This is a genomic window from Clostridium sp. LY3-2 (genome assembly GCF_024705715.1).
GTDB lineage: Bacteria > Bacillota > Clostridia > Clostridiales > Clostridiaceae > Clostridium.
The window spans coordinates 57,672-115,342 of the sequence record NZ_JAMDLQ010000032.1 but is presented as its reverse complement, the minus strand read 5'-3'; the positions used below and the strand labels follow the sequence as shown (position 1 = coordinate 115,342).

The 57,671-nt window shown below is 29.3% G+C and carries 63 protein-coding genes and 1 riboswitch (1 of these 64 only partly in view); of the genes, 58 read left to right on the top strand and 5 right to left on the bottom strand.

All coding sequences use genetic code 11. From position 1 onward, the window contains the following. The 10 genes from M4I33_RS11075 to M4I33_RS11030 form a co-directional block, all read left to right on the top strand. A protein-coding gene (locus M4I33_RS11075; RefSeq protein ID WP_257916846.1) for a small basic family protein crosses the window boundary here: on the top strand, positions 1-257 show its 3' portion. It extends 88 nt beyond the left edge of the window; the window shows 257 of its 345 coding nt (coding positions 89-345); its start codon lies beyond the left edge, outside the window; its stop codon occupies positions 255-257. An 8-nt stretch (positions 258-265) separates the two neighbouring features. After that, positions 266-994 carry a DUF881 domain-containing protein gene (locus M4I33_RS11070; RefSeq protein WP_257916845.1) on the top strand — a complete coding sequence of 243 codons (729 nt, stop codon included), beginning with the start codon at positions 266-268 and terminating at the stop codon, positions 992-994. 97 nt (positions 995-1,091) lie between these two features. Further along, the gene (locus M4I33_RS11065) at positions 1,092-1,754 is read left to right on the top strand and encodes a YggS family pyridoxal phosphate-dependent enzyme (protein ID WP_194190554.1); all 663 of its coding nucleotides are present in this window, start codon (positions 1,092-1,094) and stop codon (positions 1,752-1,754) included. 12 nt (positions 1,755-1,766) lie between these two features. Continuing rightward, entirely contained in the window at positions 1,767-2,240 is a 474-nt protein-coding gene (locus M4I33_RS11060; protein ID WP_194190553.1) for a cell division protein SepF, read from the top strand. 15 nt (positions 2,241-2,255) lie between these two features. Further along, entirely contained in the window at positions 2,256-2,513 is a 258-nt protein-coding gene (locus M4I33_RS11055) for a YggT family protein (RefSeq protein ID WP_257916844.1), read from the top strand. Further along, positions 2,514-3,278 carry an RNA-binding protein gene (locus M4I33_RS11050; RefSeq protein ID WP_257916843.1) on the top strand — a complete coding sequence of 255 codons (765 nt, stop codon included), beginning with the start codon at positions 2,514-2,516 and terminating at the stop codon, positions 3,276-3,278. It begins immediately after the preceding gene. A 16-nt stretch (positions 3,279-3,294) separates the two neighbouring features. Then, positions 3,295-3,900: a DivIVA domain-containing protein gene (locus M4I33_RS11045; protein WP_194190550.1), complete on the top strand. Its 606-nt coding sequence runs from the start codon at positions 3,295-3,297 to the stop codon at positions 3,898-3,900. Positions 3,901-4,032: 132 nt separating this feature from the next. Then, a complete protein-coding gene (locus M4I33_RS11040; RefSeq protein WP_257916842.1) occupies positions 4,033-4,950 on the top strand; it encodes an RluA family pseudouridine synthase in 918 nt (305 codons plus the stop codon). Between the two features lie 12 nt (positions 4,951-4,962). After that, complete coding sequence (gene pyrR, locus M4I33_RS11035) at positions 4,963-5,505, top strand: bifunctional pyr operon transcriptional regulator/uracil phosphoribosyltransferase PyrR (protein ID WP_257916841.1); 543 nt, start codon at positions 4,963-4,965, stop codon at positions 5,503-5,505. A 21-nt stretch (positions 5,506-5,526) separates the two neighbouring features. Continuing rightward, positions 5,527-6,690 carry a class I SAM-dependent RNA methyltransferase gene (locus M4I33_RS11030; RefSeq protein ID WP_257916840.1) on the top strand — a complete coding sequence of 388 codons (1,164 nt, stop codon included), beginning with the start codon at positions 5,527-5,529 and terminating at the stop codon, positions 6,688-6,690. A 40-nt stretch (positions 6,691-6,730) separates the two neighbouring features. Here the strand turns inward: M4I33_RS11030 and M4I33_RS11025 are convergent, their stop codons facing one another. Next, positions 6,731-8,458, bottom strand: a complete 1,728-nt coding sequence (locus M4I33_RS11025) for an NFACT family protein (RefSeq protein ID WP_257916839.1) — start codon at positions 8,456-8,458, stop codon at positions 6,731-6,733. A 91-nt stretch (positions 8,459-8,549) separates the two neighbouring features. Here M4I33_RS11025 and dapF point away from each other — a divergent pair, with 91 nt between their 5' ends. The 6 genes from dapF (at position 8,550) to M4I33_RS10995 (ending at position 14,213) form a co-directional block, all read left to right on the top strand. Next, a complete protein-coding gene (dapF, locus tag M4I33_RS11020) occupies positions 8,550-9,365 on the top strand; it encodes a diaminopimelate epimerase (protein WP_257916838.1) in 816 nt (271 codons plus the stop codon). After that, complete coding sequence (locus M4I33_RS11015; protein WP_257916837.1) at positions 9,346-10,389, top strand: hypothetical protein; 1,044 nt, start codon at positions 9,346-9,348, stop codon at positions 10,387-10,389. Before dapF ends, M4I33_RS11015 begins: the two co-directional genes overlap by 20 nt. Positions 10,390-10,497: 108 nt before the next feature. Then, positions 10,498-10,905: a PBECR2 nuclease fold domain-containing protein gene (locus M4I33_RS11010; protein ID WP_257916836.1), complete on the top strand. Its 408-nt coding sequence runs from the start codon at positions 10,498-10,500 to the stop codon at positions 10,903-10,905. Positions 10,906-11,099: 194 nt separating this feature from the next. Continuing rightward, positions 11,100-12,092 (top strand): asparaginase, encoded by a 993-nt coding sequence (locus M4I33_RS11005; RefSeq protein ID WP_257916834.1) that lies wholly within the window; start codon positions 11,100-11,102, stop codon positions 12,090-12,092. Positions 12,093-12,199: 107 nt separating this feature from the next. Further along, a riboswitch (purine riboswitch) is annotated at positions 12,200-12,299 on the top strand. Positions 12,300-12,371: 72 nt separating this feature from the next. After that, the gene (locus tag M4I33_RS11000; RefSeq protein WP_257916833.1) at positions 12,372-13,736 is read left to right on the top strand and encodes an NCS2 family permease; all 1,365 of its coding nucleotides are present in this window, start codon (positions 12,372-12,374) and stop codon (positions 13,734-13,736) included. Between the two features lie 105 nt (positions 13,737-13,841). Continuing rightward, on the top strand, positions 13,842-14,213 hold the full coding sequence (locus M4I33_RS10995) for an SdpI family protein (protein WP_257916832.1): 372 nt from the start codon (positions 13,842-13,844) through the stop codon (positions 14,211-14,213). Here M4I33_RS10995 and M4I33_RS10990 read toward each other — a convergent pair. Continuing rightward, positions 14,210-14,944, bottom strand: coding sequence for a GNAT family N-acetyltransferase (locus tag M4I33_RS10990; protein WP_257916831.1), 735 nt, complete (start codon positions 14,942-14,944; stop codon positions 14,210-14,212). The genes M4I33_RS10995 and M4I33_RS10990 overlap by 4 nt on opposite strands. Before the next feature lie 164 nt (positions 14,945-15,108). Here M4I33_RS10990 and M4I33_RS10985 point away from each other — a divergent pair, with 164 nt between their 5' ends. The 19 genes from M4I33_RS10985 (at position 15,109) to M4I33_RS10895 (ending at position 33,285) form a co-directional block, all read left to right on the top strand. After that, positions 15,109-15,534, top strand: a complete 426-nt coding sequence (locus M4I33_RS10985) for a hypothetical protein (RefSeq protein WP_257916830.1) — start codon at positions 15,109-15,111, stop codon at positions 15,532-15,534. A gap of 115 nt (positions 15,535-15,649) precedes the next feature. Next, entirely contained in the window at positions 15,650-17,035 is a 1,386-nt protein-coding gene (gene pepV, locus M4I33_RS10980; RefSeq protein ID WP_257916854.1) for a dipeptidase PepV, read from the top strand. A gap of 143 nt (positions 17,036-17,178) precedes the next feature. Continuing rightward, positions 17,179-18,054 carry a hypothetical protein gene (locus M4I33_RS10975; RefSeq protein ID WP_257916829.1) on the top strand — a complete coding sequence of 292 codons (876 nt, stop codon included), beginning with the start codon at positions 17,179-17,181 and terminating at the stop codon, positions 18,052-18,054. Between the two features lie 90 nt (positions 18,055-18,144). Next, complete coding sequence (locus M4I33_RS10970; RefSeq protein ID WP_257916828.1) at positions 18,145-19,026, top strand: YicC/YloC family endoribonuclease; 882 nt, start codon at positions 18,145-18,147, stop codon at positions 19,024-19,026. A 12-nt stretch (positions 19,027-19,038) separates the two neighbouring features. After that, the gene (gene remA / locus M4I33_RS10965) at positions 19,039-19,308 is read left to right on the top strand and encodes an extracellular matrix/biofilm regulator RemA (RefSeq protein WP_024614595.1); all 270 of its coding nucleotides are present in this window, start codon (positions 19,039-19,041) and stop codon (positions 19,306-19,308) included. After that, entirely contained in the window at positions 19,308-19,937 is a 630-nt protein-coding gene (gene gmk, locus M4I33_RS10960; RefSeq protein ID WP_194190536.1) for a guanylate kinase, read from the top strand. The genes remA and gmk overlap by 1 nt, the downstream gene beginning before the upstream one ends. Next, positions 19,918-20,145 (top strand): DNA-directed RNA polymerase subunit omega, encoded by a 228-nt coding sequence (gene rpoZ, locus M4I33_RS10955; protein ID WP_257916827.1) that lies wholly within the window; start codon positions 19,918-19,920, stop codon positions 20,143-20,145. The genes gmk and rpoZ overlap by 20 nt, the downstream gene beginning before the upstream one ends. 4 nt (positions 20,146-20,149) lie before the next feature. Then, a complete protein-coding gene (coaBC, locus tag M4I33_RS10950; RefSeq protein ID WP_257916826.1) occupies positions 20,150-21,340 on the top strand; it encodes a bifunctional phosphopantothenoylcysteine decarboxylase/phosphopantothenate--cysteine ligase CoaBC in 1,191 nt (396 codons plus the stop codon). Between the two features lie 35 nt (positions 21,341-21,375). Beyond that, positions 21,376-23,571, top strand: coding sequence for a primosomal protein N' (gene priA, locus M4I33_RS10945; protein WP_257916825.1), 2,196 nt, complete (start codon positions 21,376-21,378; stop codon positions 23,569-23,571). A gap of 11 nt (positions 23,572-23,582) precedes the next feature. Continuing rightward, entirely contained in the window at positions 23,583-24,026 is a 444-nt protein-coding gene (gene def, locus M4I33_RS10940) for a peptide deformylase (RefSeq protein ID WP_257916824.1), read from the top strand. A gap of 21 nt (positions 24,027-24,047) precedes the next feature. After that, positions 24,048-24,974, top strand: coding sequence for a methionyl-tRNA formyltransferase (gene fmt / locus M4I33_RS10935; protein ID WP_257916823.1), 927 nt, complete (start codon positions 24,048-24,050; stop codon positions 24,972-24,974). A 39-nt stretch (positions 24,975-25,013) separates the two neighbouring features. Beyond that, positions 25,014-25,700, top strand: coding sequence for a zinc metallopeptidase (locus tag M4I33_RS10930; protein WP_257916822.1), 687 nt, complete (start codon positions 25,014-25,016; stop codon positions 25,698-25,700). A 35-nt stretch (positions 25,701-25,735) separates the two neighbouring features. Then, positions 25,736-27,058, top strand: a complete 1,323-nt coding sequence (rsmB, locus tag M4I33_RS10925) for a 16S rRNA (cytosine(967)-C(5))-methyltransferase RsmB (protein ID WP_257916821.1) — start codon at positions 25,736-25,738, stop codon at positions 27,056-27,058. 8 nt (positions 27,059-27,066) lie between these two features. Continuing rightward, a complete protein-coding gene (rlmN, locus tag M4I33_RS10920; protein ID WP_257916820.1) occupies positions 27,067-28,098 on the top strand; it encodes a 23S rRNA (adenine(2503)-C(2))-methyltransferase RlmN in 1,032 nt (343 codons plus the stop codon). A gap of 17 nt (positions 28,099-28,115) precedes the next feature. Then, positions 28,116-28,835, top strand: coding sequence for a Stp1/IreP family PP2C-type Ser/Thr phosphatase (locus tag M4I33_RS10915; protein ID WP_257916819.1), 720 nt, complete (start codon positions 28,116-28,118; stop codon positions 28,833-28,835). Beyond that, complete coding sequence (gene pknB, locus M4I33_RS10910) at positions 28,832-30,892, top strand: Stk1 family PASTA domain-containing Ser/Thr kinase (protein WP_257916818.1); 2,061 nt, start codon at positions 28,832-28,834, stop codon at positions 30,890-30,892. The genes M4I33_RS10915 and pknB overlap by 4 nt, the downstream gene beginning before the upstream one ends. A 242-nt stretch (positions 30,893-31,134) precedes the next feature. Beyond that, positions 31,135-31,998: a ribosome small subunit-dependent GTPase A gene (rsgA, locus tag M4I33_RS10905; protein WP_257916817.1), complete on the top strand. Its 864-nt coding sequence runs from the start codon at positions 31,135-31,137 to the stop codon at positions 31,996-31,998. Continuing rightward, a complete protein-coding gene (gene rpe / locus M4I33_RS10900; protein ID WP_257916816.1) occupies positions 31,998-32,648 on the top strand; it encodes a ribulose-phosphate 3-epimerase in 651 nt (216 codons plus the stop codon). Before rsgA ends, rpe begins: the two co-directional genes overlap by 1 nt. Position 32,649: 1 nt before the next feature. After that, positions 32,650-33,285 (top strand): thiamine diphosphokinase, encoded by a 636-nt coding sequence (locus M4I33_RS10895; RefSeq protein WP_257916814.1) that lies wholly within the window; start codon positions 32,650-32,652, stop codon positions 33,283-33,285. Positions 33,286-33,504: 219 nt separating this feature from the next. Here M4I33_RS10895 and rpmB read toward each other — a convergent pair whose 3' ends face one another. Further along, complete coding sequence (gene rpmB, locus M4I33_RS10890; protein WP_002597481.1) at positions 33,505-33,696, bottom strand: 50S ribosomal protein L28; 192 nt, start codon at positions 33,694-33,696, stop codon at positions 33,505-33,507. A gap of 195 nt (positions 33,697-33,891) precedes the next feature. Here rpmB and M4I33_RS10885 point away from each other — a divergent pair, with 195 nt between their 5' ends. The 6 genes from M4I33_RS10885 (at position 33,892) to M4I33_RS10860 (ending at position 39,664) form a co-directional block, all read left to right on the top strand. Then, on the top strand, positions 33,892-34,242 hold the full coding sequence (locus M4I33_RS10885; RefSeq protein WP_194190522.1) for an Asp23/Gls24 family envelope stress response protein: 351 nt from the start codon (positions 33,892-33,894) through the stop codon (positions 34,240-34,242). 10 nt (positions 34,243-34,252) lie between these two features. Beyond that, positions 34,253-35,890, top strand: a complete 1,638-nt coding sequence (locus M4I33_RS10880; protein WP_257916813.1) for a DAK2 domain-containing protein — start codon at positions 34,253-34,255, stop codon at positions 35,888-35,890. Between the two features lie 68 nt (positions 35,891-35,958). Continuing rightward, positions 35,959-37,989 (top strand): ATP-dependent DNA helicase RecG, encoded by a 2,031-nt coding sequence (gene recG, locus M4I33_RS10875; RefSeq protein WP_257916812.1) that lies wholly within the window; start codon positions 35,959-35,961, stop codon positions 37,987-37,989. Between the two features lie 81 nt (positions 37,990-38,070). Further along, a complete protein-coding gene (gene rsmD / locus M4I33_RS10870) occupies positions 38,071-38,631 on the top strand; it encodes a 16S rRNA (guanine(966)-N(2))-methyltransferase RsmD (RefSeq protein ID WP_257916811.1) in 561 nt (186 codons plus the stop codon). Between the two features lies 1 nt (position 38,632). After that, positions 38,633-39,112 (top strand): pantetheine-phosphate adenylyltransferase, encoded by a 480-nt coding sequence (gene coaD, locus M4I33_RS10865; RefSeq protein WP_257916810.1) that lies wholly within the window; start codon positions 38,633-38,635, stop codon positions 39,110-39,112. Positions 39,113-39,124: 12 nt separating this feature from the next. Next, on the top strand, positions 39,125-39,664 hold the full coding sequence (locus M4I33_RS10860; RefSeq protein ID WP_194190517.1) for an ATPase: 540 nt from the start codon (positions 39,125-39,127) through the stop codon (positions 39,662-39,664). Here M4I33_RS10860 and ylbJ read toward each other — a convergent pair. Together ylbJ and M4I33_RS10850 are read right to left on the bottom strand one after the other, a co-directional pair. Next, the gene (ylbJ, locus tag M4I33_RS10855) at positions 39,647-40,816 is read right to left on the bottom strand and encodes a sporulation integral membrane protein YlbJ (RefSeq protein ID WP_257916809.1); all 1,170 of its coding nucleotides are present in this window, start codon (positions 40,814-40,816) and stop codon (positions 39,647-39,649) included. The two genes, M4I33_RS10860 and ylbJ, sit on opposite strands and share 18 nt — an antisense overlap. 44 nt (positions 40,817-40,860) lie before the next feature. Continuing rightward, positions 40,861-42,066 carry a nucleotidyltransferase gene (locus M4I33_RS10850; RefSeq protein ID WP_257916808.1) on the bottom strand — a complete coding sequence of 402 codons (1,206 nt, stop codon included), beginning with the start codon at positions 42,064-42,066 and terminating at the stop codon, positions 40,861-40,863. 213 nt (positions 42,067-42,279) lie between these two features. Here M4I33_RS10850 and pta point away from each other — a divergent pair, with 213 nt between their 5' ends. The 17 genes from pta (at position 42,280) to rplS (ending at position 57,463) form a co-directional block, all read left to right on the top strand. Further along, complete coding sequence (pta, locus tag M4I33_RS10845; RefSeq protein ID WP_257916807.1) at positions 42,280-43,281, top strand: phosphate acetyltransferase; 1,002 nt, start codon at positions 42,280-42,282, stop codon at positions 43,279-43,281. 38 nt (positions 43,282-43,319) lie between these two features. Beyond that, entirely contained in the window at positions 43,320-44,513 is a 1,194-nt protein-coding gene (locus tag M4I33_RS10840) for an acetate/propionate family kinase (RefSeq protein ID WP_257916806.1), read from the top strand. Positions 44,514-44,691: 178 nt separating this feature from the next. Beyond that, positions 44,692-45,201: a DUF177 domain-containing protein gene (locus M4I33_RS10835; protein WP_257916805.1), complete on the top strand. Its 510-nt coding sequence runs from the start codon at positions 44,692-44,694 to the stop codon at positions 45,199-45,201. Positions 45,202-45,203: 2 nt separating this feature from the next. Beyond that, positions 45,204-45,386, top strand: a complete 183-nt coding sequence (gene rpmF / locus M4I33_RS10830) for a 50S ribosomal protein L32 (RefSeq protein ID WP_257916804.1) — start codon at positions 45,204-45,206, stop codon at positions 45,384-45,386. Between the two features lie 64 nt (positions 45,387-45,450). Further along, positions 45,451-46,461, top strand: coding sequence for a phosphate acyltransferase PlsX (plsX, locus tag M4I33_RS10825; RefSeq protein ID WP_257916803.1), 1,011 nt, complete (start codon positions 45,451-45,453; stop codon positions 46,459-46,461). 78 nt (positions 46,462-46,539) lie between these two features. Continuing rightward, on the top strand, positions 46,540-46,770 hold the full coding sequence (gene acpP, locus M4I33_RS10820; protein ID WP_194190510.1) for an acyl carrier protein: 231 nt from the start codon (positions 46,540-46,542) through the stop codon (positions 46,768-46,770). Between the two features lie 108 nt (positions 46,771-46,878). Then, the gene (gene rnc / locus M4I33_RS10815) at positions 46,879-47,577 is read left to right on the top strand and encodes a ribonuclease III (RefSeq protein ID WP_194190509.1); all 699 of its coding nucleotides are present in this window, start codon (positions 46,879-46,881) and stop codon (positions 47,575-47,577) included. Continuing rightward, positions 47,570-48,601: an elongator complex protein 3 gene (locus M4I33_RS10810; protein ID WP_257916802.1), complete on the top strand. Its 1,032-nt coding sequence runs from the start codon at positions 47,570-47,572 to the stop codon at positions 48,599-48,601. Before rnc ends, M4I33_RS10810 begins: the two co-directional genes overlap by 8 nt. 187 nt (positions 48,602-48,788) lie before the next feature. Further along, positions 48,789-52,343 carry a chromosome segregation protein SMC gene (gene smc / locus M4I33_RS10805; protein WP_257916801.1) on the top strand — a complete coding sequence of 1,185 codons (3,555 nt, stop codon included), beginning with the start codon at positions 48,789-48,791 and terminating at the stop codon, positions 52,341-52,343. 16 nt (positions 52,344-52,359) lie between these two features. Further along, the gene (gene ftsY / locus M4I33_RS10800; RefSeq protein WP_257916800.1) at positions 52,360-53,274 is read left to right on the top strand and encodes a signal recognition particle-docking protein FtsY; all 915 of its coding nucleotides are present in this window, start codon (positions 52,360-52,362) and stop codon (positions 53,272-53,274) included. A 93-nt stretch (positions 53,275-53,367) separates the two neighbouring features. Continuing rightward, positions 53,368-53,697 (top strand): putative DNA-binding protein, encoded by a 330-nt coding sequence (locus tag M4I33_RS10795; protein WP_194190505.1) that lies wholly within the window; start codon positions 53,368-53,370, stop codon positions 53,695-53,697. A gap of 17 nt (positions 53,698-53,714) precedes the next feature. Next, the gene (ffh, locus tag M4I33_RS10790) at positions 53,715-55,073 is read left to right on the top strand and encodes a signal recognition particle protein (protein WP_257916799.1); all 1,359 of its coding nucleotides are present in this window, start codon (positions 53,715-53,717) and stop codon (positions 55,071-55,073) included. Positions 55,074-55,108: 35 nt separating this feature from the next. Further along, positions 55,109-55,354 carry a 30S ribosomal protein S16 gene (gene rpsP / locus M4I33_RS10785; protein WP_194190503.1) on the top strand — a complete coding sequence of 82 codons (246 nt, stop codon included), beginning with the start codon at positions 55,109-55,111 and terminating at the stop codon, positions 55,352-55,354. A gap of 49 nt (positions 55,355-55,403) precedes the next feature. After that, positions 55,404-55,631: a KH domain-containing protein gene (locus tag M4I33_RS10780; protein WP_194190502.1), complete on the top strand. Its 228-nt coding sequence runs from the start codon at positions 55,404-55,406 to the stop codon at positions 55,629-55,631. Between the two features lie 162 nt (positions 55,632-55,793). Next, on the top strand, positions 55,794-56,291 hold the full coding sequence (gene rimM / locus M4I33_RS10775) for a ribosome maturation factor RimM (protein WP_257916798.1): 498 nt from the start codon (positions 55,794-55,796) through the stop codon (positions 56,289-56,291). Next, positions 56,281-56,997, top strand: coding sequence for a tRNA (guanosine(37)-N1)-methyltransferase TrmD (gene trmD, locus M4I33_RS10770; RefSeq protein ID WP_257916797.1), 717 nt, complete (start codon positions 56,281-56,283; stop codon positions 56,995-56,997). Before rimM ends, trmD begins: the two co-directional genes overlap by 11 nt. A gap of 115 nt (positions 56,998-57,112) precedes the next feature. Continuing rightward, a complete protein-coding gene (rplS, locus tag M4I33_RS10765) occupies positions 57,113-57,463 on the top strand; it encodes a 50S ribosomal protein L19 (protein WP_194190499.1) in 351 nt (116 codons plus the stop codon). Positions 57,464-57,671 lie beyond the last annotated feature (208 nt).

Sequence of the window (57,671 nt, the reverse complement as noted above, 5' to 3'; positions counted from 1 at the left end):
CAGTTGCAATCCTTGCATGTTTAGATTCAGTCTTTGGTGCAATACGTGCAAATCTTTCTAAAAACTTTAAAGCTGACATATTTATATCAGGATTTTTTGGAAACGCTATACTTGCGGCAGGACTTGCATATCTTGGAGATAAACTTGGAATTCCTATATATATAGCAGCAGTTATAGTATTTGGTGGTAGAATTTTTGATAACTTTGCAATTATAAGGCGTTTGCTTTTAGAAAAAATCAAAGCACGTAAGGGCTAGGTGATTATATGAAGAAAGCTTCAGGTAAGTTTTTGGTCTTTATATCAGCTGTAATTTTAGGATATTTAATAGTTTTAAATTCTAACTTAGGTGGAATGAAAGATTTATTTGATTTAAGTGCAAAAGAGTATGGAGATGCTATAGAAGAAAGATCAGATCTTTATAAAAGTGTCTCTAGTTTAAAAGAAAATAATGAAAAAATGAAAGAAACTATAGAAAGTTATAAAAATAATGATAAAGACCAAGACAAGATAGTTGAAAAGATGGTTAGTCAATTAAACGATTATGGTAAACTAACTGGAACTACAGAAGTTTCAGGGCCTGGTGTTGTTATAACTATAAATGACGGTGATGTGGAAAATAAAAACAATACCGATTATGAAAAAATGAAAAAGATTTTTCACGATAATGATATGGCTTTAGTTATAAATGAACTTAGAAAATCAGGTGCAGAGGCTATTTCTATAAATAATAGAAGAGTTATACCAAGTACTGCTGTATTTTGTAATTGGGCTTTTTTAGGATTTGAAGATGGTACGACAGAATATGCGCCTTTCAAAGTTTATGCAATAGGAGACCCAGATACTTTAGAAGCATCTCTTTTAGGTGAAGGAAGTTACATTAAAGAGCTTATGTATAGAGAACTTCAAGTAAGTATTGAAAAGAAAGAAAAGATAGTTATGCCAGCTGCAAAAACTATAGGAACGACAGATTATATGAAAGAATCTACAAATTAGATAAAAACTAAATAAATCCTCTTAAAATAGAGGATTTTAAAATTTTTTATAGAATATAAAATAAAGTGAAACTTAAAGTAAATATTAGGAGGCTGCTATGAGTATTAAAGAGAATATAGATGAAATATTAAATGAAATACCAAAAGACGTAAAACTTTTAGCTGTTTCTAAAACTAGAACATTAGATGAAATGAAAGAAGCTTATGATGCAGGTATGAGAGAATTTGCAGAAAATAAGGTTCAAGAGTTACTTTGGAAAGAGGAAGAGTTTCAAAAGGATGTCAAATGGCATCTTATTGGAAAACTTCAAAGAAACAAAGTTAAGTATATTGTTGGAAAAGTAGATCTAATTCATTCTTTATCAAGTGAGAAACTATTAGATACAATAGAGACCAAATTTGGTGAGGCAAACGAAACTATAGACTGCCTAATCCAAATCAATATAGGAAGAGAAGATTCTAAAAGTGGTGTTTTAGTTGAAGAACTGGATAGCTTAATAGAAGCAGTAGAGAAGTGTAATTTTGTAAAGGTTAAAGGGATTATGGTTATAATTCCAAAGGGTTCAGAAAAAGAAAACAGAGAATATTTTAAAGAAACTAAAAAGATATTCGATAGTTTAAAAGAAAAAGAATTCAAAAACATAACTATGGAAATATTATCTATGGGTATGACAAATGATTATAAAATAGCAATTGAGGAAGGTTCTAATACTATAAGAGTTGGAACTGGAATTTTTGGAGAAAGAGATTATAGCGTATAGGAGGAAAATAGTATGTCTAACATGATGTCAAAAGTAAAAAATATCTTAGGGTTTGGAGATTATGAAGAAGATTTCGAAGAAGAAGGATTAGAAGAAAGAATAGAAGATGAAGTAGTAAATGAAGATGACTATACAGAAGTTCAAGGACCAGATATTTTAGGACCTAAGGGTGGTAAAGTAGTTAATATTCATACTAATGCTTCTGCTAAAGTTTTAATTATAAAACCAACTTCATATGAGGAATCTATGGAGATCTGTGATGCCTTAAAAAATAGAAGAATAGTTGTTATTAATACTTCAAGTTTAGAAAATAGAACAGCTAGAAGATTATTAGACTTTTTAAGTGGGGCATCTTATGCACTACAAGGGGATTTCCAAGAGGTTGAAAAGGGAGTTTATATCCTTTCACCTTCAAATGTAGAAGTTACTAACGAATTAAAAAGTGAGTTATCATCAAAAGCAGCTCTATTTAATTGGACAAAGTAATTAAAGGAGTAATATATGGTTAGTTTAATAAACTTAATATTTAGAGCGTTAGAAGTTATCATTATTGTAGAGTGTTTATTATCTTGGGTACCGAGTCCTACAACTCAAAGCATAAGAGAATCTTTAAATGTTATTACAGGACCAATTCTTGAACCGTTTAGACAGTTACAATATAAATTTTTAGGTGATGTACCTATAGATTTATCACCAATTTTTGCAATTGTAGTTTTAAACGTTGTTCAAAGTTTAATAATAAGATTAATACTTTTTTAGATGAGTAGAGATTATATATTAAAACAATTTAAAGATGAAGATAAAAATCTTGTAATAAATCTTTATGAAAAGATGAAACTTTCCCAAGATAAAGATATACCTATGTTTGGAAGTAATTTTTACCCTCCAAACGTATGGAAAGTATTTGAAGGATTTAATAGTAATTTACTTAAGGTAGAGAGCTTTGGTGGCTTTTTAGATTCTGAAAGAAGAATGATATCATTTAATAATTTATATGATATACCTTATCCTATGAAAATCTTGAAAATAACAAACCCTTCAAAATTCAAAAAATTAACTCATAAAGACTACTTAGGTAGTATTATGAGCCTTGGAATACTTAGAGATAAAATAGGTGATTTAATTACTAAAGAAAATGTGTGTTACGTGTCTTTAAGTGAAGAAATTTCAGATTATATTATTATGAATCTTGAAAAGATTTCAAGTGTTCCGTGTATTATAGAAGAATTTTTAGGAGATACTTCTGATATTTCAATAGACTTTAAAGAAGAAGTTATATTAGTAAACTCATTACGATTAGATTCAGTAGTTTCAAAGATTACTAAGAAATCTAGAAGCTTTGCACAAGAATTAATAAGTGATGGGAAAGCATTAAAAAACTACAATATAATTAGAGATAAAAGTGATGAAATTTCTATATCAGATAGGATAACTATAAGAGGATATGGTAAATTCATAGTTCATTCTGTGCCTAGCACAAGTAAAAGCGGTAAATTGAAAGTAATTATAAAAAAATATACATAATAGAGGTGGAATTATAATGAAGTTAACTCCGATGGATATTAATAACAAAGAGTTTAAAAGAGGATTAAGAGGATATAATCCAGAAGAAGTAGACGAATTCTTAGATGAGATAGTTGATAATTATGAAGAATTATATAAAGAAAATGCTAAACTTAAAGATAAGGTTCAAATCTTAAATGAACAAGTTGAGCATTACGCAAATATAGAATCAACAATTCAAAATACTTTAGTTTTAGCTCAAAATGCAGCAGACCAAGCTAAAAATACAGCTCAAAAAGAAGCTGAAATGCTTGTTAAAAATGCAAATGAAACAGCACAAAGAATAGTAGATAAAGCACATAATGATGTTATTCAAATAAATGATGAGTTTGATAGAATAAAACAAGAGTTTATTAAATTTAGAGCTAAATTTAGAAACTTTATGAATACTCAATTAGAAACATTTGATGATTTAGAAAAAGATTTAAATAAAAATTATTCAATTTCAACTCCTGTAGAAGAAATGCCAAGACTTCCAAAAGAACCTGTTTTTGAAGAAGTTGCAGTAACAGAAACAGAAGAAGAAGTTGCAATAGATGAATTAGATGAAATAAAAAGCTTCTTTGCAAATAAAGAAGATTAAAACCTTTAAAGAGCTATCTTATTTTTATAGATAGCTCTTTTAATATTTTAAGGCTTATTATTTATTATGTTGAGTATAAAGTATTAATATATTATAATTGATAAGTAATAATATCTTGAGGAGATAAAAATAATGGAAGAACGTATTTATAATATAGACGAAACCCTAAAAGGTAAAAGAATAGATAAATTTTTAAGTGAAGAATTTGAAGGTAAATCTAGATCTTTTATTCAAGGTATAATAGAAAAGGGAACTGTTTTAGTTAACGAAAAAGTAGTTAAAAGTAACTACAAATTAAAAACATTTGATATAGTAAAGGTATCTATGCCAGAACCAGAAGAGTTAGATGTTCAGGCTGAAAATATTGATATAAACATATTATACGAAGATAGTGATGTTGTAGTTATCAATAAAGCTAAGGGAATGGTAGTTCACCCAGCACCTGGTAATTATAATGGAACTTTAGTAAATGCACTTTTATATCACTGCAAAGATTTATCTAGTATAAATGGTGTTATAAGACCTGGAATAGTTCATAGAATTGATAAAGATACAACAGGAGTTTTAGTAATTGCAAAAAATGATGATGCTCATGTTAAGCTCTCAGCCCAATTAAAAGACCACTCAATGAAAAGAGAGTACTATGCATTAGTTGAAGGAAAGATATCAAAAGATTCTGGAACTATAGATAAACCTTTAAAAAGATCAAAAAAAGATAGACTTAAAATAGCTATTGATAGTGACGGAAGAAGAGCTGTAACTCATTTTGAAGTTATAGAAAGATTTAAAAACACCACTTTAGTAAAGTGTGTTTTAGAAACAGGAAGAACTCATCAAATAAGAGTTCATATGGCATCAATCGGGCATCCTTTAGTAGGTGACCCGTTATATGGATTTAAAAAGACTAAATTTAAATCAGGAGGCCAAATGCTTCATGCAAAGGTACTTGGATTTATTCATCCAAGAACTAATGAGTATGTTGAGTTTACAACAGAGCTTCCGGAAAATTACACAAAGTTAATAGAAAACCTTAAAAAAGAAAACATATAGGAGGGATTACTCTTGAAATTAAAAGCAAATCTTTTAGATGAAAAAGCCATAAAAAGAAGTTTAGTTAGAATTTCTCATGAGATAATCGAAAGAAATAAAGGTGTAGAAGATATCGTTCTTATAGGAATAAAAAGAAGAGGATATCCACTTGCAAAAAGAATAGCAGAGCAAATATCTAAATTTGAAGATGTTTCTATGGATGTTGGGTATGTCGATATAACTTTATATAGAGACGATTTATCTTTTGATAATGGAATGCCAAATGTTAAAGAGACTGATTTAGGGGTAGATATAACAAATAAAAAAGTAATACTTGTAGATGATGTATTATTTACTTGTAGAACAGTTAGAGCAGCAATAGATGCAATAATAGATGTTAATAGACCTAAATGCATTCAACTTGCAGTCCTTATAGATAGAGGTCATAAAGAGCTACCTATTAGAGCAGACTATGTAGGAAAAAATATTCCAACTTCAAAAGAAGAGGTTGTTGGAGTTAAAATAGTTGAAATAGACGGGGAAGATTCAGTTAAAATATATGAAAGAGAAGATTAATCTTTTAGAGGAGATGAAAAGATGGAGTACAACTTAATTGCAACTACTACTTTTGGATTAGAAGGAATAACAGCAAAAGAGCTTAAAGCTTTAGGATATGAAGATTTAAAATTAGAAAACGGTAGAGTTGAATTTATAGGAGATGAAATGGATATAGCTATAGCTAATGTTCATTTAAGAACTGCAGATAGAGTTCTTATAAAGATGGCTGAATTTGAAGCTAGAAGCTTTGAAGAGTTATTCCAAGGAACTAAAAAAGTAAACTGGGCAGGGTTAGTGCCTAAAAATGGTATAATGCATGTTAACGGTAAATCCGTAAAATCAACTCTTCATAGTGTACCAGATTGTCAATCTATAGTTAAAAAAGCTATAGTAACAAGTATGAGTGAGAGCTATGGAATAGAAAAATTTAGTGAAAACGGACCTTTATATAAAATTGAAGTAGGTATACTTAAAGATAAAGTAACACTTACAGTAGATACATCAGGTGCAGGTCTTCATAAAAGAGGATATAGAGAGCACGCTGGGGCAGCGCCTTTAAAAGAAACTCTAGCTGCAGCTATGGTTCTTTTATCAAGATGGAAAGATAGTTATGAACTTATAGACCCATTTTGCGGATCAGGAACTATATTAATTGAAGCTGCTATGATTATGCAAAATATAGCACCAGGAGTTAATAGAGATTTCGTATCAGAAACGTGGCCAAACATGCCAGAAGAAATTTTTGAGCAAGTTAAAGCAGGTGCAAGACGTTCAGAAAAGAAAAAAGATATAAAACTTATAGGATACGACATAGACTTTAGAGTTTTAAAGGTAGCAAAAGAAAATGCTAGAAAAGCCGGGGTTTTAGATTATATAGAATTCCAAGAAAGAGATTTTAAAGACTTTTCAACTAGACACAAATACGGATTTATTATAACTAACCCTCCATACGGAGAAAGACTTAGTGATGAAAGAGAAGTAGCTAGACTTTATAGAATTTTTGGGAACTACAAAAAGCAATATAAAGATTGGGAATATAATATTTTAACTTCTTTTGAAAACTTCGAGAAAAAGTTTGGAGAAAAGTCAACTAAAAATAGAAAACTTTATAATGGAAGATTATTATGTTACTACTATCAATTTATGGATAATTCACTTATAAAAAATCAAGGCGATACAGTAGCTCAGTGTTTAATAGATTAATTAAAAATATCATTAGCTTTAAAAGCTAATGATATTTTTTTTACTTTTCTAAGTTTAAATTATTAAATTCAGATGGGTCTGTAACTAAAGTCCAATTTGTGTGATAAATAACCATACCAGGCTTTGCACCTACTGGTTTTTTAAGTTCTTTAACTTTAGTGTAGTCAACTTCAACTTTACTTGAAGTTTTTGCCTTGCTATAAAATGCTGCAATAACTGATGCCTCTTCTATAGTTTTATCTAATAATTCGTCTGTGCAAACTATAACGTGAGAACCTGGAACATCTTTAGTATGCATCCAAAGCCAGTTTTTCTTTGCAAATTTTAAGCTTAAATAATCATTTTGGATGTTGTTTTTTCCAACATAAATATCTATTCCTTCAGAAGATACAAAGTGAAGAGGCTTTGATTTACTTTCTTTTTTAGATTCTTTTTTAAACTTAATGTACCCAGTTTCCATAAGTTCTCTTTTAATAGGGTCTATTTCGCTATAAGAGTCAATATTTAAAATATTAGTTAAAACTGAATTTAAGTAATTTAGTTCTTCTAAATTTTTATCTAATTGAATTTTTGCCTCTACTTCTGCTTTTTTTAGCTTGTTATACTTTTTGTAGTAATTTTGCACATTTTCAGAAGGAGTTTTATTAGGATTTAAAGCTATAGTTATATCTTCGTAATTTTCACTATAGTAGTTTTGAAGTGTGATTTCTTTTAATCCTTTTTTTAAGCTATATATATAAGAAGTTAAAAGATCACCAAAGATTTTATATTTTTCTTTAGACATACAGTCTGCAATACTTTTATTTAAAATCTTTTCTTTTTTAAGACATCTATCAATATTAGTTGTAACTAATCTTTGTAAGTTTGTTGTCCTACTATGAAGTCTTTCTTGTTTATCCTTAGTGCTATAGAAATCTTCTAGCATTTTTGAAGGATTATCATATTTAACAGATTTAAGGTTTTTATCAATATTTTTGAAAATAAGTGAATGGAAATCCTTGTATAATCCGTAATTATCTAAAATTATATTAAATTCTGGATAATTTTTTAATAATTTAAAAACATCTGTAATAAATTTGTATAGAATATCTATCTCTGTTAATGTATAATTATTTTCAGATGATTCTAAAAATAATTCTTTAGATAAACTTTTACTAACGCCTGTAAAGGTCTTTAGGAAAAAATATTCATCAAGAGAAATATCGTTAGTTTCTACAAAGGTTATTAATTCTTCCTTTTTAAAATCGAAAGGGTTAAGTTTTGTAGAAGCTGGAGGATAGATATATTCTACTCCAGGATATAAAACTCTATAAGTATTTATATCAGGAGTGATATGTTTTATAGATTCCATTACTTTCATATCTCTTTCTCTTATTAAAGAGATATTTGAGTGACGACCCATTATTTCAACTATTAATAGATACTTGCTATCATAGCCAAGTTCATCTCTTGAAGAAATAGTTAGAGTAACTACTCTATCTGTATCTTTTTGAGTTACATCTATTATAGTACCACCTACTATGTACTTTCTAAGTACCATTAAGTAAAGTGGTGCTTTAAGTGGGTTTTCTTTTTGAATGTTAGTTATATGAAGTCTTGCAAATTGAGATGAAGAAGAAATTAATAATTTAAAATTCTTTCTATCTTTTCTAAGTGTAAGAATAATTTCATCCATTTCAGGTTGGTTTATTTTATCTATCTTTGAATTTATTAAAGTATCTTTTAAGTCAGTTAGTAAACTGCTTAAAAATACGCCATCTAATGCCATAATTTTTGCCATCCTCTCTAAATGTTATTTAAAGATAGTATAACATTTTTAGGATGCAAATATCAATTTATATAGACTAGGAGTGATAAGAATGAACTTTGTAAAAATGCATGGTATTGGAAATGATTTCATATTTGTTGAAGATTTAAAAAATGAAATTAAAAATGAAAGTGAGCTTTCAAAAAAAGTATGTGATAGGCACTTTGGTATAGGTGCTGATGGGTTAGTTTTAATTAGAAAAGATAATAATATCTTTGAAATGGTTATAATAAATAGTGATGGATCTTATGCAAGTATGTGTGGAAATGCTATTAGATGTTTTGGAAAATACATTTATGATAAAGGATTTACAAAGGATAAGAAATTCAAAGTTAAAACAGGTGATGGAATAAAAGAAATTGAACTTTTATTTAAAGATGAAAAAGTAACTGGAGCTAAAGTATATATGGGAAAACCTTCTTATAAAGGTGAAGATATAGGACTTAAAAAAGGACTAGATGAAGTTATTAAAAAAAATGTTAAAATAAATGATAAAAATTACGAATTAACGTCTGTTTTAGTAGGTGTACCTCATACTATAATCATAGGAAAAGAAAATGAGTATAATGTTAATGAAGGTGCTTTAATTGAAAAATACGAATTTTTTAAATTTGGGACAAATGTAAATTTCGTAACAATAAAAGATAGAAAAAACATAATAGTAGAAACATTTGAAAGAGGCGCAGGCGCTACTTTAGCTTGTGGCACTGGTGCATCAGCTTCTGTAGAAGTTTTAAAAAGGTTTGACCTTGTAGATGATGTTGTAAAAACTAAACTACCTGGCGGTAATTTAACTATTGAAATAAAAAATGAAGGAATTTATATGAGCGGAAACGCAGAATATATTTGTGAAGGGAAGATTTTATAAGGAAATGAAATTTAGAATGAATGTTTTAAGAAGAAAGAATTTATTAGTCTTACTTCTTATAAGTTTTTCATTTATTCTATATGCTTGTGGTAACAAAGAAAATGAAGTTAAAGAAGATCTGGACAAATCAAAAGTTACCTTAAATAGTGGCGCAATAGTAGTAGGAGAAAATGGGACATATAAGAATTATGATATTAAAGATGGAAAATATAGCGAATTAAATGGAGACCAAACTATTGTTGAGTATGATGAAAATACTAATAATTATATTTTTATTAAAGACTCAAAGCACTTTGTAAAATTTAATGGGGAAGATATAAAAATTGATGAGGCTAATTACGATTTCTTAAATTTATCAGAAAATGGTGATGCTGTAGCTTACATGGTTAATGACAATGGATATAAATTAAAGATTTTAGATTTAAAAAGTAAAGAAAGTAAATTTGTTAAAGAGGATACTCAAATATCTGGGAATTTATTTGATTTTACAGGAGATGATAAATTAGTTTATTATGGAATTGGAAAAGATAAAACTAATGGGATATTTACATACGATTTAAAAACAGGTGAAGAAAAACTCTTATATAAATTATCTGGCGGAGGATACGTTGAATTTTTAAAAGGATACAAAGACGGAGTGATAATTTTCCAGCAAACTTTAGATAACAACAAAGTTTTAAAAGAGATCACAAAAGATGGTGAAGTAAAAGTTCTTTCAGAAGATATTGAAAAAGTAAAAGATGTAATAAAAAATAACGGAAAATATTATGTTCTTGGAAGTTTTTCAGGTGATTCAAACTCTTTATATGAATTAAATAGTGATAAAACTTATAATAGATTAGTATATGATTTTCCAAAAGGCGTTGACTTAAATAAAGGTATTTCAATTACAAAAGATGGACTATTATTATTTGTTGGAATTGATGAATACAATAAACCTTCTATCTATAGCTATGATAAAAATGGAAACGTGAATTTAGTTTTAGATGGAAAAGAAGATTATACTTTTGTTAAAATTAACTAAACAGATTGTTTAGTTAATTTTTTTATACTTAAAAATAGGTAAATTACAAGTGAAGTGAATATAATAAAATAAAGCCCCTTAATAATATGAAAGTTTGGTGAGAATTTTATGACGGTTCAAAAGAAAGTATATAAAAAAGTTGGAAAGATAGATAAAGTACTCGCAGATGATATAGGTTTAGATTATTACGGAGATGTGTATATCTCAAGGGGAGCCTTTAATCATATTCTAAAAAAGCATGGAAAACAATTTACAAAAAATATAAAAGATAACTTATCTATTATAATCGAAAGAATTATTGGAAATCCTGATTTTATTGGTAAATCTAAAAGAAGAGGGGAAAGTGCTTTAAGAGTAGTTAAAAAAGTAGACGCTTATATTATGTTAGTATTAGAAGTTGATAAAGAAGAGGGCTATATGTATGTTGCAACGATGTATCCATTAACTAAATCTAAGCTTAAAAATAGTATTTATAGCGGAAGCTTGTTGGAAACAAACAAAGGAGTTGGAATATAATAAAAAAGGATATATAATAAGTTATAGATATTTTTGAGGTGAGAAATGGCACCTCACGCGCTAAAAATTAAATTATAGTAAATAGAGATGTAGGATACGCCGCCCTACCGAAAATATCTTAATAAAAGACTTTTGATTTTCAAAAGTTTTTTATTTTTAAAATATAACTAAAGAAGTAAGGAGAAAAGGGAGATATGAAAAAAGTAGCAGTAGTTTTTAATGGTGGAACTATTTCAATGAAAGTAGATGAAAGACTTCAAGCAGCAGTTCCAAGCTTAAGTGGGGAAGATATAATGTCTCTAGTTACAGGGGTAGAAGATTATGCAAAGGTAGAAAATCATACATTTTCAAGTCTTCCATCACCACATGTAACACCGAAACTTATGTTAGAACTTTCAAAGTTTGTACAAGATTTAGCAAACAGAGAAGATATAGATGGTATTGTAGTTACTCATGGAACAGATACTTTAGAAGAAACAGCATATTTTTTAGATTTAACTACAAATACAAAAAAGCCAATAGTAGTTACAGGGGCTATGAGAAGTAGTTCAGAACTTGGTTATGACGGACCTTTTAACTTAGCCACATCAATTTGTACGGCTATTTCAGATGAAGCTTACGGACGTGGAGTTTTAGTTTGCTTTAATGGAGAATTAAATGATTCAATAGAAGTAACAAAAGCAAACTCAATGGCTTTAAACGCCTTTAGAACACCAAACTTTGGACCTATTGGAGTAGTTGACAATAATAATGTTATATTCTACAGAAAAGGAAAAAAAGGTGTAAAACTTAATCCTAAAAATATGGATAAAGACGTAGCTTTAATAAAATGCGTCTCAGGTATGGGAAGTGAATTTATAGACTTCTCATTAGATAAAGGATATAAAGGGTTAGTTATAGAAGCTATGGGAAGAGGAAATGTACCTCCAACTATGGTTAAAGGAATAGAAAGAGCTATAAAAGAAGATATTCCTGTAATAATCGTATCAAGATGTTTTGAAGGAAGAGTATTTGAAAGTTACGGTTATGAAGGTGGAGGAAAGCATTTAAGAAATATGGGATGTATCTTTGGAGATACTATGCCAGGACAAAAGGCTAGAATTAAACTTTTAGCTGCAATAAATAGCGGTAAAACTGTAGAAGAAATAAGAGAAATCTTTGAAGAGGGATTATACGCTCACCACTAAACACGAACAATTATATTTAATAATATTATAAATATACATAAAAAATAATAAATATAGAGATAATTTTAAAAATATATTGACAAACATTCGTGTTATGATATAGAATAATATTCGTAAAGTGTATAACTCATATAAGTGTGATGATATGGATCACAAGTTTCTACCAGATACCGTAAATATCTGACTATGAGAAGACAAAACGAAATTCTAAAGGTCGTTATGAGTTATACTTAGTTTAAGTTAACCTATAGCGACCTTTTATTATTGTGGGGGTTTAAGATGAAAAAAGAAAAAAGAATCTTAGAAATTCTTGATAACAAGAATGTTGACTTCAAAAAGGAGATCATAGCCGGTGTTACTACATTTTTAACTATGGCATATATAATTGCCGTTAATCCTAATATTCTTAGTCAAACTGGTATGGATGCTGGAGCGCTAGTTACAGCAACTTGTCTTTCAGCTGCATTTGCAACTATACTTATGGGAGTATTTGCAAATCTACCATTTGCATTAGCTTCTGGTATGGGCTTAAATGCATACTTTGCTTTTTCCGTAGTAATAGGAAAAGGAATATCTTGGGAAATAGCATTAACAGCTGTATTTGTAGAAGGTATTATTTTTATTTTAATGTCATTATGTAATATAAGACAAGCAGTAGTTAAGGCAATTCCTCTTAATATGAAATTTGCAGTAACTGCAGGAATTGGTTTATTTATAGCTTTTATCGGATTTACAGGAAGTAAGATAGTTGTTTCAAGTCCTGATACGTTTTTAGCAATAGGAGATTTTACAAAGCCTTCAGCTGTAATTGCAGCAATTGGCGTTTTAATAATAGCTGTGCTAGATAAAAAAGGCGTTAGAGGAGCTATTCTTTTTGGAATTTTAGCATCAACATTAGTTGCATGGGGATATGCTATGTATGACCCAGAATATGCAGCTGCACTTGGGATATACTTACCAAACGGAATTATTAAATTTGAAAGTATAGCACCTATAGCTGGAAAAATTGATTTAGCATATGTATTCCATCCATCAAATATTTGGACATTTATAACTATAGTATTTACTTTCTTATTTGTTGATTTCTTTGATACTATAGGAACTTTAGTTGGAGTTTCATCAAAAGCTGGAATGCTTGATGAAGAAGGAAACATTCCAAACGTTGGTAAAGCCTTAATGTGTGATGCTGTAGGAACAACAGCAGGTGCATTTATGGGAGTTTCAACAGTAACAACATTTGTTGAAAGTTCAACAGGAGTTGCAGCTGGAGGAAGAACAGGATGGACTTCTATAACAACAGGAATACTATTCTTAGTTGCAATGTTCTTTTCACCAATATTCGTTGCAATACCAGCATGCGCTACAGCACCAGCTTTAATATACGTTGGATACTTAATGCTTGGGGCGGTTAAAAACATTAACTTTGATGAAATAACAGAAGGCTTCCCAGCGTTTATAACAATTGCTGCTATGCCACTTACTTATAGCATAGGTGATGGATTAACTTTAGGAGTTTTATCATATGTAATAATAAACGTAATTTATAACTTATTCTTTAGAAAATCTAATGAAGAGAAAAAGCCTGTATCAATAGTTATGTTAGTACTTGCTGTAATCTTTATGTTTAAATTGTTAGTATTATAGTTTTTATAAAAGCCAAAATGAGAGTTATCTCATTTTGGCTTTTTTAGAGGCTTAAACTGTAAAAATATGTTATAATAATATAAAGAATTACGAGTAGGTGATTAGATGAATATTTTTATTTTCATTAATTATTTATTGATACCTGGTGTTATGATACTCTTTGGGGGATTATTTTTAAAGAAACCTCCAAAAGAAATTAATGGACTCTATGGCTATAGAACAACTATGTCTATGAAAAATAAAGACACTTGGGATTTTGCAAATAAAGCTATTGGAAAGTTGTGGTTTAAACTTGGAATAGCATTATTTATAATAACAGTTATACTAGGGTTTAATAAAGAACTTTTAGGCAAATATGGGTTAGTGCTCTTGTATCTTCAAATAGCAGCACTTATACTATCAATTTTTCCTGTAGAGAAAAAATTAAAAGAGAATTTTAATAAAAATGGTACTAGAAAAAAGCAGACTAAAATTTAGTCTGCTTTTTTTATTGAAGTTATTTCAATAAATTCAGGTGAAAATCCAGATTTTAAAGCTACCTTTTGTGACTCTAAGTGAGAGATGCTTGTCCCGTAAAAAGGTACCTTATTTAGTTTTAAAACTTCATTTTTAATATTAGATACTAGAATTGTTCCAATATTTTTAGATCTACTTTTACTAGAAACGTTTATACCTATCTGATATAAATATTTTGAGTCTAAACTAACTCCAGACATTCCAAGTATTTCTTCATTTTCTATATAGGATATCCCTAAAATATCAGGAGTGACTTTATTAAAAGCAAAAGCTTCATCGAACCTATCATCACCTTTAAAGTCTAAGATTTCTAAAGCTTTATAACTCCTTAAATTTGAAGATTTAATAAATGAATCATCCTTTGGAATAAAATATTCTTTTATTTCAGATATTTTAAAGCCAAACTTTAAGAGCTCATTATCTATAGCTTTTAAATTTTTATAATTAAAAAACCAAGAAGAAGTAGAATTTTTAAATAGATTTAAAAATGCATCTTTTAATTCTTTTGTAGTAGATATAATTATGTGGTTTTTATAAATCAATAGTCTAAAAATCATATCATTATTAAAAAATCTTGAATCCTTAGAATTTTTAATTTCGGTTATTATTAAATTATCTTCAAAAGAGTTTAAAGTAAAATTATAATCAATCATAAGTTGTTTTAAAGTAGTTTTTGAAATATTATTAAGCATAAAATCACCTCTTAAACAAATATTACCATAATAAAAAAATAAAATATATATCTTAAATAATATACTCGTATATGATGATAAATAATTGACATAAAAGGTATAGATTGTATAAAATTCTCAAGTTTTATATAATGTTAATAAAGGGATAATATTTGGGGGTAAATATGAAAAATAAAAAAGTAATATTAAGTTTAATATTTATAATTTCTATAGTTTTTTATATAGGATATAGTAAAATTAAAATTAATAATTTAGAAAATGGACTTGAAAATAACATAAGAAATAATATTAGAAGTTTTGCATCACTTGATAAAAAGGAAATAGATGAAAAATTATATGGTGAACTATATAATTTTATAGAATCTTCTAGAATGGACTATTGCATATTAGAAAAGGGTGCGATAGATAAAGATGACTTAGAATATAACGCAGCTATATTACTTTTAAAAATAAGAGATCTTTTAGTTAATAATAAAGAAAGATTTATAAGAGTGTTTTCTAAAGATTCTGTAAATCAAGAGCTTTTTAAAATAGCAGATAACTTTAAAGATAGAGAATCTATTAATAAAGTATATAAACTTGTAAGCTAAAGAGAGATTGTTTAAAGCAATCTCTTAAATTTTGCTTTAATTTAACTATTTGAAGAATGATATGGAAGATTAAAAGTGGTATAATTATGTAAAACAAAGGGTAAAGGAGAGGATAATTTTGATAAACAAAAAAATTGATGAATTAAAAAATGAAATTATTAAAACTACAATTGATTTAGTTAAAGTTAAAAGTGTTGCTAAAGAAACAGAAGGTGAATTCCCTTATGGAAAAGATGTGGCAGAACTTTTAAAATTAACTTTAGAGAAATGTGAAGAACTAGGTTTTAAAACTAAAAATTTAGATAACTATGTAGGTTATGCTGAAATAGGGGAAGGTGAAGATTACGTAGTTGCTTTAGGTCACTTAGATGTAGTTCCAGAAGGAGAAGGTTGGAAGTTTCCACCATACTCTGGAGAAATTAGTGATGGGTATATCTACGGTAGAGGTACAGCAGATGATAAAGGTCCAATAGTTGCAGCTTTATATGGTGCTAAAGCTATAAAAGATTTAGGTTTAAAATTAAATAAAAGAATAAGAATAGTATTTGGTACTTCTGAAGAAATTGGAGGATCTGATATTCATCATTATTTAAAATATGAAAAGGCACCTGTGTTTGGATTTACTCCAGATGCTGAATTCCCAATAATAAATGGTGAAAAAGGTATTATTGACTTTGACTTAGTTAAAGATGTAGATACTTCAAAAGAAGAAAATGTTATTGAATACTTCAAAGGAGGTAGTGCAGTTAATGTAGTACCAAACTTTTCAGAATGTAAAATAATAACTAATGATTTAGATAATATAGAAAATGTATTAAATAAATTCAATCAATCTAACCATAGAAAAGTTGAATTTACAAAATCAGAAAATACAATCGTTATAACTGCAAAAGGTAAAAATGCTCACGGTAGCACTCCAGAACTTGGAGAAAACGCTATAATGACTTTATTTAAATCATTAGAAAATATAAACTTTGGAAAAGAAACAAATGACTTTATAAAATTTGTTAATGAAAACATAGGTTATGAATTAAATGGAGAAAAATTTGGAGTAGGATTAATTGATGAAGTTTCAGGAAAACTTACTTTAAATGTTGGTATAGTTGATTTTAATAAAGATAAATTAGAAATAAAAATTAACTTAAGATACCCTGTAACTAAAAAATATGATGATGTTATGGATGTAGTTATAGATAAAGCAAAGGGCGAAAATATTGGAGTATTTGGTATATCTCACGATGCACCACTTTATTTCTCAAAAGATAGTGAATTAGTTAAAAAGCTTCAAAAGGTTTATAGCGAGCAAACAGGAAAAGAAGCTGAGCTTATTTCAATAGGTGGCGGAACTTATGCAAAAGAAATTCCAAACACAGTAGCATTTGGACCTTTATTCCCAGGAGAACCTGAATGTATCCATATGCCTAATGAAAAAATAAGCATAGAAAACCTAATAGATTGTGCTAAAATTTACGGGAATGCTTTATACGAACTAGCTAAATAGTAATTTAAATGCATCACATTTGTGGTGCATTTTTGATTTTAAAAATATTTGAAAAGGGACTTAGATATTAAGAGAAAAATAAAATAGGAAAAGCATAATAACAATTTATTTAGGGGCTTTTAAACTTATGAGGAGAGATAATAATGAGAAAAAAAGTAATAGGGTTAGTAATTTTAATAATATTAATTTTAGGGTTTGCTGGTTGTGGTGAATCTAAAGGCGAAAAATTATTTGAGGATGGACAAAAGGAATTAACAGAAAACAATTACGAAAAAGCATTAGAAGATTTTAAATTATCTAAAAATGAAGATTACAAAGAAGCATCTATCTATTATAATTCTGTAGATAGATATTTGAAAGCAAAGGAATCATATAGTGAAAATAGATATCAGGAAACATTAGATTTGTTAAATAAAATAGAGGATATTAATAAAGATAAATTTAATTCAGATATTACTAAACTTAAAAGTGATGCAGAAAAAGGAATTGAAACAACTAAAAAAATAAAAGATATAAAAAAACTTATTGAGGAAGAAAATTTAGATAGAGCTTCTAAAATGATTGAATCCTTAGATGGGGATGGTTTAAATTCTACAGAAAAAGATGAGGTTAAAAATTTAAAAGAAAAACTAGAAAAAATAAAAAAAACTAAAAAAGAAGAAGAGGAAAGAAAAAATAAAATTCAATTAGAAAAAAATAAGCAGAAATCTATAATTAGTAGAGGTATGAGTATTTTACATAATGCAGGAATAAAGAATGTTCATTATGAAGGAATAAAACAACAGGGTTTAAATATAGATGGATTTAAAGGAAAACTTTACTATTTTGAGGAAGATGTTGAAGATAGTCCAAATGAATATTATTTTGATCAAGCTTCTGATGAAATGGTTTATTTAAATCAAGGTATGTACTTTATTGTAAATAAAAATTATAAAAATATTACGCCAAAGAGTTCTTCAACTTATGATAGTTCAAAGGAGTTTAGAGAATATCTTATTGGAAAGAATAAAAATAATTAAATGTTAAAAATTTGTTAACAAACTATTGACTTTATTTAGTTAGTCCAATAATATTGTTTATATAATTTGTTAAGTAAAGGAGGGATAAGGATGGCGAAAAGTATGACTAGCTTTGGTAGAGCTAGAAGTAGCGAGGAAAATGAAAGAATTTTTTCAGTTGAGATGAAAAGCGTAAATCATAGATACCTTGACATAAACATAAGAATGCCAAAGCAAATGATTGCACTTGAAGAACGTATTAGAAAAGTTATAAATTCAAGACTAAGTAGAGGTAAAGTTGATGTTTTTATTAACTTAAAAAGTTTTAAAAGTGACGACGTTGTTGCAGAACTTAACAAAGATTTAGCCAAAAGCTATTTTGACTGTTTAGAAGAAATAGCAAATTCTCTAAATATTCCAAACGATGCAACAGCAACTACAATATCAAGATTTCAAGATGTTATAACTATTTCACAAAAAGAAGAAGATTTAGAAGAGGTTTATACTGAAATTACACCACTTTTAAAAGAAGCTTTAGATAATATGATTGAAATGCGTATGGTAGAAGGCGAAAAACTTAAGGAAGATATCTTAGGTAAGCTTTTAGTTATAGATGAAACAGTAGACGAAGTTGAAAAGATAGCAGACTCAGTTCCAAGGGCTTACAAAGAAAAGCTTGAAGAAAGAGTTAAAGAACTTACTAGCAATATAAATATTGATGAGCAAAGAATTGCTATGGAAGTTGCAATGTTCTCTGACAAAGCTACTGTGGATGAAGAAATTATAAGACTTAGAAGTCATATAATTCAAATGAGAAATACTTTAAAGCTTAAAGAGCCGATAGGAAGAAAGTTAGATTTTATAGTTCAAGAAATGAATAGAGAAACTAACACAATTGCTTCAAAATCTAGTCACATTGAAATGACAAACTTTGTTATTGAGATGAAAAATATCATCGAAAAAATAAGAGAACAAGTGCAAAATATTGAATAGAGGAGGCATATAATGGGTATCAAATTAATAAACATAGGTTTTGGAAACATAGTTTCAGCTAATAGATTAGTTGCTATAGTTAGTCCAGAATCTGCACCAATAAAGAGAATAATCCAAGAAGCTAGAGACAGAGGGATGCTTATAGACGCTACTTATGGTAGAAGAACTAGAGCAGTTATAATAACTGATAGTGATCACGTTATCCTTTCAGCAGTTCAACCTGAAACTGTTGCACATAGATTATCTAATAAGGATGACCATGATGACGAGGTAGACGAATAATGAAAAAAGGTGTTTTATTAGTAATTTCTGGTCCTTCGGGAGCTGGAAAAGGAACTATCTGTAAAGAACTTTTAAATAGAAACGATAATCTATATCTTTCAGTTTCAGCAACAACAAGATCGCCTAGAGCGGGAGAAGTTGAAGGAGTTAATTATTACTTCTTAAATAAAGATCAATTCAAAGAAAGAATCGAAGAAGGTGATTTCTTAGAACATGCAGAAGTTTATGGGAATTTCTATGGTACGCCAAAGTCTAATGTTCAAAAAATGTTAAACGAAGGAAAAGACGTAATATTAGAAATTGATATTCAAGGTGCTTTAAAAGTAAAAGAAAATTGTGAAGAAGGTATCTTCATATTTATTCTTCCACCTTCTATGGAAGAACTAAAGAAAAGAATTATAGGTAGAGGTAGCGAAACTGAAGAATCATTAATGACTAGATTTAAATCAGCCTACAAAGAAATTAATTTTGTTTCAAAATATAATTATGCTGTAGTTAATGATGAAGTAGAGATAGCTACAAAAAAATTAGAGGCTATTATAACAGCCGAAAAATGTAGAGTAGATAGAATAAAAGATAAAATTTTAGATTCTAAGGAGGGCATTATTCATGAACAACTCTATGATTAATCCATCAATAGTGGAATTATTAGAAAAGGTAGACGATAGATACTCATTAGTATTAATAACTTCAAAAAGAGCAAGACAAATAATAGCAGGAAGTAAACCACTTATAGAGAAGAAATTCCAAAAACCACTTACAACAGCTATAAACGAGTTAAATGATGGAGTATTACACTTCCATAACGTAGAAGAAACTACGGAAGAAAACTTATAGTTAAATGTATAAAGGGAAATGCGTTGTTATTGGAGTAACAGGTGGAATAGCTGTATATAAATCACTTGATGTAATCAGTGCTTTAAGAAAAAAAGGCATAGATGTAAGAGTTATTATGACTAAATCAGCAACTGAATTCGTAACACCTCTTACTTTTCAATCAATGAGTCAAAATATGGTTATAACAGACATGTTTGCAGAACCAAAAGCTTGGGAAATTCAACATATAAGTTTAGCTCAAAGAGCCGACGTTATGTTAATTTGCCCAGCTACTGCAAATATTATAGGTAAAGTTTCTAATGGTATTGCAGATGATATGTTATCTACAACTATTATGGCAACTAATGCAAAAGTTATATTTGCACCTGCAATGAACACAAACATGTATGTTAACCCAATAGTTCAAAATAATATCAAAAAGCTTAAGGAATATGGATATGAATTCATAGACCCAGATAGCGGAAGACTTGCTTGTGGTGATGTTGGAAAAGGAAAACTTCAAAAACCTGAAGTTATAGTAGATAGAGTTTTAAAAGAACTATATCCAATTAAAGATTTAGTAGGTAAAAATGTTTTAGTAACAGCAGGACCTACTAAAGCGCATATTGACCCGGTGAGATTTATAACAAATAGATCAACTGGAAAAATGGGTCATCAAATTGCTTTAGAAGCTAGAGATAGAGGGGCAAATGTAACTTTAATTACTGGTGCTAATGACGTATCAGATGTTAGAGGCGTTGAAATAATTAAAGTCGACACAAACAAAGATATGAAAAACGCAGTTTTAGAAAGATTTAATAATCAAGATATCGTTATTAAATCAGCTGCTGTATCTGATTATAAACCTTTAAATTATAGCGATAAAAAGATTAAAAAAAATGGTGATACATTAACCCTAGAACTTACTAAAGATTTTGATATCTTAAATGAACTAGGTAAAAGAAAAACTAATCAAGTATTAGTTGGATTTGCAGCAGAGTCAAACGACTTAAAAGAAAATGCAAAAGGTAAATTAGAAAGAAAGAATCTAGATTACATAGTAGGAAACAATATAGTATCTAGCGATTCAGGTTTTGGAAGTGATAATAACAGAGTTATTATTTTTTCAAAAGATGGAGAAGAGGTTTCTTTAGATATAATGAGCAAAAGAGACGTTGCAAAAAATCTATTTGATTTAATCGGAAGAAAGCGCTAAATGCGCTTTTTTCTTTTATGGAAGGTGTTTAAAAAATGAATTTATATGCTGAAGTAGTTATAAATAGTGATGCACAAGAAATAGATAGACCCTTTACTTATAAAGTTTCAAAAGAAGATGAACTTAAAATAAGTGTAGGAGATAGAGTAAGTGTTCACTTTGGAGCTGGAAATAGATTTACAGAAGGCTTTGTTGTAGCTTTAAAAACTGAATATGAAGGTAATTATAAGCTTAAGTATATAAAAAAAATTCTAGACACTAAGCCTATTTTAACTCGTGAAAATCTTTTAACTATAGAATTTTTAAGAAGAAAGACCTTATGTAAATATATTGATGCAATTAGGCTTATGATTCCAAAGGGAATAACAAAAGGCGCTACATTTAAAAAGAAAAATGTTATTAAGTTTAAAGAGGAATTAAATGAAAAGTATAAAAATAATGAAAAATACTTATCTTTAATTAATTTTATAAAAGACAATGATGAATGTTTTTCTAAAGCTGAACTAACTAAAGAACATGGGTTTTCAAGTTATATGATAAATAAATCTATAGAAGAAGGATTTTTAGAAGTTATTCAAACTATAGTAGATAGATATAATAAGAAAACTTATGAAATAGATAAAACAAAAATATTAAATGAAGAGCAATTAAAAGCTGTTAAGGTAGTTTTAAATAGTGAAACTAAAGGAACCTTGATAAAAGGAGTTACAGGCTCTGGTAAAACAGAAGTCTATATGGAACTTGTTCGAGATACTTTAAATAAAGGAAAATCTTGCATAGTTTTAGTTCCTGAAATATCTTTAACTCCACAGATGATTCAAAGATTTAAAGGAAGATTTAAAGAAGAAGTAGCACTTTTTCATAGTAAGCTTTCAGAAGGAGAGAGATTTGATGAGTGGTATAGAGTTAAAAATGGTAAATGTAGACTAGTTATAGGGGCAAGAAGTGCTCTCTTTTTACCGGTGCAAAATTTAGGATTAATTATAGTAGATGAAGAACACGAAAGCAGCTATAAATCAGAGCACAATCCAAAGTATAGCACAAAAGAGGTCTGTGAATTTTTTAGTGAAATTTATAATGCTAAATATGTATTAGGTTCTGCAACGCCGTCTGTTGAAAGTTTTGCAGACGCTATAGTTCAAAAAATAAATTTAGTAGAACTTAAAGAAAGAATAGATAAAAAACCACTTCCTACTATGGAAATTGTGGATATGAGAAAAGAACTTAAAGATAAAAATTTATCTATGTTTAGTAGGAAATTATATAAAAAGATGAAAGAAGCTTTAGAAAGAAAAGAACAAATAATTCTTTTCTTAAATAGAAGAGGCTTTTCTACCTTTATTTCTTGTAGAAGTTGTGGTTATGTTTTTAAATGTCACAAATGTGACATATCTTTGACGTATCATAAGAGTGGATACTTATCTTGTCATTATTGCGGATATGTAGAAAAGGAAAAGAAAGTTTGCCCAAAGTGTGGTAGTAAATACGTGAAATTCTTTGGTGCAGGCACTGAAAAAGTTCAAAATGAAATTAAAAAATATTTTAAAGATGCTAGAGTTTTAAGAATGGATTCAGATACTACTAAAACTAAAGATGCCTACGAAAAAATATATAATTCATTTAAAAATGGTGAAGCTGATATTTTAATAGGTACTCAAATGGTAGCTAAAGGATTCGATTTTAAAAATGTTAGCTTAGTTGGAATACTAGCAGCTGACATGTCATTAAACATGCCAGACTATAGAGCAGCTGAAAGAACATATGATTTAGTTACTCAAGTTTCAGGAAGAGCTGGAAGAGGGGAAACTAAAGGTGAAGTTGTAATTCAAAGTTACACTCCAAATCATCCAAGTTTAAAATATGCCGTAGATAATAATTATACTGATATGTTTAAGGAAGAAATAAGAATTAGGAAATTGATGTGTTATCCGCCTTTTGGTAAAATAGTATTGATTAGAGGTTTATCTAAAAATGAAAAAAAGCTAAAAGACTTTATGGAAAACACAAAAGATAAGATAGAAGGATTAATAAGTGAAGGCGCTTACTTACTCGGCCCTACACCTTGTGTAGTCAAAAAGGTAAGAGATATGTTTAGATATCAGATTATGATTAAAGGTAACGTAAATGATAACGAACTTTTAAATATAAGAAATAGCCTTTATGATTTAAATAAGAGTGTATATAATGAAATAAGAATAAATATTGATATTAATCCAAATAATTTATTATAGGAGGCATAAAAATGGCAATTAGAAATATTAGGAAAAAAGGCGACGATGTTTTAAGAAAAAAAAGCAAAGTTGTTACAGAATTAGATAAAAGAACTTTAACTTTAATTAAAGATATGGTAGAAACTATGTATGAAGCTGATGGAGTTGGCCTTGCTGCACCTCAAGTTGGAATACTTAAAAGAGTATTTGTTATAGATGTATACGACGGAGAAGGTCCTAGAGTATTTATAAATCCTGAGATAATAGACCTTAAAGGCTCTCAAGTTGGAGAAGAAGGATGCTTAAGTTGTCCTGGTGAGGCTGAAGATGTAGATAGAGCTATGTATGTAAAAGTTAAAGCTATTAATGAAAAAGGTGAAGAATTTATCCTTGAAGCTGAAGAACTTTTAGCTAGAGCAATTCAACACGAAAATGACCACTTAGATGGGATTTTATTTATAGATAAAGCAATTTAATATAGAGAGGAGAAAAGTTAGATGAAGATAGTTTTTATGGGAACTCCAGATTTTGCAGTTCCATCACTAAAAGCACTAATTGAGAAGTATGGCGTAGAATGTGTATTTACTCAACCTGACAAAAGACAAGGTAGAGGTAAAAAGATAGCTTATTCTCCAGTTAAAGAAGAAGCATTAAAGCATGACATCGAAGTAATTCAACCTATAAAGCTTAAAGATGAAAAAGAAATGATTAAAAATCTTAAAGATTTAGAACCTGACTTTATAATAGTAGTTGCATTTGGTCAAATTTTAACTAAAGAAGTTTTAGATATACCAAAATACGGTTGTATAAATCTTCACGGTTCAATTTTACCAATGTATAGGGGAGCAGCTCCTATAAACTGGGCTATTATTAATGGTGAAAAGGTATCTGGTAACACAACTATGCTTATGGATGTAGGACTTGATACAGGTGATATGTTACTTAAAGATGAAGTAGAGATTACAGATGATATGACAGCTGGTGAACTTTACGAAATCCTAAAAGATAGGGGAGCTAATCTTTTAATTCAAACTATTGAAGGATTAGTTAATGGAACTATAGAAAGAGAAAAGCAAACAGATGAAACTTTCTATGCTAAAATGCTAAATAAAGATATGGCAAAGATAGATTGGTCTAAGAGTGCAAAAGATATAAAAAATCTTATAAGAGGTTTAAATCCTTGGCCTGTAGCCTTTACTAATTACGAAGATAAAGTTATGAAAATATACGAATCAGAAGTAAAAGATACTAAAGGAAACGTAGAAGCTGGTACTATTTTAAAAGTATCAAAAGAAGGGATTTTAGTCTCTTGTGGAGAAGGAAGCCTTTTAATTAAAAGGATCCAATTTCCAGGAAAGAAAGCACTTACTGTTAAAGAATATTTAAATGGTTATAAGATAGAAGAGGGAACTACTTTAAAATAAGAGGATTTAATATTCTAAATATGAAAAGAGGTAATTCGTATGTACTATCCATTTTATTTTGATAAGACTATTTTAATTTTAATTCCGGCTATTTTAGTTACTATCTATGCACAAGGGAAAATTAGTTCAACTTACAACAAGTATAGGAGAATTGGAATTAGAAATGGCTACACTGGGGCTTCTGTCGCTAGAATGATTCTTGATAATTCAGGTTTATCATATGTTAAAATAGAAATGATAAATAGAGAACTAGGTGACCACTATGATCCAAGAGACAAAGTTTTAAGGCTGTCACCAGATGTTTATAATGGAAATACAATTGCAGCTGCAGGTATTGCGGCACATGAAGTAGGCCATGCGATACAAGATTCAAAAAGTTATGGACCATTAGTACTTAGAAATACAATAGTTCCTATAGTTAATTTAGGTTCAAACCTTTCTTGGATACTATTAATAATAGGTTTAGTACTTGGTAATAGTCTTTTTATTAATCTTGGTATAATATTTTTCTCAGGGGCAGTTATTTTTCAACTAGTAACATTACCAGTTGAATTTAATGCATCAAATAGAGCTTTAAAAATATTAAGTAGTATGAATATTTTATATAGCGATGAACTAGATGGTGCAAAAAAAGTATTAAAGTCAGCAGCACTTACTTATATTGCAGCAGCTTTAATGGCTATTTCTCAACTAATAAGACTTATTGCAATTAGTAAGAGAGAATAATATAATTAAATAAAAACTGAAAGAAGAGGTAATATATGAATAGTAGAAGCGTAGCTATAGAAATACTAAATAGAGTTTTAAACGAAGGAGCGTATTCAAACATAGCACTTTCAAACGAACTAAATAAATGCGAGTTAAACGATAAAGATAAAGCTTTAGTAACTGAGATAGTTTATGGAACATTAAGAAGAAAAAAGACTTTAGATACAATAATAGCTTCTTTTGTTAAAGATATAAAAATAATGGATAGAACTATTTTAAATATTTTAAGAGTAGCAATTTATCAAATGAGATTTTTAGATAAAGTTCCAGGTTATGCAGCTTGTAATGAAGCTGTTGAAGAAGCTAAAAAAGTTTCAGAAGAAGATAGTAAGCTTGTAAATGGAATCTTAAGAAATTATGTTAAAAAAGAAGATAACTTAGGAATCAAATTCCAAAATAGAATATACGAACTAGCTTACAATTATTCATTCCAACCTTGGATGATTAGAATGCTTATTAAACAATACGGAGAAGAAAAAACAATTCAAATAATGGATGGTTTAAATCAAACTCCTAGCGTAACAGTTAGAGTTAATAGCTTAAAAGCTGATTTTGATGAGGTATTTGATAAGTTAGAAGAATTAGGATATGAAGTTGAAGAGGGAGATATAGCACCAGAAGCTATAACTATAAGAGGCGGAAGTTCTCTTGATAAGAATATGCTTTTCGAAGAAGGAAAGATAACAGTTCAAGACGAGAGTGCAATGCTTGTAGCACCACTTTTAGACCTGCAAGATGGAGAAACAGTATTAGACCTTTGTAGTGCACCAGGTGGAAAAACTACTCATATCTCAGAAATATTAAATAACACAGGAAAAGTTTATGCATTTGACTTACACGAAAGTAAATTAAACTTAGTTAAAGAAAATTGTGATAGACTTGGAATTACTAACGTAGAATTAAATCAAATGGATGCTACTAAATTAGATAGCAAATACGTAGCTATGGCAGATAAAGTTTTAATAGACGTTCCTTGTTCAGGACTTGGAATAGCTAGAAGAAAGCCAGAAATTAAATGGAATAAAACTAGAGAAGAGCTTAAAGAATTAGTTCAAATTCAAAGAAGAATAATGGAAAATGCTTGGGAGTATTTAAGAAAAGGTGGTACAATGGTTTACTCAACTTGTACTTTAAACATAGAAGAAAACGAAGAAAATATAAGATGGTTCCTAGATAAACATAGAGACTGTGAAATAGAAAGAGTCTTCGTTGGAAGAGGAAACAACCTAAAATACTCATTAGAAGGTATGCTAACTATTATGCCAAACGAATATATGGATGGTTTCTTTATGGCTAAATTAACAAAAAGAAAATAGGTGCAAAGATGAAAAATATATTAGATTTAACTTTAGAAGAATTTACAGAATGGTTAAAGGCTAATGGAGAAAGTGGATTTAGAGGAAAACAAGTTTTTTCTTGGATTTATAAAGAAGTTTGGAATTTCGATGAAATGAAAAATATTCCTAAAACTTTAAAAGAAAAACTTAAAGAAAATTTTAAAATATCTATTCCTAAAATTGTAGAAGCGTACGAATCAAAACTAGATGGAACTATAAAATTACTTCTAGCATTAGAAGATGGTAACATCATAGAAACTGTTATTATGAAATATAAACATGGTAATAGCATTTGTGTTTCTACTCAAATAGGTTGCAGAATGGGTTGTAAATTCTGCGCTTCAACTATAGATGGAAGAGTTAGAAACATGAGTTCTGGTGAAATATTATCAGAAGTTATGGTCGCTCAAAAATATATAGGCGAAAGAATTTCAAATATTGTATTAATGGGTTCTGGTGAACCTTTAGATAACTATGACAACGTAATTAAGTTCTTAAGAGAAGTAAATGCTGAATATGGATTAAACATAGGGCAAAGACATATAACGCTATCAACTTGTGGTTTAGTCCCTGAGATTTACAAATTAGCAGATGAGGATATGCAAGTAACTCTTGCTATCTCTCTTCATGCTTTTAGTGATGAAAAGAGAAAAGAAATAATGCCAATTGCAAATAAATACTCAATAAAAGAGATTTTAGACGCTTGTGATTATTTCATTAACAAAACAAAAAGAAGAATAACATTTGAATACTCTTTAGTAAAAGATGTGAATGATTCTAAAGAAGATAGTAAATCACTTGGAAAATTATTAAAGGGAATCTTATGCCACGTAAATTTAATTCCAGTAAATGAAGTTAAAGAAAACTCGTTTAAAAGATCTTCTGCAAAGGCAATTGAAGTGTTTGCTGAAACTTTAAAAGGATGTGGCGTTGAAACGACTGTAAGAAGAGAAATGGGAAGCGATATTGACTCAGCTTGTGGTCAGTTAAGGAGAAGTTATTTAAAATCCCAAGATTAAGGGGGAGAAGGTTTAGCATGTTAGGTTTAAGAAGTGACGTAGGATGTAAAAGAAAATTAAACGAAGATTTTTTAGGATATTCTTTAAATGATGAATACTCGTTATATATAGTATGTGACGGTATGGGAGGTCATAACGCAGGTGAAGTTGCAAGTGAACTTGCAGTTAGCGTTATAAAAGATTTTGTTAAAAACAATATCGATAATTTAAAGAAAGATGTCTTAAAAAAAGCTATAGAAGAAGCTAACAATAAAATTTGTGAATTCTCTAGCAATAGTGAAATTTTATCAGGTATGGGAACTACAGTAGTTGCAGCTTTAATTTATGAAGATAATATTTTAATTGCAAATGTAGGTGATAGTGTGTGCTTTGGAATAAATACTGAAAAAATTAATAAACTTACAAAGGACCACTCTTTAGTTCAACAGTTAGTGGATGCTGGAACTATTTCAGAAGTTCAAGCTAGAAATCACCCAAACAAAAATATTATAACTAGGGCACTTGGAACTAGCGATGAAGTTGTTGTAGATATTTTTGAATTTAATAAAGGCGAGTATGATAAATATTTATTATGCTCTGATGGATTAACAAATGAAATTTCAGAATATGAAATTTTTGATATACTAAAAGAAGAAAATGATTATACTGCTTCTTGTGATAAACTTGTAAAACTTGCAAAAGATCATGGAGGCAGAGATAATATAACAGTTATATTGTTTGGAGGAGAGAAAGTATGAATGGGGAAATACTAGGAGGTAGATATGAACTGCTTGAAAAAGTAGGCGAAGGCGGAATGGCTGTTGTCTACAAGGCTAGATGTAATAAACTTAATAGGTTTGTAGCAGTTAAAATTTTGAAAAGTGAATATAACGATAATGAAGATATAGTTGATAAATTCAAAAAAGAAGCAACAGCTATAGCAACACTTTCAGATAATAACATAGTTAACGTTTTAGATGTTGGTTGTCAAGATAACGTAAATTATATTGTTATGGAATTTGTTGACGGAAAAACATTAAAAGATGTTATAGACGACTTTGGAAAAATGAATTACGATACTGCAATTACTATAGCTGTTCAAGTAGCAAGAGCTTTAGACTGTGCTCATAGAAATGGTATTGTTCATAGAGATATTAAACCTCAAAATATCCTTGTGACTGAAAGTGGATTAGTTAAGGTGACTGATTTTGGTATTGCAAAATCTTCAGGTTCTGCAACACTTACAAATACTAGTACAGTTTTAGGTTCAGCACATTATTTTTCTCCAGAGCAAGCTAAAGGAACTTATATCGATAAGAGAACTGATATATATTCTTTAGGTGTTGTTATGTATGAAATGGTTACAGGACAAATGCCTTTTAATGCAGATTCACCGGTAACTATCGCTTTAAAACATATTCAAGAACCACCTGTTCCACCTAAGGAATTAAATCCTAAGGTTCCAGAAAGTTTGAATAAGTTAATCTTAAAATGCATGGAGAAAGATCAAAACAAGAGATATCAAGATGCTAAAGATGTGATAGCAGATCTTCAAAAAATAAAAGAAAATCCAGATATTGTTTTAGGAGCAAAAGCTGTAAATGCAGCAACTACTCAACACACAATAGTTATGGATGCTGTAAATGAAGAGGATTATAAAAATAATAATCCTTTAGATGAAGATGATGATTTCTTCGACGATTATGATGAGTATGAAGACGAAGAAGATGCAGAAGAAGATGCAAAAGAAGATGAAGATGACTACGAAAAAAGAGAAAAAAATAGCATAAAGAAAATTATCATAGGGATAGTTGTTGCTGTAGTTATCCTAGCTGTAGGAGCTGGAGGCTTCTTTGCACTTAGCAAAATGAGTAAGCCAAAAGATGTAAAATTACCTAATTTTGTAGGTATGAAAATCGATGATGCTCAAGTAGAAGCTAAAAAATACGATTTAACTTTAGATATCAAAAAAGAAAACAGCGGTAAAGAAGAGGGAACTGTTTTAAATATGGACCCTAAAGCTGGAGATACAGTAAAAGAAGGTAGTACAGTTAAAGTTACTGTAAGTGCCGGTAAGAAAAAGGTTGAAGTTCCAAATGTAGTTGAAGAAAGTCTAGAGGACGCTAAAGCTATATTAAAGAGCAAAGGACTTACAAACATAAGTGTAAGTGAAGAGTATAGCAGTTCTTATGGTGCTGGCACTGTTATGAGTCAAAACCCATCAAAGGGTCAAGAAGTAACAGAAGATACAGATATAACTCTAACAGTTAGTAAAGGACCTGAAATCAAAAAGGTTACTGTACCTAATGTAGTTGGCTCTTCTAAAGATTCAGCTATAGAACAGTTAAATGGAGCTAACTTAAAGGTAAATATAGAAACAGTAGATGCTTCATCAGAAGATCAAGTTGGTAAAGTAACATCTATTAGCCCAGGTGCTGGTGCAACAGTTAATGAAGGAAGTACTGTAACTATTAGAGTTGCAGGAGGAGAATTTGTTTCTGTACCTAGTGTTTCAGGTGAAACTCAAGATGCTGCTACAACAGCTATAAGAAACGTTGGTTTAAATGTTTCAGTTGAAACAAAAGACGTAACAGATGAATCTCAAAATGGTAAAGTTCTAAGCTTTACTCCAGGTGCTGGTAGCAAGGTTAAAAAAGGAACAACAGTTACTATTTATGTAGGTAAATATGTAGCACCAACACCACCACCAACACCAGAAGGTGGCGGAGATAGTCAAGGAGACAAAGATAAAGCTAAACCAGATGGCTCAGCAGCTGGTGGAACAAATAACGGTCAAACTCAACCTAAACAATAAATAAGAGAGTGTCTTTTAAGGCACTCTTTTTATTTTGCATAAGATTATATTTTACAATATAGATTTTAAAATATTAAGGGTTCACAAATTTCTAAATAGGGAGCATTCAAAAGCTATTTGAATTTGGAGAAATAAATTAGGATTTAAACTACTTGCAAAAAATTATCAAAAGTGGTTATATTAAAAGAGATAAGAAAAGCTTAACATTAGATAAAAAATTATAATAAAAATTCGGAGGGATTATGAAGGGAAAAATTATTAAAGGAATAGGTGGATTTTATTACATCAAAACTGATGAGGGTGTAATAGAATGTAAAGCACGTGGAAAGTTTAGGCACAAATCTTTAAAACCTATGGTTGGAGATAACGTAGAAATTAAAATAGAAAACGGAAAAGGTGTTATTGAAGATATAGAAGAAAGAAATTCTGAACTTTTTAGGCCTACTGTAGCAAACGTTACTCGAGCATTTGTCGTGTTTGCTATGAAAAATCCAGATATAAATTACGACCTTCTAAATAGATTCTTATTACTTTGCGAAAGTAATAATATTGAAGCGATTGTTTGCTTAAATAAAATGGATTTAGTATCAGAAGAAGAAAGAAAAGAAATAAAAGAAAAGATAAATGAAATAGGATATGAAGTTTTATTTATAAATGCAAAAGAAGGAATTGGAGTAGAGAGTTTAAAAGAAAGATTAGAGGGAAATGTTACTGTTTTATGCGGACCTTCTGGTGCTGGAAAATCTACCCTTATAAACACTCTTACAAATAGAGAGTATATGGAAACTGGTAACGTAAGTGAAAAGATAGGAAGAGGAAAACATACTACAAGGCATAGTGAACTTATAGAAGTAAATGATGGGTATATTGTAGATACTCCTGGGTTTTCAACTCTTGAAGTGAATTTTATAGAAAAAGAAAATTTAAAGTATTACTTCCCAGATTTCGAAAAATTTAATAATGAGTGTAAGTTTAGAGGTTGTATGCATCACAAAGAACCTTCTTGTGCTGTAAAAGATGCAGTAGAAAAAGGGGAAATTAACAAATATAGATATGAGTTTTATTTAAGAACTTTAGAAGAGATAATGAATGGGAGGAAGTATTAATGATTAAGATTGCACCATCAATTTTATCAGCAGATTTTTCAAAACTTGGAGAGGAGATAGAATTACTTCATAAGAGTGATTGTGAGTTTATCCACATAGACGTTATGGATGGGATGTTTGTTCCTAATATAACTTTAGGTGCGCCTATAGTTAAAGCTTTAAGAGGCAAAACTGACAAAGTATTTGATGTTCATCTTATGGTTGAAAATCCAAGTAGATTTATTGATGATTTTGTAGATGCTGGAGCTGATATAATTACAATTCACTACGAGGCTGAAAAGCATATAGATAGAGCTATTTCATACATAAAAAGTAAGGGAGTTAAAGCAGCTATTGCATTAAATCCTGGAACTCCAGTTTGTTTTATTAAAGATTTAATTAAAAAATTAGATATGGTTCTTATAATGAGTGTTAACCCAGGTTTTGGTGGACAAAGCTTTATAGATTATTCATTAGATAAGGTTAAAGAGGTAGACGCTTTAAGAAAAGAATTTAATAAAGATTTAATTATACAAATAGACGGAGGAGTAGGTTTAGATAACATAAAAACAGTTAGAGAAGCTGGGGTAGATGTTGCTGTTGCAGGTTCAGCTGTTTATAAAGGGCTAAAGGTAATTGAAAACATAAAGGAGCTAAAGGAGAGAGCTTAAAATGAAAGCTATCATAGTTAGTGGGGGAACCCCTCCTAGTAAAGAATTATTAAAATCTTACTTAGAAGAAGGCGATTTTTTAATTGCAGCAGATAGTGGGATGAATTCTCTTTATGATTATAATATTATACCAAACCTTATACTTGGGGATTTTGACTCATCAAAAAAAGAAGCGTTAAACTTTTTTAAAGATAATGGAGTCGAAACTTTAAGTTTTAATAGTGATAAAGATTATACAGATACTCATTTAGCTTATATAAAAGCAAAGGAGAGAGGTATAAAGGATATAATTATGCTTGGTGTAACTGGCACTAGATTAGATCATTCTTTAGGTAATATTGGATTGTTTTTAAATTCTTTAGAAGATGGTATAAATCTAAAAATAATAGATGATAATAACATTATGTATGTAGTAGATAAGAAGTCTACTATAAAAAGGGTTAATGATAGAGTCCTTTCTTTTCACGCTTTAAGTGACGAGGTAAAAGGTTTTACTATAACTAATGCTAAGTATAAATTAAATAATTACGATATGAAACTATTTGAACCTAGAGCTATTTGTAATGAATTTCTAGATGGAGATGTTACTATAGACTTTAAATCAGGTAAAATTTTAATAATTTTATCAAAAGATTAGAAAAAGTAGTCACCAATTTCTATTTTGCTGCATATATATAGTAGTAATTAGAAATTGGTTTTTATTTTAGGAGGGAATATGAGAATAGTAGCAATCAAATTACCAAGATGCATTTCAAGAATTATTAGATTTTTTAGAAGAAGTAAGTAATATTATACATAAAGTTGTATAAAACAAAAAAAATGCATAAGCTGTCGCTTTGCATTTTTTTTATTTGAACTATATTGCTCTTTCAACCTTACCAGATCTTAAACATCTAGTACAAACGTGAACTCTTTTTGGCGTTCCGTTAACTAAAGCCTTAACTTTTTTTATGTTAGGTGCCCAAGTTCTCTTTGATTGTCTGTGTGAGTGGCTGTACTGTACTCCAGATACTACACCTTTATTACAAATTTCGCATCTTCTTGCCATGTGAAAACACCTCCTTGTTAGTGAAGATAAATCTCTTCAATAGGACAGAATTCATTTTAACATAATAAGTAGCGTATTTGCAAGGGAAAATTTAAAAAAAATATATAAATATTATTATATATGTTAGATAAATCTTGAATTAAAGTCGTAACTAATATAAAATGTATTTATGAAATAAGTTGAGGAGGAATTTAAATGGTAGGATTTTCAAGAGAAAATGGAAAGATTCACTACTCAAATGAAGTTTTAGCTAAGATTGTTGGTTTATCAACAATGGAATGCTATGGGGTAGTAGGTATGGTTTCAAAAAACGCTGCCGAAGGACTTTGGGAATTAATTAGAGTAGAAAACCTTAGCAAAGGAGTAAAGATAGATCTAACTGAGGATGATAAATTAAATATAGAATTATTTGTTATGGTAGAATACGGAACAAAGATATCTGTAATCGCAAATAACATAATTCAAAAAGTAAGATATAATGTTGAAAACTATACTGGATTAAAGGTTGCATCAATTTCAGTAAATGTTCAAGCGGTTAGAGTCTAGGAGGTAAACAATGGAATATAGTATGATAAACGGGCAACATTTTTATAATATGGTAGTTAACGGAAGTAACAGACTTGCAGAACAAAGCGATTTCGTTAATGCATTAAATGTTTTCCCAGTACCTGATGGAGATACAGGCACAAATATGTCAATGACATTTAAAGCTGCCGTTAAGGAAATCGAAGGAATAAATTCAAAATCAATTGGCGAAGTTTCTAAGAAATTAGCTAAAGGTGCTCTAATGGGAGCTAGAGGTAACTCAGGAGTTATCCTTTCACAAATCCTAAGAGGTATCTCAAAAGGATTACAAGGTAAAGATGAAGTTAATGCAAAAGATTTTACTATAGCTTTAAGAGAAGGTTCAGAAGCTGCATACAAAGCAGTTATGAGACCTACAGAAGGGACTATACTTTCAGTAATTAGAGCTACTGCAGAATCAGCGGAAGCTTCAAAAGCTGAAGATGTTTCAGTTTTATTAAAAGAAGCAACTGAAGGCGCAAAAGTTATGCTAGATAAAACACCAGACCTTTTACCTGCTTTAAAGAAAGCTAAAGTAGTAGATTCAGGTGGAATGGGTCTTTATATTATCTTAAAAGGTATGCTTGAAGCTTTAGAAGAAGGAATAATTGCAGAAGTTAAAGATATTGCAATCGGTCAAGGTGGAGGTGCTAATACTGGTGCTAAAGCTACAGCTGATGAAGATATTAAATTCGGTTATTGTACTGAATTTATTATACTAGGCGATGCAGCTAAAGCTAAAGAATTCCAAGGGAAGATTGAATCTTTAGGAGATTCTATGATAGTTGTAGGATACGAAGATGTTATTAAATGTCACATCCACACAAACGACCCTGGAAAAGTTTTATCAAATGCAGTTTTATTTGGAGAATTATCTAAAATTAAAATTGATAATATGAGAGAAGAACATAGAGAACTTTTAATGAACCAACAAGAAGAAGGTGCAGTTGAAGTATCTGAGGAAGCAGAAGCTAAAAAATACGGATTTGTAACAGTTGCTATGGGTAATGGTATTACAAACATATTTAAAGACCTTGGAGTAGACTATGTAATTGAAGGTGGTCAAACTATGAACCCTTCAACTCAAGATATATTAGATTGTATAGATAAAATAAATGCAGAAAATATATTTGTTTTACCTAACAATAAAAATATAATTATGGCTGCAACTCAAGCTAGAGAAATATCAGATAAAAATGTTATTGTTATAGAAACAAAAACTATACCTCAAGGTATAACTTGTTTATCAATGTTTAACAGAGACGCTGATGTAGAAACTAACGAACAAGAATTAAATGAATTAATCGAAATGGTAAAAACAGGTTCAGTAACTTACGCAGTAAGAGATACTGAAATGGATGGAATTGAAATACTTGAAGGTAATATGCTTGGTCTTGTTGAAGGCAAGATAAAAGAAGTTGGAGAAGACAAGTTTGAAGTTGCTAAAAAAGTATTAGACAATATGGTTTCAGACGATAGTGAACTTATAACTATATTCTATGGAGCTGATGTTTCAGAAGAAGAAGCTAATAAGTTTGTAGAAGAAGTTGAAGAAGCACACGAAGATTGTGATGTTCAACTTTATAAAGGGGATCAACCTTTATATTACTTCTTAATGTCAGTGGAATAATATCATTTAACATAATATTAAAAAGCGCCTAAAGTTTAGGTGCTTTTTATTTTGAAAAGAGGTGAATTATGAATATATATAGTAGTATTAGTGAATTAAAGGGAGTAGGGCCTAAATCTATAGAAAAATTAAATAAAATCGGAATATTTAATATATTAGACCTTTTGGTTTATTTTCCTAGAGATTATGAGTTTATAAATGGTAATATTCCTTTTGAAGATATAGAAAGTGAAGAAAAACAGATTTTAAGGTGCAGGGTAAAAAGAATCAAAGGAGATATGAGAACAAAAACTCGTAAAGTTATAACGACTATAGAATTTGAGTATTTAGGTCATATTGTAAATGGAAAGTGGTTTAATCAATCCTATATTAAAACTAAGTTTAAAATAGGCGAAGAATATAACCTTTTAGGGAAATTTAAAAAGGTTTCTAATTCTTTAGAAGTTACTAATCCTATAATAAGTTCTAACGCAGCTTTAAAAAGTGAGATTATACCTAAATATCCTTTAAAGGGAGATGTAACTAATAACTTTATAGTAAAGCTTGTAGGGTTAGTTTTAGATAATTTTAAGATAAATGAAATTTTACCAAAAGATATTTTAGATAAATATAACTTAGTAGATTTTGATGAAGCTATCCGTGAGATTCATTTTCCAGGAGATAGACAAAGGTTAGAAAAATCTATTACAAGATTAAAGTTTCAAGAATTATTTACATATTCAATGAAATTATTGCTTCTTAAAGAACAAAAGAGGCTTAAAAATGGTATAGGGTTTAATTGGACAGATGAACTTAATGATTTAAGAGAGTCTTTACCTTTTTCTCTTACTAATGCACAAGCTAAAGTAGTTAGAGCTATTTTAAAAGATCAAAAGTCAAGTTACCCTATGAATAGATTAGTGCAAGGAGATGTAGGGAGCGGAAAAACAATAGTTGCATTAATTGCTATTTTTAATGCCTATAAAAATGGATTTCAATCAGCTTTTATGGCACCTACGGAAATACTTGCAACTCAGCATTATCTAGAAGCTAAAAATATATTTGAATCTTTTAATATAGATATAGAACTTTTAACAGGAAGCACGACTAAAAAAGAGAAAACTAGAATTAAAGATAAGATAAGAGAAGGTAATCCTTTAGTTGTTATAGGAACTCACGCACTTATTCAAGATGATGTTGAATTTTCTAATTTAGGTTTAGTTATTACAGATGAGCAACATAGATTTGGTGTAGAACAAAGAAGTAAACTTATTAACAAAGGAAAACAAGCTGATACTTTAGTTATGACAGCAACACCAATTCCAAGAACCTTAGCTTTATATGTATATTCTGATTTAGATATTTCAGCTATAGATGAACTTCCACCTGGAAGAAAGAAAATTGATACTAAGTTCTTTTTAGAAGATCAAAGAGATTTAGCCTACAGATTAGCATTAGATGAAATAAATAAGGGAAGGCAAGCTTATATTGTTTGTCCTTTAATTGAAGATAACGAAAAAATGGAACTTAATTCTGTAGAAAATGTTTATGATAGTTTAAGTAATGGTATTTTAAAAGGAATTCAAATAGAATACCTTCATGGGAAAATGAAAGCAAAAGAAAAAGATGATATAATAAACAGATTTAAATCAGGCGAAACTAAAGTTATAATTTCAACTACAGTAATAGAGGTTGGGGTAAATGTACCTAATGCAACTCTTATGATAGTTGAAAATGCTGAAAGGTTTGGCTTAGCTCAGCTTCATCAGCTAAGAGGAAGAGTTGGAAGGGGAGAATTTGAATCTTATTGTATTTTAATTGCGAAAGCAAAGAGTAACACAACTAAAAAAAGGATGGAAATTCTTTGTGAATCTACAGACGGATTTTATATATCAGAACAAGATTTAAAGCTTAGAGGCTCAGGGGAGCTTTTTGGAATAAGGCAAAGTGGTGATGCTGGATTTATATTAGCAGACCTTTATGATGATATGAAAATATTAATTAGCGCAAGAAGTGAAGCTGGTAGAGTTTTATCTAGTGAAGACGGTAGAAATAAAAGGCTTGTAGAAGAAATAAAATCTAGTCTTTTAAAGAGTAGTAAATACATTTGCTTTAATTAGAATTAATATATAGTTAATTGTATAAAAACAAGGAATATGATAAAATATTCAGTAATAATGTAAATATAGGAGGATGAACCTTTGAGAATTATAGCGGGAAAGGCAAGAGGACGTAAATTATTATCACCAGAAACTTATGAAACAAGACCTACTTTAGATAGAGTTAAAGAGTCTATGTTTAGTGTTATTCAAATGAATGTTCCTGATGCTACAGTAATAGATGTATTTGCAGGTACTGGCAGTTTAGGTTTAGAAGCTGCAAGTAGAGGTGCAAAAGAAGTTCACCTAGTAGATAAAAGTAAGGTTACGTATCCTCTACTAAAGAAGAATGTAGAAAACTTAAAATTCAATGACTTTTGTTATACATACAATAGCGATGCTTATGATGTTTTAAGACTTTTAAATAAAAAAGGTAAAAAGTTTGATTTAGTTTTTATAGACCCACCATACTGTAGAGAAATGATTCCAGAAGCTTTAAAGATTATTGAAGAAAACAATATGCTTACAGAAGATGGACTTATAGTAACTAAAATAGATAGTATTGAAGAAATTTACGAAGGATACAAAAGTATAGAATGTGTTAGAAGTAAGAGATATGGAAACACTACTATATGCTTGTATAAGATAAAAGGGGGAGAATAAGATGAAAGTTGCTGTTTATCCAGGTAGCTTTGACCCCATAACAAATGGCCATTTAGATATAATTAAAAGAGGAGCAAAGGTATTTGATAAAATAGTTGTTGCTGTTTTAATTAATATTGATAAAAAAGGTTTATTTACACCAGAGGAGCGAGTTAAACTTATAGAAAAAGCAGTTTGTGATATGGATAATGTTGAAGTTGTAAGTTTTAATGGTCTTTTAATTGATCTTTTAAAAGAGAGAAATTCAAGGGTTGTACTTAAAGGATTAAGAGCTGTTTCGGACTTTGAATACGAAATGCAAATGGCACTTATGAATAATAAATTAGACTCTGAAATAGAAACTGTATTTATGATGACTGCAGCTGAAAATTCATTTTTAAGTTCATCATCAGTTAAGCAGGTTGCAAAATTTGGAGGAAGTATAGAAGGGTTAGTTCCTGATTGTATAATTGAAGATATTATAAATCAGATAAAAAGATAAGGGGGATTATTTATGGAGAAAACAAAAAGTGATACACTTGATTTATTAGAGTATTTACAAGATATAGTTGACAATGCACAAAAGGTTCCTATGACTGGGAAATCTATGATAGATAAAAGAGAAGTTCTTGAAATTATTGATGATATAATAAATGGTTTACCTGATGAAATTAAAACAGCACAATGGGTTGTATCAGAAAAAGATAGGATTTTAAGTGAAGCAAAAAAAGAATACGAAAATGTTAAGCTTGAAACAAAAGAACTTATGAGACAAAATGTTGAAAATCACGATTATGTTAGGGAAGCTAAAATACGTGCACAAGAAATAATAGCAGGAGCTAAAAGGGAAGCTAAAGCTATTAGAGTAGGGTCAAGAGACTATGCAGATGAAATTTTAAGCGACTTAGATAGAGAACTTGAAAAGAAAAAAATAGAGCTAATAGAAGCTCTACAAGAAAGTTTTACAAAGGTTGCTCAAGATATAGATGGTACGTTAGAAGGTGCTAGCGGTACTGTACGTGAAAATATTAGAGAATTAAGAACTATGAAATAAATTCTTAAATTTTACAATGAAAAATGGAATTAGTAAAATAATTAAAGCTACAGGTATTAAATTATAAATACTTGTGGCTTTTTCTAATTTACCGCTAAAAACTTCTTCAGATATAAAAACAAATTTTGAAAGTGAGAAACTTATAATAAAACTAATGATTCCTTGAATCAATTTACTACATAAAAATTTAAATGTTTTAATATTATACTTACTTGTAAAAGAAGAGGTTTGTGCAATTATTGAAAGTCCAGAAAAAGCTAAAAAGAAACTTATAAGTCCAAGTTTTAAATGGATATCAAAATTGCTATTAGAAGCTATATTACAGCCGTTAGTCATTTCAATACTACCTAGAAAAAAACTATACAGAATATTTTCTTTTAAGTTTAAAAAAGATTCTATCTTATTAAAAATATTTATAATAAAGTCAGAGTTTTTAAAAAAAGAAATAAAAACTGAAAAAGCAACAACATATCCTGAAACTGTCACTGTAGTTTTAATGCTATTATTAATAGCTGTATCCATAGCACGACCAAAGTTAACTTTTCTATAAATAACTTTCTCTTGTTTTGTATAAGTATATTTGAAATTTTTAGGTCTTGTAAAAAGCCCTATTAAAAATAATGAAAAGTAATTAGAAATCAAAAGAAAATATCCATAGCTTATATTATTTAATAAACTTGCACCTATTGCCCCTATTATAAATATAGGTCCAGCATTTGAGGCTATTTTTAAAAGTCTATTATATTCTTTAAAATTAATATGTCCTAAAGAATATAGGTCGGTTGAGTATTTTGCTCCTAAAGGATAACCACAAAGCATACTAGCTGCAATTGGGAATGCGCAAGCTTTGCTTAAGCCTAAAGGTCTACAGATTATAGGCCCAAGAATTCTTGAATATATCTCAATACCATCATATAAAATCAACAAATTACATATAACAGAAAATGTAAATATAGTAGGAATAATAGATTTAAAGCAAAGTTTAATACCTTCTATACAAGCTTCTAATGAATTTTCAATATTTAAACTGAAAATTATAATAAGTATAGTTATAAAAATACAAAAAATTATATTTTTATTTATTTTAATATTTTTAAGTAAAATAAATCCAATGAAAATCAAAACTAAAGATAAAATAAAAATACTATTCATGAAATAACCCTCCATCAATAGTATTTATATGTGCAGATTTTATATTAAATTACAAAAGGACTCTTTAAATAATCTTCATTAGGTGAAATAGATTTATTTAAAATAGAATAAGCAGCTGTTCCTAAAAGATCTAGTTTTAATGATTCGTTTTGAATTTTTTTTGGAAGCTTTGTTATTATTTCTATATCAGAATTGTTTTTGATTTCTCTTAAAATCTTTGCACCTATTTTATTAAAAGCTAAAACTCTTACATAAGGTTTAAAATCAGTTCTAATTTTTTCTGCATCATATCTATTAAGTCCTATATATATTGAAGTTAATATTCTATTTATTCTTGTAAAAGTATATCTTTTGCTTTTTATATTCATAATAAAATCATAATAAGATTTTGAGTTTTTTATTTCTTTTAAGATTTTATTTTGAAGACCTTCTGAAAGGTCAGATATTTTATTAAAAGACTCATTTGAAGTTAAAAGTTTATATTTAATATAATCAAACATTGAATCTTCAAAAGTAAAGCTATAATCTTCTAAATTTAAATTATTAAAAAATTCAAAGCTAACATCTGTTAAACTATCTTTTATTTCGTTTAAAGAGCATTTTTCTTTAAGAGAGTTTCTTATAGATGTAGCAGATGATAAACCTTCAAGAGATAGTGAAGTATCGTTATAATTTGAACCTGTTCTCTTAAGGGTAACTGGTTTTATATTACTATTTAATTTATATAGAGCTTTAATATATTCAATTCCTAAAATATTATTTGAGTTATTTAAAAGGTAAGTTAAATCCTTTAAATCATCTATATTTTCTAAAGCATTTTCACGTGCTTTATGAAAAGGTAAACCGGTTTTTAGTTCTTCTTTTAATTTTGACTTATATAAATCACTTTCAAAAGCTAAATTAAAGGCAAGTTTTTTTAAAGAAGATATATCACCGCATTCGCTACCAAAATATAGTGAGTTTACTACATTTGTATCATTTAATATTTTAACAGCGCCAAAAGCAAAGGTTTCAGCGGAAGCTAAAGAATATATTAAAGGTAATTCTATTACAAGGTCAACTCCGTTTAAAACTGCAATTTTAGCTCTGTTCCATTTGTCGATAATTGCAGGGCCACCTCGTTGCATAAAGTTACCGCTCATTATGCATATTACTCCATCAGATTCCGTATCTTTTATGCTTTTTTCTAGGTGCAATTTATGACCTTTGTGAAAAGGATTATATTCAGTTATTATACCGGTTATGTTCAAGGCAAAAACCTCCTATTAATTATAATTTATAAGTATATCATATATAAAAAAACATGTATACAAATATAAATTTTCAGAATATTTAAAGTATTTGGAATCTACCGAATTTAATAATATAGGGCATTTTTAAGGAATTAAGGTTGAAAAAAATCAGTGTTTAGAGGTATAGTATATATGGAGATACATTTGGTCTTTTTGAAAGGAGAAATGAACATGGAACTTATGAACAAAATATGGGAAGCTGCTAAAGCTGACAAAAGAAAAATCGTTTTACCAGAAGGTGACGAGGAGAGAACAGTAGTAGCTGCCAAAAAAATTGTAGATGAAGGTATAGCTCTACCTATATTAGTAGGTAATAGAGATAGTATATTAAGTCAAGCAAAAAAACAAGGTGTTGATTTAGAGGGAGTAGAGATTATAGATCCAGAAACTTCACCAAAACTTGATGAATACATAGAAGCTTTCTATGAGTTAAGAAAAAACAAAGGAATGACAATAGAAAAAGCTGACAAAATAGTTAGAGACCCACTTTATTTTGGAACAATGATGGTTAAATTAGACCACGCTGATGGATTAGTATCAGGTGCAGTTCATACAACTGGAGATCTTTTAAGACCAGGATTACAAATAATAAAAACAGCACCAGGAGTTTCTGTAGTATCAAGCTTCTTCATAATGCTTGTACCAGGATCACAATACGGTGAAGATGGAATGTTATTATTCTCAGATTGCGCTGTAAATCCAAACCCAAACTCAGATCAATTAGCAGCTATAGCTATAGCTACAGCAGAAACAGCTAAAAATCTTTGTAAGATGGATCCAAAGGTTGCAATGCTTTCATTCTCAACTATGGGAAGTGCAGACCATGAACTAGTTGATAAAGTTAGAAAAGCAACTGAAAAAGCTAAGGAATTAAGACCAGATTTAGATATAGATGGAGAAATTCAATTAGACGCTGCTATAGTTTCTAAAGTAGCATCTCAAAAAGCTCCAAACAGTAAAGTTGCAGGTAGTGCAAACGTACTAGTATTCCCTGATTTACAAGCAGGAAATATAGGTTATAAATTAGTTCAAAGATTTGCAAATGCAGAAGCTATAGGACCAGTATGTCAAGGATTTGCAAAGCCAATTAATGACCTATCAAGAGGATGTAGTACAGACGATATAGTAAAAGTTGTAGCAATAACAGCCGTTCAAGCTCAAGCACAAAAATAGAATAAACTACGTAGCTTTATAGAAAGAAGGAAATAAACATGAAAATTTTAGTAATTAACTGTGGTAGTTCATCACTGAAATACCAACTTATCGATATGACTAACGAAGAGGCTATAGCCCAAGGTTTAGTTGAGAGAATAGGAATAGAAGGTTCAATCCTTACTCAAAAAGCAGAAGGTAAAGACAAGTATGTAATTGAGACTCCTATGAAAGACCACCAAGATGCTATTAAATTAGTATTAGGTGCTTTAATTGATGAAACACATGGAGTTATTAAATCAATGGATGAAATATCAGCTGTAGGGCATAGAGTAGTTCATGGTGGAGAAAAATATTCAGAATCTGTTTTAGTTGATGAAGAAGTTATGAAATATTTAGAAGAGTGTGCAAAACTTGCACCACTTCACAACCCACCAAACATAATAGGAATAGAAGCTTGTAAAAAGCTTATGCCAAACACACCTATGGCAGTAGTATTTGATACAGCATTCCACGGAACAATGCCAGAGAAAGCTTATATGTATGCTCTTCCATACGAGTTATATGAAGACCACGCTATAAGAAGATATGGTTTCCACGGAACGTCACATAAGTTTGTATCAAGAGAAGTCTCTAAAGCATTAGGTAAAGATGTAGAAGATTTAAAAATAATAACTTGTCACTTAGGGAATGGTTCATCATTAACAGCTGTTAAAGGTGGTAAATCTATAGATACATCAATGGGATTCACTCCACTTGAAGGAGTAGTTATGGGAACAAGATCTGGAAGTATAGACCCTGCTATAGCTACATACTTAACAACTGAATGTGGATATAGTGCTGAGGAAGTTAATACTATACTTAACAAAAAATCTGGTGTTCTTGGAGTATCTGGAATAAGTTCAGACTTTAGAGACCTTTTAGACGCTAGAGAAAAAGGCGATAAGAGAGCATCACTTGCATTAGAAGTTTTCGCATATAGCGTTAAAAAGCAAATAGGAGCATATATAGCTGCTATGAATGGTGTAGATGTTATAGTATTTACAGCAGGAGTAGGTGAAAACTCTATCCCTATGAGAAAATTAATCTTAAAAGATATGGATTACTTAGGAATAAAATTAGATGAAGAGAAAAATAACGTTAGAGCGATAGTTACTGAAATCTCAACAGATGACAGTAAAGTTAAAGTATACATTGTACCAACTAACGAAGAATTAATGATTGCTAAAGATACATTAGCATTAATAAAATAGTAAATCCCAATAATTTACTTGACTTTTATCCCTTAGCTTTATATAATAAGTTGTGTTTATTCAGTAAATATTTAAAGTTAAGGGGTGAAAAGAGTCGCTTTCACTCGTGTTTTTTTGTCTTTAAAAGAACTTAGAGTAGTTTTATAGACAATCTATAAAAGAAAGAGGCGTTATTATTATGAAATATAAATTTTCAGACCTTATTTCAAGAAGAGAAAGAACAAAAGAAGTTAACTTTGAATTTGATATGGCACCTTTTCATTTTGAGGGAGAAAAGATGGAGCCTTTATCAAAAGTCGTCGTAAATGGAAATATTGTTTCTAAAAATGATGAAGTTTTAGTTGACTTACATGTACAAACTAAGTTAAAATTAGTTTGTTCAAGATGTCTTGAAACCTTTATCTATCCAATAGATATTGATATAGAAGAAAGGTTTACAAATAGCGAAGAACGTCGAGAAGACGAAGACGTGTTATTTGTAATTGGCGATGAATTAGATATCGCAGAAATAGTTGAAAGTGAAATAATTTCAACCTTACCGATTAAAAGGCTTTGTACTAACGATTGCAAAGGACTATGCCAAACTTGTGGTAAAAATCTTAACAAGGAATCTTGTACTTGTGACAATGATAACATTGATGTTAGATTAGCAGGACTTAAAGCGTTGTTAGAAAATAAGGAGGTGTAATAATGGGAAATCCAGCAAGAAAAACATATAGAGCAAAAAGAGATTCAAGAAGAGCTCAAACTTTCAAGGCGAGCATACCAGGAATAGTTGAATGTCCACAATGCCACGAAATGAAACTTGCACACAGAGTTTGCAAGAGCTGTGGATACTATAAAGGTAAAGAAGGAGTTGCTTCAGCAGAATAAAAGAAAGTCTTATGACTTTCTTTTCTTTATATCCGGATATATATATAAGTTAGGGGTGTAGAAAGTGAAGATTGTAATAGATGGAATGGGTGGAGATAATGCACCTAAGGCTGCAATAGAAGGTGCTATTTTAGCTTTAAAGGAATTTAGTGATGTACACATGTATATAACAGGTCCTAAAGAAAAAATAGAAGAAGAACTTTCAAAAGAGGAATACGATAAAGAGAGAATAACTGTTGTAGATGCTACAGAAGTTATAACAACAAATGAGCATCCTGTTATGGCCCTTAGAAGAAAGAAAGACTCAAGTATTGTAAAAGCTTTAAACTTAGTAAAAAGTGGAGAGTGCGATGCTGTTATATCAGGTGGAAGTACAGGAGCGTTTTTAGCTGGATGTACTCTTATAGTAGGTAGAATTAAAGGTATCGAAAGACCAGCTCTTGCGCCTATAATGCCAGGAAGAAGAGGCAATTTTATGGTGATAGATTCAGGTGCAAACGTCGATTGTAAACCAAACTATTTAGTGCAATTTGCTAACATGGGAAGCATCTACTATGAAAGTGTATTTAAAAAAGATAAACCTTCTGTTGGACTAGTTAATATAGGCGAAGAAGCAGAAAAAGGTAATGAATTAACAAAAGAAACATACAAATTACTAAATGAAGAAACAAATATAAACTTTATTGGTAATATTGAACCTAGAGAAATTCCAACAGGTGAAACAGATGTTTTAGTATGTGATGGTTTTGTAGGTAATACTGTTTTAAAATTATATGAAGGTGCTGCTATGAATCTACTTGGAATTATAAAAGATCACATAATGGAAGCACCATTTATATCAAAAATAGGAGCAGGACTTTTAAAACCTGTATTTAAAACTTTAAAAGTTAAATTCGATTACAAAGAAGTTGGTGGAGCACCGTTTTTAGGGGTTGATGGTATCTGCATTAAAGCCCACGGAAGCTCAGATGGAAAAGCTTTTAAAAATGCTGTTAAACAAGCTAGAATCTTTAAAGAAGGTAAAGTTATAGACAAAATCAAAGAAAACGTAGAAAACCATAAAAAAAATAAATAATAAATTATTTATTTAGAATATTGACTACGTTTTTAATATATAATATTATCTAAGTGAAGGTATAGGAGGTGAATACAGATGTTTGAAAAAATTCAAGAAATAATTTCAGAAAAATTAAGCATAGATACTGATGAAATTACATTAGAATCTTCATTTATAGATGACCTTAATGCTGATTCATTAGATATAGTTGAACTTATAATGGCATTAGAAGATGAACTAGATATGGAAATTCCAGATGAAGACGTTGAGGGATTTAAGACAGTTGGCGATGTAGTTAGCTACGTAAAAAATCATGTTGAAGAATAGTAAAATCCCGCAAATAAGTTGCGGGATTTTTACGTCTAATTTTAGATAGTTTATTCTTGAATTTGTTATTTTAGCAGATTGAAGAATAAACTTAGAGGAGTGTAAAAAATGTATAAACTTAAATTAAGAGAGATTGAGTCAAAGCTTGGCTTAAATTTTACCAATCTAAGTTATTTGAAAGTTGCTCTAACTCATAGTTCTTTTGCAAATCAGCATAAGGACTCAGAGTATAATGAAAGATTAGAATTTTTAGGAGACTCAGTATTGCAGCTTTGTGTAACTGAGTATTTATATAAAAATTATAAAGAGAAATCAGAAGGTGAACTTACAAAGATAAGAAGCCTTATTGTTTGCGAAAACTCATTATATGAAGTAGCGAAAGAAATGAACTTAGGCGAATATATTAGAATGAGTAGAGGTGAAGAACTTACAGGAGGTAGAAATAGAGTCTCAATTCAAGCAGATGCCGTAGAAGCAGTTATTGCAGCCATTTATTTAGATAAAGGCTTTGAATTTACTAGAGATTTTATTTTAAAACACTTCGCATCTATTATGAATAAAGCTATAGATAATAAGATTATCTTAGACTTTAAGACAAAGCTTCAAGAGTATTTACAACAAAACGGTGAGGTTAACATAAACTACGAATTAGTAAAGCATGAAGGTCCACCACATAGAAGAAAATTCTATACAGTTGTTTCAATTAACGATGAAATAATGGGCGAAGGTGAAGGTTACTCAAAGAAAGAAGCAGAGCAAAGAGCAGCTAAAAAAGCTCTTATTAAACTGGAGGTAGTAAATGAGTAAAAACCACTATATAATACCTATCTTTGTACCTCATGAAGGTTGTCCTCATAATTGTGTTTTTTGCAATCAGGACAGGATAACAGGAGTAAAAGATAGAGTAGATGCTAATAAAGCTGAAGAGATAATTAAAGAGTATTATGAAACTATAGAAAATAAAGATGCTACCATAGAAGTTTCTTTCTTTGGAGGTACTTTTACAGCAATACCAGAAAAAAAGCAAAGAGAATTACTAAGTGTAGCAAAAAGATACAAAGATAAAGGTATCATAAATAAAATCAGAATGTCTACAAGACCAGATTATATTGATGAATATATTTTATCTTACTTAAAAGAATATTCTGTAGATATAATAGAACTCGGTATTCAGTCTCTAGACGATGAAGTTTTAATAGCAGCTGGAAGAGGACATTCTAAAGAAGATGCAAAAAGAGCTTCTAAACTTATAAAAGAGTTTGAAATTACTTTAGGACATCAGCTAATGCCAGGACTTCCAAAAAGCACAAGAGAAAAAGATATCTTAAGTGCAAAAGAATCAATAGAAATGGAACCAGAAATAGTTAGAATATACCCATCTTTAGTAATTAAAGATACTCCTATGGAAATTATGTATAGTAGAGGAGAATATATTCCATACACTCTAGAAGAAGCTGTTTTAGTTAGCTCTGAAGTGTTTAAATTATACGATGAGGCGAATATTAACGTTATAAGAGTTGGTCTTCAGCCAACAGATGCGATTAATGAAGGTTGCGATATAATATCAGGACCTTTCCATCCAGCTTTTAGAGAACTAGTAAGTAGTAATATAACTATTCAAAATATAAAAAGTAATATTCATAAAAAAGATGTTTATGAAATACTTATCAATGAGAAAGATATAAGTAAGCTTTATGCAAATAAAAAAATGTATTTTAATACTTTAAAAGAGGAAGGTTATAATGTTAAGGTTATAATGTCTTCTGAAATAAAGAGAGGTACATTTAAACTTACTAATAACAAATTCGAAAAAATAATTAGAATATATTAAAGAAAGCGGGGGGAAACCCTCGTTTTCCTTTACCTTTTAGTAAAATTATAATAAACTTTTAATAGAGGTGATAATAGTGAAAAGGAAGACTAGAGAGAAATTACAAGTAGCAATTGCTGTATTTATGGTAATAGCATTTTTAATAACGTTAATACCAATATTTTTATAGTTGTAAGGAGTGGAACATTTGTTTTTAAAATCTTTAGAAGTTAGAGGGTTTAAATCATTTGCAGATAAGACAGAATTAAAATTTAAACCTGGAGTCACAGCAGTAGTTGGACCAAATGGTAGTGGGAAAAGTAACATTTCAGATGCCGTAAGATGGGTACTTGGAGAACAAAGTATAAAGACTCTTAGAGGCGGCAAGATGGAAGATGTTATTTTTTCAGGTACTCAATATAGAAAACCGCTTGGTTTAGCACAAGTGTCCCTTACTCTTGATAACTCAGATGGAGGGCTTCAAACTGAATATAATGAAGTTGTAGTATCAAGGAGAATATTTAGATCAGGGGAGTCAGAATATTTAATTAATAATACTAAATGCAGATTAAAAGATATAACTAACCTATTTTTAGATACAGGAATAGGAAAAGAAGGTTATTCCCTTATAGGACAAGGTAAAATTGAAGCTATTTTAAGTGGAAAAGCAGAAGATAGAAGAGGCCTTTTAGAAGAGGCTTCAGGTATAGTAAAATATAAAGTTAGAAAAAATGAATCAGAAAGAAAGCTTCAAAATACAGATGATAATCTAGTTCGTATAAGAGATATTATATCTACATACGAGGAAAGATTAGAACCTTTAAGAGTTGAATGCGAAAAAGCTATTAAGTTTAATGATTTATCAGGAAACTTAAAAGAAAAAGAAGTATCATTAATTTTACATAATATTAAATTATTAGAAGAAGAACTTAATAAATTTAATGAAGACATAAAAGATAGAGAGGATTCTTTAAATAAAAAAAGAGAAGACTTACAAAGTGAAAGAGAAAAGTTAAAAATTATTGAGGAAAAACTTGAAACTCTAGAAAGTGATACTACAGAAAAAAAATTAGAATATTATACTAAAAAAGAAGGAATAACTAAATCTAAAAGCGATATTCAGTTATTTAATGAGAGAATAAAGCATTTTAATGATGTTTTAGAAAAAAATAAATACGAACAATATAATATTAGTTCGAAATTAAAAGAAATAGATAAAGAAAAATCATCTCTATTAAAAGAACTAGAAAATAAGAAAAAAGAAATAGATGAAAAGAAAATCGAAATTTCAAAAGTTGAAGAAGCAAACGGTGTGCTTTTAAAAAGACTTAGTGAAATTCAAGACGAGATAACTTCAATTCAAAAAAGTAGATTTGAAATTCTAAAAGGAAATTCTGAGGTTAATAATAAAATAACTAAAATTCGTGCAGAATTAAAATCTAGTTTTGAAGGAAAAGAAAGAATAGAAAAAAATATAGCTACAATCTTAAATAATATAGGAATAAATAAGTCTACGATTAACAGCTTAAATTTAAGTGTTAAATCTTCTGAGGAAAATTTAGAAAAGCTTAGAGAAGAAGCAATTTTAAAGAAAAATAACTTAAAAGATATAAATACAAAAATAACTAAAAAAGAGACTGATTTAAGAGGCCTTAGTATAAATATTAGTAAGTTAGAAGCTAACAAGACTATGTTAAAAGATTTAGAAAATCAATACGAAGGCTATAATAGATCTTTAAAAAATCTTATGGATAGAGTCTATAAAGGTCTTATTAAAGGTTGTAGTGGTATAAAAGTTTTAGGAGAAGTTTTTGAAGTTTCAAAAGAATACGAAAAGGCAATTGAAACTACACTAGGTGGTGCAATTTCAAACGTAATTACAGAAGATGATATTTTAGCTAAAAGATTAGTAAATTACCTTAAAAGCGAAAGGCTTGGAAGATTAACATTCTTACCTTTAAATATTATTAGTGGAAAGAAATTAGTTCTTGATAATAGAGTAATAAATACTGATGGATATATTGGTATTGGTTCAGAAATAGTTTCTTTTGATGAAAAGTATAGAAAAGTTATAGATTATGCACTAGGTAGAACAATAATTGCAAAAGATATGGATTCAGCTTTTAAAATAGCAAAACTTACTTCTTATAAATTCAAAATTGTTACACTTGAAGGTGAAGTTTTAAACTCAGGTGGTGCGTTAACTGGTGGAAGCATTAAAGGTAAAACCTCAAGTATACTTAGTAGAAAAAGAGAAATTGAAGAAATAAAAGAAAAACTTCATTCTTTAAAAGATAATTTAATCTATTTAGAAGAAGAAGTTAAATCTCTAAAAGATGAAAGAAAAAAATTAGATGAAGATATATTAAATTTAACAGATAAAGCCCATGGGCTAAAAATCGAACTTGCTACAAATAAAAATAAATTACTAAATGTAAAAAACGAATTAGATAATTTAAATAAAGGTTTAAATAAAGAAACTATTGAAAAGAATAATGTTTTAGAAAAGATCGATACTTTAAATAAAGAACTTAAAAAAACAGAAAATAGTTTATTAGAATTTGATATAATCAATACATCTAACAAAGAAAGAGAAGTAGAATTACAAAAATTATTCATAAAAGAAAAAGAAGCTAGTGAATTGTTAAAGTCAAATTTAACAGAACTTAGAATAGAAAATGCATCTTTAGATGGAAATTTAAAGAGTATCAAAGAAGAATTAAACAGAAAAGATAGAGAAAAAGAAGAGTGTGATGAAAAAGAACTTAAGCTATCAGAAGAAAATGATATAAGTTTAAAAGGAATTGAAGAATCAAAATCAAATGTTAAAATAAAAGAAGATGAAATAATATCTTTTAACAAAAGAATAGAAGAATTAGATATAATATTTAAAGAAGATGAAGTAAGAAAGATATCATTAAAAGATGAATTTAAAAAAATAGATAGTATAATAAATGATGTTAGAGAAATCATCACAAAAGAAGAATTTGAACTTTCTAAAAGAGAAATTAATAAGGCAAAATGTGATGTTGAAAAAGATAATCATCTTAAAAAGCTTAATGAAGAACTAGAATTAACAATTGCAGAAGCAGAAGAACTTGCTATAGAAATTACTGATTTAACAAAATTCAAAGAAGAAATAACCTCTATAAAAAGGAGAATTTCAGCACTTGGAACAGTTAATTTAGCATCTATAGAAGAATATGAAGAAGTTAAAGAAAAATATGAATTTATGAGTTCTGAAGAAGAGGACTTAAAAAAAGCTAAAGAAGACTTAGAAAAAGTTATAGAAGAAATGACTTCTACTATGAGAAAGTTATTTAAAGAAAACTTTAAAATAATAAACTCTAACTTTAAAGAGACTTTTAAAGAATTATTTAAAGGTGGAAATGCAGAACTTATATTAGGTGAAGGTGATGAACTTACATCTGAAATTCACATTAATGTAGAACCGCCAGGAAAGAAACTACAAAACATAAATCTAATGTCTGGTGGAGAAAAAGTATTATCTGCTATAGCACTATTATTTGCTATACTAAAAATGAAGCCTACTCCTTTTTGTATATTAGATGAAATTGAAGCTGCATTAGATGATGCAAATGTATATAGATACGCAGAATTTTTAAAGAAATTCTCAAACAACAGTCAATTTATAGTAATTACACACAGAAAAGGAACTATGGAAGTTAGTGATGTTATGTATGGTGTTACTATGGAAGAAAAGGGAATTTCAAAAATAGTATCTGTAGATTTAAATAAATAGACTTGGAGGAATACTTATGTTTGGAAAATTATTTGATAAATTAAAAACAGGACTTACTAAAACAAGAGATAATTTAACAGATAAAATTAATGAAGCATTAAATTTAGCTGTTACTATAGATGATGATTTATATGAGGAACTTGAAGAAATCCTTATAACATCTGATATAGGGATGGATACAACTTTAGAAATTATAGATAGATTAAAAGCGAAGATAAGAAAAGAAAAAATAAATGACCCTCAAATGGTTAAACCTGCACTTAAAGAAGTTATAAGAGATATGCTTCTTGAAGGAGATAATGAAGAGGAAATAATAGAAGGTCAAAAAGAAGTTATGCTAGTTATTGGAGTAAATGGTGTAGGTAAAACAACTTCAATAGGTAAACTTGCAGCTAAAAATAAAGCTGAAGGCAAAAAAGTACTTCTAGCTGCAGCAGATACTTTTAGAGCAGCTGCAATAGACCAATTAGAGGTTTGGAGCGAAAGAGCTGGTGTTGATATAGTAAGGCAAAGTGAAGGTTCAGATCCAGCAGCAGTAGTTTTTGATGCAGTTAAAGCCTCAAGGGCAAGAAATGTAGATTTATTAATATGTGATACAGCAGGAAGACTTAATAACAAAAAGAATTTAATGAATGAACTTGAAAAAATTAATAGAATAATAGATAGAGAATATGAAGACGCTAAAAAGCAAACTCTTTTAGTTTTAGATGGAACAACAGGTCAAAATGCAGTTGTTCAAGCTAAGCAATTTATGGAGGCTTGCCCAATCGACGGAATCATTTTAACTAAATTAGATGGTACTGCAAAGGGTGGAGTTGTAATTTCAATTAAACAAAGTTTAAATATCCCTGTAAAATATATAGGGGTTGGAGAAGGTATTGATGATTTACAAAAATTTGATGCAGAAAGTTTTGCTGAAGCATTAATTTAACTTATTAAAAATAAAATTTATGGTGTTAAGTAAAAATACTTGACACTAATATTTATATCTGTTAAAATCTCTTTTGTGGGTAAGGTGATTAATATGGACGATAGGGTTGAGTTTTCGTTATTAGCGGATTTATACAAGCCGTTACTTACCGAAAAGCAAATAAACGTTATGGAAATGTATTACGATGAAGATTTATCGCTAGCAGAGATTGCTGAGCTTAATAAAACAAGTCGTCAAGCAATTCATGACTTAATAAAAAGATGCGATAAACAGCTTTTATCCTATGAAAGCAAATTAAACTTACTTCAAAAGAGCTTAAATCGAGAAGAAAAAATTATAAATCTTGTAAAAAATTTAAAAGAAAAGTATTCTATAAGTGATGAAGATTGTGATATGCTTATAGAAAACTTAGAAGATTTATAAAATATAGGAGGTTTAAAATGGCTTTTGAAGGATTATCAGAAAAGCTTCAGAATACTTTTAAAAAATTAAAAGGTAAAGGGAAGCTTAATGAAAAAGATATAAAAGAGGCTATGAGGGAAGTAAAATTAGCTCTTTTAGAAGCTGATGTTAACTATAAAGTTGTAAAAACTTTTATTAAAAGTGTTAGTTCTAAGTGTGTAGGAAGTGATGTTTTAGACAGCTTGACACCAGGGCAACAAGTTATTAAAATAGTTAACGATGAACTTACTGAACTTATGGGTGGTACAGAAAGTAAAATTAATTATTCAAGTTCTGGATTAACAGTTATTATGTTAGTTGGACTTCAAGGGGCAGGTAAAACAACTATGTGTGGTAAGCTTGCGTCAAACCTTAGAAAGAATAATAAAAAACCACTTTTAGTAGCATGTGATATTTACAGACCAGCAGCGATTAAGCAATTAGAAGTTGTAGGTAAACAAATAGATATACCTGTTTTCCAAATGGGAGATAAAGTTAAAGCTGTAGATATAGCTAAAGCCGGTGTAAAACATGCAAAAGATAATGGAAATAACGTAGTTATTATAGATACAGCCGGAAGACTTCATATAGATGAAAGTCTTATGGGCGAATTAAAAGATGTAAAAGAAGCAGTAAATCCATCAGAGATTTTACTTACAGTAGATTCTATGACTGGGCAAGATGCTGTTAACGTAGCTGAATCATTTAACAATGATTTAGACTTAACAGGAATTATCTTAACTAAGTTAGATGGTGACACTAGAGGTGGTGCTGCACTTTCAATAAGATCTATAACTGAAAAACCTATTAAATTCATTGGTGTTGGTGAAAAGATGAGTGATTTTGAAGTCTTCCACCCAGATAGAATGGCATCAAGAATTTTAGGGATGGGCGATGTGTTATCACTTATTGAAAAGGCACAATCAGCTATAGATGAAGATGAAGCAGCTGACTTTACTAAAAAGATGATGAATCAAGGTTTAAACTTTGAGGATTATCTAACAGCAATGGAACAAATGAAAAAGCTTGGACCTTTAAATAAATTATTAGAAATGGTACCTGGAGTTAATTCAAAAGAGCTTCAAGGAGTAGATTTAGATCAAGGTCAAAAGCAAATGGAAAAGATGCGTGCAATAATCCTTTCTATGACTTTAAAAGAAAGAAGAAATCCAAGTTTAGTTATTGGGTCATCTTCAAGAAAGAAAAGAATAGCAAAGGGCTCAGGTGCTACAATTCAAGAAGTTAATAAGCTTATTAAAGGTTATGAAATGATGAAGAAAAACATGAAACAAATGAAATCTTTAACTGGCGGTAAAGCTAAAAAAGGATTATTTGGTAAGTTACCTTTTATGAGTTAAGATAAACATTATCCTTTGAAGGAGGTGAAATAAACATGGCAGTAAAAATAAGATTAAGAAGAATGGGTGCTAAAAAAGCTCCTTTCTACAGAGTAGTTGTTGCTGATTCAAGAAGCCCAAGAGATGGTAGATTCATCGAAGAGGTTGGATACTACAATCCAGTTTCAGAACCAGTTCAAATCAAAATTGACGAAGAGAAAGTTAACAAATGGATGTCAAATGGTGCTCAACCAACTGATGTTGTTAAAAAACTTTTCGTAAGAGCAGGCCTAAACAAGTAATCTTTAGGAGGTGAATTCTGCAGTTAATTAGTTAATTGCAGGCACTTATATGAGAGAATTAGTCCAAGTGATAGCTAAGGCCCTTGTTGATAAGCCAGAGAGCGTTAGTGTTAATGAAATTCAAGGTGAAAATTCAATAATACTAGAACTTAAGGTTCATCCAGAAGACATGGGTAAAGTTATCGGTAAACAAGGTAAAATAGCGAAAGCTATAAGGACAGTAGTAAAGGCTGCAGCAATAAAAGAAGAAAAAAGAGTAGTAGTAGAAATTATTTAAGAGTTAGGCCTGTCCTAGCTCTTTTTATTTTTAACATAAATATATTAAGATAAATTATTAATTATAGGATAAGTTTAAAATTAAAATAAGCAGATATAATTATATATAGATATATCTGTTATAATAGATTTATTAAAAGCTAAATACATAGAGGTGATAAGAATGGAAGAATTATTTAAGGTAGGTAAAGTTGGAAAGACACACGGGCTTAAAGGTGAATTTAAAGTAATCCCTATGACTCAAGATGTAAATAACTTTAAAAGATATGAAAGTATAATAATAAAAGGTGAAGAAAGAAAAATAGAAAGTGTTAAATTTCAAAAAGATAGAGTAATCTTAAAACTTGAAGGAATTAATTCTATTGAAGAAGCTGAAACTTTTAAAAATCAAATAATTGAAGTCCCAAGAGATAAAGAACCAGAATTAGAAGAAGATGAGTTTTATGTTAGAGATTTAATAGGTATACACGTATTTGATACTTTAGGAAATGATCTAGGTGAAATATACGATATTATTGAAACTAAAAATAATGATGTGTATTGGATAAGAAAGCCAAAAGAACTTCTTATACCAGTATTAAAAGACATAGTTTTAGATATAGATTTAGATGAAGAAAAGATAACTATAAGACCTGTTGGAGAATGGCAAGATGAAGATTAGCATTTTAACTCTTTTTCCTGAGATGTTTGATGTTTTTAATCATAGTATAATAGGTAGAGCCAAAGATTCTAACTTAGTTAAAATTGAATGTTTAAATATTAGAGACTATACTTTAAGCAAGCATAAAAAGGTTGATGATTATCCTTATGGTGGAGGGGCTGGAATGGTAATGGCGCCACAACCTGTAATAGATTCAATTAAAGCTTGCAAAGAAAACAATAAAGGTAAAGTTATATTTTTAGGTCCTAGAGGAAAAACCTTTAATCACGAAATGGGATTAGAACTTGCAAAAGAGGAAGAACTTATCTTTTTATGCGGGCATTATGAAGGGCTAGATGAAAGGATATACGATCATATAGACCTTGAGATATCTCTAGGAGATTTTATATTAACAGGTGGTGAAATGGCAGCTATTCCTGTTATTGATTCTATATTAAGGCTTAGAAAAGGTGTCTTAGGAAAAGAAGAAAGTTTTATGGATGAATCTTTTTCTAACGGACTTTTAGAATATCCTCAGTATACAAGACCTTTTGATTTTGAGGGAAAAAAGGTTCCAGATGTTTTAATTTCAGGACATCATGAAAACATAAGAAAGTGGAGAAGATACGAATCTTTAAAGCTTACAAAAAAAAGAAGACCAGATTTATATAAAAACATTGAATTATCAAAAGAAGATAAGAAAATACTTAAAAAATTTGGCGAATAAATCATTGCAAAACAAGTGTTATTATGTTAAAATAGCATTTGTGTTAGTACCGGCGTTCCTCTTCTGGATTTAAGCTTCGGAACGAGCGTCAATTTAATTTTAGGAGGAATACACGATGAACGAATTAATAAGAGCAATCGAGCAAGAGCAAATCAGAACTGATTTACCAAGCTTCAACGTTGGAGATACTATAAAAGTACACCAAAAAATCAAAGAAGGTAACAGAGAAAGAGTTCAAGTTTTTGAAGGAACTGTTATCAAAAAACAAAACGGTGGAATAAGAGAAACTTTCACTGTTAGAAGAGTAGCTTTCGGAAGCGGAGTTGAAAAAACATTCCCAATGAGCGCACCTATGATAGAGAAGATTGAAATCACTAGAAGAGGTAAAGTAAGAAGAGCTAAATTATTCTACTTAAGAGATAGAGTAGGTAAAGCTGCTAAGGTTAAAGAATTAATCACAAGATAATTAACCATAGAAAAAGGGACTTAATTATTTAAGTCCTTTTTTTAATATGTATCAAAGTAAATAAAGTTATCATAAATTTAGTATTTAAATAAATCCTTTTAAATTTTAATAAAGGGTTCTTTAGATAACTATTTTTTGATTATAAAGTTTAAAATAAAAATATATGTGTAGAAAAAATCTACTATTATGATATAAAACGTTAGGAGGT

Excerpts from the sequence above, each read along its gene's own strand:
- M4I33_RS11070 (WP_257916845.1), top strand. The coding sequence starts at position 266 with ATGAAGAAAGCTTCAGGTAAGTTTTTGGTCTTTATATCAGCTGTAATT.
- M4I33_RS11065 (WP_194190554.1), top strand. The coding sequence starts at position 1,092 with ATGAGTATTAAAGAGAATATAGATGAAATATTAAATGAAATACCAAAA.
- M4I33_RS11060 (WP_194190553.1), top strand. The coding sequence starts at position 1,767 with ATGTCTAACATGATGTCAAAAGTAAAAAATATCTTAGGGTTTGGAGAT.
- M4I33_RS11055 (WP_257916844.1), top strand. The coding sequence starts at position 2,256 with ATGGTTAGTTTAATAAACTTAATATTTAGAGCGTTAGAAGTTATCATT.
- M4I33_RS11050 (WP_257916843.1), top strand. The coding sequence starts at position 2,514 with ATGAGTAGAGATTATATATTAAAACAATTTAAAGATGAAGATAAAAAT.
- M4I33_RS11045 (WP_194190550.1), top strand. The coding sequence starts at position 3,295 with ATGAAGTTAACTCCGATGGATATTAATAACAAAGAGTTTAAAAGAGGA.
- M4I33_RS11040 (WP_257916842.1), top strand. The coding sequence starts at position 4,033 with ATGGAAGAACGTATTTATAATATAGACGAAACCCTAAAAGGTAAAAGA.
- M4I33_RS11030 (WP_257916840.1), top strand. The coding sequence starts at position 5,527 with ATGGAGTACAACTTAATTGCAACTACTACTTTTGGATTAGAAGGAATA.
- M4I33_RS11025 (WP_257916839.1), bottom strand. The coding sequence starts at position 8,458 with ATGGCATTAGATGGCGTATTTTTAAGCAGTTTACTAACTGACTTAAAA.
- dapF (WP_257916838.1), top strand. The coding sequence starts at position 8,550 with ATGAACTTTGTAAAAATGCATGGTATTGGAAATGATTTCATATTTGTT.
- M4I33_RS11010 (WP_257916836.1), top strand. The coding sequence starts at position 10,498 with ATGACGGTTCAAAAGAAAGTATATAAAAAAGTTGGAAAGATAGATAAA.
- M4I33_RS11005 (WP_257916834.1), top strand. The coding sequence starts at position 11,100 with ATGAAAAAAGTAGCAGTAGTTTTTAATGGTGGAACTATTTCAATGAAA.
- M4I33_RS11000 (WP_257916833.1), top strand. The coding sequence starts at position 12,372 with ATGAAAAAAGAAAAAAGAATCTTAGAAATTCTTGATAACAAGAATGTT.
- M4I33_RS10995 (WP_257916832.1), top strand. The coding sequence starts at position 13,842 with ATGAATATTTTTATTTTCATTAATTATTTATTGATACCTGGTGTTATG.
- M4I33_RS10990 (WP_257916831.1), bottom strand. The coding sequence starts at position 14,944 with ATGCTTAATAATATTTCAAAAACTACTTTAAAACAACTTATGATTGAT.
- M4I33_RS10985 (WP_257916830.1), top strand. The coding sequence starts at position 15,109 with ATGAAAAATAAAAAAGTAATATTAAGTTTAATATTTATAATTTCTATA.
- M4I33_RS10975 (WP_257916829.1), top strand. The coding sequence starts at position 17,179 with ATGAGAAAAAAAGTAATAGGGTTAGTAATTTTAATAATATTAATTTTA.
- M4I33_RS10970 (WP_257916828.1), top strand. The coding sequence starts at position 18,145 with ATGGCGAAAAGTATGACTAGCTTTGGTAGAGCTAGAAGTAGCGAGGAA.
- remA (WP_024614595.1), top strand. The coding sequence starts at position 19,039 with ATGGGTATCAAATTAATAAACATAGGTTTTGGAAACATAGTTTCAGCT.
- gmk (WP_194190536.1), top strand. The coding sequence starts at position 19,308 with ATGAAAAAAGGTGTTTTATTAGTAATTTCTGGTCCTTCGGGAGCTGGA.
- rpoZ (WP_257916827.1), top strand. The coding sequence starts at position 19,918 with ATGAACAACTCTATGATTAATCCATCAATAGTGGAATTATTAGAAAAG.
- coaBC (WP_257916826.1), top strand. The coding sequence starts at position 20,150 with ATGTATAAAGGGAAATGCGTTGTTATTGGAGTAACAGGTGGAATAGCT.
- priA (WP_257916825.1), top strand. The coding sequence starts at position 21,376 with ATGAATTTATATGCTGAAGTAGTTATAAATAGTGATGCACAAGAAATA.
- def (WP_257916824.1), top strand. The coding sequence starts at position 23,583 with ATGGCAATTAGAAATATTAGGAAAAAAGGCGACGATGTTTTAAGAAAA.
- fmt (WP_257916823.1), top strand. The coding sequence starts at position 24,048 with ATGAAGATAGTTTTTATGGGAACTCCAGATTTTGCAGTTCCATCACTA.
- M4I33_RS10930 (WP_257916822.1), top strand. The coding sequence starts at position 25,014 with ATGTACTATCCATTTTATTTTGATAAGACTATTTTAATTTTAATTCCG.
- rsmB (WP_257916821.1), top strand. The coding sequence starts at position 25,736 with ATGAATAGTAGAAGCGTAGCTATAGAAATACTAAATAGAGTTTTAAAC.
- rlmN (WP_257916820.1), top strand. The coding sequence starts at position 27,067 with ATGAAAAATATATTAGATTTAACTTTAGAAGAATTTACAGAATGGTTA.
- M4I33_RS10915 (WP_257916819.1), top strand. The coding sequence starts at position 28,116 with ATGTTAGGTTTAAGAAGTGACGTAGGATGTAAAAGAAAATTAAACGAA.
- pknB (WP_257916818.1), top strand. The coding sequence starts at position 28,832 with ATGAATGGGGAAATACTAGGAGGTAGATATGAACTGCTTGAAAAAGTA.
- rsgA (WP_257916817.1), top strand. The coding sequence starts at position 31,135 with ATGAAGGGAAAAATTATTAAAGGAATAGGTGGATTTTATTACATCAAA.
- rpe (WP_257916816.1), top strand. The coding sequence starts at position 31,998 with ATGATTAAGATTGCACCATCAATTTTATCAGCAGATTTTTCAAAACTT.
- M4I33_RS10895 (WP_257916814.1), top strand. The coding sequence starts at position 32,650 with ATGAAAGCTATCATAGTTAGTGGGGGAACCCCTCCTAGTAAAGAATTA.
- rpmB (WP_002597481.1), bottom strand. The coding sequence starts at position 33,696 with ATGGCAAGAAGATGCGAAATTTGTAATAAAGGTGTAGTATCTGGAGTA.
- M4I33_RS10885 (WP_194190522.1), top strand. The coding sequence starts at position 33,892 with ATGGTAGGATTTTCAAGAGAAAATGGAAAGATTCACTACTCAAATGAA.
- M4I33_RS10880 (WP_257916813.1), top strand. The coding sequence starts at position 34,253 with ATGGAATATAGTATGATAAACGGGCAACATTTTTATAATATGGTAGTT.
- recG (WP_257916812.1), top strand. The coding sequence starts at position 35,959 with ATGAATATATATAGTAGTATTAGTGAATTAAAGGGAGTAGGGCCTAAA.
- coaD (WP_257916810.1), top strand. The coding sequence starts at position 38,633 with ATGAAAGTTGCTGTTTATCCAGGTAGCTTTGACCCCATAACAAATGGC.
- M4I33_RS10860 (WP_194190517.1), top strand. The coding sequence starts at position 39,125 with ATGGAGAAAACAAAAAGTGATACACTTGATTTATTAGAGTATTTACAA.
- ylbJ (WP_257916809.1), bottom strand. The coding sequence starts at position 40,816 with ATGAATAGTATTTTTATTTTATCTTTAGTTTTGATTTTCATTGGATTT.
- pta (WP_257916807.1), top strand. The coding sequence starts at position 42,280 with ATGGAACTTATGAACAAAATATGGGAAGCTGCTAAAGCTGACAAAAGA.
- M4I33_RS10840 (WP_257916806.1), top strand. The coding sequence starts at position 43,320 with ATGAAAATTTTAGTAATTAACTGTGGTAGTTCATCACTGAAATACCAA.
- M4I33_RS10835 (WP_257916805.1), top strand. The coding sequence starts at position 44,692 with ATGAAATATAAATTTTCAGACCTTATTTCAAGAAGAGAAAGAACAAAA.
- rpmF (WP_257916804.1), top strand. The coding sequence starts at position 45,204 with ATGGGAAATCCAGCAAGAAAAACATATAGAGCAAAAAGAGATTCAAGA.
- acpP (WP_194190510.1), top strand. The coding sequence starts at position 46,540 with ATGTTTGAAAAAATTCAAGAAATAATTTCAGAAAAATTAAGCATAGAT.
- rnc (WP_194190509.1), top strand. The coding sequence starts at position 46,879 with ATGTATAAACTTAAATTAAGAGAGATTGAGTCAAAGCTTGGCTTAAAT.
- M4I33_RS10810 (WP_257916802.1), top strand. The coding sequence starts at position 47,570 with ATGAGTAAAAACCACTATATAATACCTATCTTTGTACCTCATGAAGGT.
- ftsY (WP_257916800.1), top strand. The coding sequence starts at position 52,360 with ATGTTTGGAAAATTATTTGATAAATTAAAAACAGGACTTACTAAAACA.
- M4I33_RS10795 (WP_194190505.1), top strand. The coding sequence starts at position 53,368 with ATGGACGATAGGGTTGAGTTTTCGTTATTAGCGGATTTATACAAGCCG.
- ffh (WP_257916799.1), top strand. The coding sequence starts at position 53,715 with ATGGCTTTTGAAGGATTATCAGAAAAGCTTCAGAATACTTTTAAAAAA.
- rpsP (WP_194190503.1), top strand. The coding sequence starts at position 55,109 with ATGGCAGTAAAAATAAGATTAAGAAGAATGGGTGCTAAAAAAGCTCCT.
- M4I33_RS10780 (WP_194190502.1), top strand. The coding sequence starts at position 55,404 with ATGAGAGAATTAGTCCAAGTGATAGCTAAGGCCCTTGTTGATAAGCCA.
- rimM (WP_257916798.1), top strand. The coding sequence starts at position 55,794 with ATGGAAGAATTATTTAAGGTAGGTAAAGTTGGAAAGACACACGGGCTT.
- trmD (WP_257916797.1), top strand. The coding sequence starts at position 56,281 with ATGAAGATTAGCATTTTAACTCTTTTTCCTGAGATGTTTGATGTTTTT.
- rplS (WP_194190499.1), top strand. The coding sequence starts at position 57,113 with ATGAACGAATTAATAAGAGCAATCGAGCAAGAGCAAATCAGAACTGAT.